This window comes from Rhodococcus wratislaviensis (genome assembly GCF_041228765.1).
Classification (GTDB): Bacteria; Actinomycetota; Actinomycetes; order Mycobacteriales; family Mycobacteriaceae; genus Rhodococcus_F; species Rhodococcus_F wratislaviensis.
The window spans coordinates 3,871,985-3,928,373 of record NZ_CP150488.1 but is presented as its reverse complement, the minus strand read 5'-3'; the positions used below and the strand labels follow the sequence as shown (position 1 = coordinate 3,928,373).

Genomic DNA, 56,389 nt, shown 5'->3' with positions numbered 1-56,389 from the left:
TCGACGTCGAACGGGTGATCCGCTTCGTGTGGGGTCTCGGCGGCGGTCTCGCCGCGCTCGGCGGCGTCCTGTTCGGCATCTCCGAACTCGGCGGCCGTGTGCAGTGGGAGATGGGCTTCAAGCTCCTGCTGCTGATGTTCGCCGGCATCACACTCGGCGGACTCGGCACCGCGTACGGCGCCCTGCTCGGCTGCGTGATCGTCGGTCTGCTCGTCCAGCTGTCGACGCTGGTGATCAACCCCGACCTCAAGTACATCGGAGGACTGCTCATCTTGATCGTCATCCTGGTCGTCCGGCCTCAGGGCATTCTCGGCAGCCGGCAAAGGATCGGGTGAGGCATGGACATCACAGGAGCACTCCAGGTCTCGCTCGCCCAGCTGATCGGCCCGTCCGCGATCTTCTACGCGCTGCTGGCGATCGGCCTCAACCTGCACTTCGGCTACGCCGGACTGCTGAACTTCGGTCAGATCGGCTTCGCACTCCTCGGCGGCTACGGCGTCGGGATCATGACCGTCACCTACCAGCAGCCGCTGTGGGTCGGCATCCTCGTCGGTCTGGCCGCGGCCGGACTGCTGGCCGTCGTCCTCGGTATCCCGACGCTGCGGTTGCGGGCCGACTACCTCGCCATCGTCACGATCGCCGCGTCGGAGATCCTGCGGCTGATATTCCGCTCCACCGCTTCGGATTCCATCACCGGATCCACCAACGGCCTGTTCGGCTTCGCCGACCCGTTCACCACGCTCAGCCCGTTCGACTCGGGCAAGCAGTACAACATCCTCGGCGTGAAGTTCTACGGCGACGACCTCTGGTCGATGGTCGTCGGATGGACTCTCGTCCTGGTGCTGTGCGGGTTCGTGTACCTCCTGACGCACAGTCCGTGGGGCCGCGTCCTCAAGGCCGTCCGGGAGGACGAGGACGCAGCACGCGCACTCGGCAAGAACGTCTTCGTCTACAAGATGCAGGCGCTGGTCCTCGGCGGCATGATCGGCGGGCTCGGCGGCGTGTTCAACGCGTTGCAGACCAAGTCGATCAACCCCGACTTCTACTCCACCGCGCAGACGTTCTTCGCGTTCGGCGCCCTCATCCTCGGCGGCGCGGCCACAGTCTTCGGACCGGTGGTCGGCGCGATGTTGTTCTGGTTCCTGCTGGCCATCCCCGACGCCTTGTTGCGGCAGGCCATCTCCGGGCCGGAGCCGCTGCTGCCGCTGACCGAACAGCAGGTCGGGGCCATGCGGTTCGTCCTGCTCGGCATCATGATCGCGGTGCTGATGGTCTTCCGGCCGCAGGGCATACTGGGCAACAAGCGGGAGGTGCAGCTCAATGCCTGACCACAGACTGCCGGATCATCTGCAGACCGACACCGTGCTCACCGCCGAGGAACGGGCCTCGATCTTCACGGGCGTCCCGCACTCCCCCGGCGCACCGAAACCCGACCCGATCATGGTGGTCGACAACGTGTCCCGGACGTTCGGCGGGCTCAAGGCCGTCGACGTGGCGCATCTGGAGATCCAGCGCGGCTGCATCACCGGACTGATCGGTCCGAACGGTGCAGGCAAGACCACCCTGTTCAACCTGCTCACCGGTTTCGACCGGCCGGACAGCGGCACATGGTCGATGGATGGCCAGTCCCTCGGCCGGATGTATCCGCACCAGGTGGCCCGCCGCGGCGTCGTCCGCACGTTCCAGCTCACCAAGGCGCTGTCGAAGCTGACGGTGCTCGACAACGTGCGGCTCGGCGCCACCGGGCAACGCGGCGAGCGGATCTTCAACACGCTTCTGCCGTGGACGTGGAAGGCGCAGGAACGGGCCGTCACCGAACGAGCCAACGAACTGCTCGCGCGGTTCAAACTCGACACCAAGTCCGACGATCTCGCCGGCTCGCTGTCCGGCGGACAGCGCAAGCTGCTCGAGATGGCGCGGGCGCTGATGACCGAGCCGACCGTGGTGATGCTCGACGAGCCGATGGCCGGTGTGAACCCGGCGCTCACCCAGAGCCTGCTCGGGCACATCAAATCGCTGCGGGACGAGGGCATGACCGTCGTGTTCGTCGAACACGACATGGACGTCATCCGCGACATCAGTGACTGGGTGGTGGTGATGGCGCAGGGCAGTGTGATCGCCGAATCCACACCGGAACACCTCTCGTCCAACAACGCGGTGGTCGATGCCTATCTGGGCAGCCACCACGATCAGGCACTCGAGTTCGACGACGAGGGGAATCCGGTGGGCGCGACGGCCGTTCTGGCCGAGGCACTCGAGAACGCCGAGGCCGAAACCCTCGAGACCGGCGGCGACCTCTCCGAACCCGACATCACCGAGCTGAGGCGTGAGAACCCATGACCGAACTGACCCCAGCGGAATTCGCGGCCACACCCGAGGAGCATGCCCGGCTCGCCGAGGGTGCCCTCGTCCGCGCGGACGGCGTGGTGGCCGGCTACATCCCCGGCGTCAACATCCTCCGCGAATGCAATTTCTTCCTGCGCGAGGGTGAGATCGTCGGCATCATCGGCCCCAACGGGGCCGGGAAGTCCACGCTCCTGAAGTCGCTGTTCGGGCTGATACCGGTGCGTGAGGGATCGGTGACCCTGCGCGGTGAGGACATCACGTCCAAACCCGCCCACGTTCTCGTGCAGAAGGGTGTCGGCTACGTCCCGCAGACGCAGAACGTCTTTCCGTCGCTCACCATCGAGGAGAACCTCGAGATGGGGATGTATCTGCGGCCCAAGCTCTTCGCGGAGAGGTTCGCGTTCGTCGGCGATCTCTTCCCGCTGCTCGTCGAGCGGAAGAAGGTGAAGGCGGGCGCCCTGTCCGGCGGTGAACGGCAGATGGTCGCCATGGGACGGGCACTGATGATGGATCCGTCCGTGCTGCTGCTCGACGAGCCGTCCGCCGGACTGTCCCCGATGTTCCAGGACGAGGTGTTCATCCGCTGCAAGCGGATCAACGCGGCGGGCGTCTCGGTGATCATGGTCGAGCAGAACGCCCGCCGGTGCCTGCAGATCTGCGATCGCGGCTACGTCCTGGACCAGGGCCGCAACGCCTACACCGACTCCGGACCCAACCTGATGCACGACCCGAAGGTGATCGAGCTGTACCTCGGGACCCTCGCGGGAAGTCAGGAGAAGAAATAGTTCGGCGGTTCCGGACACGACTGTGGGCCAGGTTTCCCTGGCCCACAGTCCGTTTCAGGTGAGTGCGATCACCCGCCGACGACGATGTACCCGTCCGTCGTCAGCTTGTTGTCGGCACCGAACTTCAGCTTGCCGTACGAACCGATCGACGGCTCGCCCGCAGCGGCGAAGTCGAGCTTGCCGGTGATGCCGTTGTAGTCGACGTCCGTGCCGGCCTGCACGAGCGGCAGGCACTCCTGGTACGACGTGCACGGTGTTCCGCCCTCGGTGACGGCGTTGATGTTCGCGGCGATGTCGCGACCGGCCGTCGACTTCGCGGCTTCCGCGGCGAGCGCGGAAACGACTACGGCGTCGTAGGACTCACCGGCGTAGTTGAAGTCGATCAGCCCCGGGTTGATGCCCTTGAGACGATCCTGGAAGGCCGGACCGACGTCCGTGAGGGGCGTGGTGCCCTGCATGCCGTCGAGCAGCGGTGCGGCCACCGACTCGCCGAGCGCGTTACCCATGTTGCCGTCGACGCCGTATACCTTCATGCCGTCGGACGGGCCGATGCCGACCTCGTGCATACGGGTGATGATCTTCGCCGACTCCTCGAATCCGACCACCGCGACGGCGTCGGGGGCGAAGTCCTTGACCTGGTCGACCTCGGAGTTGAAGGACTGCGCGTTGGGGTCGTAGATGATCTTCTGGATCTGATCCTCGGGGATGCCCGCGTCGACGAGGTTCTTCTGGATGTTGTCGGCGAGCCCGGTTCCGTACGGGTCGTTGAGGGCCAGGATGGACACGCGCTGGCCGCCGTCGTCCGAGATGAGCTGTGACACAGCCTGAGCCTGCAGCACGTCGGTGGGGGCGGTGCGGAAGTACTGGCCCTTGTCCGGGTAGCAGACGAACTGGTCGGACGTGTTGGCCGGGGAGAACATCACGACGCCTGCGCTGGACACCTTGTCGATGACCTTCAGCGACACCGAGGACGATGCCGCGCCGATGATCACCTGGGTGCCCGCGGCCAGTTCCCGGTCCACGGTGGTGTTCGCCGTGTCCGTGGTGGTGTCGCCCGAGTCGCCGGGGATCAGTTGCACGGGCTGGCCGAGAACTCCACCGGCCGCGTTGACGTCGTTGACACCGAGCTGGGTGCCCGCCACCATCGGCGGTCCGAGGAAGGAGAGGCTTCCCGTGTCGGGGAGCAGGGTTCCGATCTTCAGCGGCGCAGTGGACGGGGCACCCGCTGCCGCCGCCTCTTCGGGCGTGCAGTCGGTGGAAACCGTGGTGGCCGAGGCAGAGCTGTCACTCCCACTCGCGGAGTCGTCGCCACTGTCCGAACTACAACCTGCCAGTGCGAGTGATGCCGCGCCGAGAACCGCGGCCGCCCGCACGAGGGTCCGTTTAGCCATCCAAACTCTCCTTAGATCACCTGAGTGCGGGCGCCACCCGAGTTGGCGTCCGCTGTCGGATCAGACGCTAGCCGTCCGGCGGCATTCGCGATCCGTCCAGAAAGGCTCGTGACCTTACTGTGATCTGAATACGACGAGTGTTTACGCGGTCGTAGCGTGGCGAGCCTCAGGTGCCGACGAGAAGGCGCACGGAGTCGACGACCACCTGCCGTCGGCGGGCCCGGTCCGCGGGGGCCGAGGCGCCGAGTTCCGGTGTCTGCGTATGCCACGACATCGCCACGGACCTGACGACCGCGAGCAGTTCCACGGGCTCGAATCGGGTTGGCAGCACGCCACTTCTCTGCGCTCGCTCGATGTCGGCGAGCTTGGACCGGTTGGACGCGACCACCACCTGGAGCGGGTCACCGTCGGGCCGCTCGAGCTGGTACCAGGTGGCGAGCCGGAGCGTCGCCGGGTTGTCCTCGTACAGGTCGAACGAGCGCCCCGCGTAGCCCGGGAGGTCGGTGGCGTCGAACCGCACCTGCTCGGTGAAGGCCACCACGTGGGCGGCGAATACCGCGTCGAACAACTGCCCCTTGTCGCCGAAGTACGCGTAGATCATCGACTTGTTCGCCTTCGCGGCCAGGGCGATGCGGTCGACCCGCGCGCCGGCGATGCCGAATTCGGCGAACTCGGCCGCCGCCGCGTCGAGTAGTCGTTTCTTCGTTGCCTCTGCATCGCGCACCATGCGACCAGGTTATCAACCAAATAGTTGGTTGACAGCACCTCCTTGCCGGTGTTTCATGGAATCCATTCAGCAACCAACCAGTCAGTTGCAACAACGCGGGATGGAGTACAGCATGTCGAAGACCTGGCTCGTCACCGGAACCTCACGTGGTTTCGGCAGGGAACTCGCGACCGCGATCCTGGGCAGCGGCGACAACCTCGTCGCCACCGCCCGCCGGCCCGAACAGCTGACCGACCTGGTCGACACGTACGGCGACCGCGTTCGGGCGGTCGCCCTGGACGTCACGAACGCCGAGGCCGCCCGTACGGCGGTCGCCACTGCCGTCGACGAGTTCGGGGGCCTCGACGTGGTGGTGAACAACGCCGGCTACGCCAACAGCGTCCCGATCGAGGAAATGGACGACGAGGACTTCCGGCAGCAGATCGAAGCCAACTTCTTCGGCGTCGTCAACGTCACCCGGGCGGCACTGCCGATTCTGCGCGAGCAGCGCAGCGGCTGCTTCGTGCAGTTCTCCTCTGTCGGGGGTCGCGTCGGTGGCACGCCGGGGCTGAGCGCCTATCAGGCAGCGAAGTTCGCCGTCGAGGGTTTCTCCGAAGTCCTGGCGGCCGAGGTGAAACCGTTCGGCGTGAAGGTGCTCATCGTCGAACCGGGCGCGTTCCGCACCGACTGGCAGGGTTCGTCGATGCGACGCAGCTCGGTCGGCCCCGACTACGAGGCGACGGTCGGCGCGATGAACCGCTACCGGCGAGACACCGACGGCACCCAGCCCGGAGACCCCGCCCGGGCCGCTCGGATCATCCTGGATGTGGTTGCCGCCGAGGACGCCCCGTTGCGTCTGCTACTCGGGGCCGGCGCCGTCGACATGACCGAGAAGTCTTCCCGCGAACGCGCCGCCGAGGCCCACCGGTGGGCCGACGTCAGCCGATCCGCGGACTTCCCCGCCGGCACCTGACGCTTCGAAAGCGCATCGGCTGTCGCCGATCTCGCGGGTCAGCTGGTGGGGGCTTCCCCACCGAGGGTCTCGAGCACCACCTGTGCGACCGCCTTCATCGTCGACCGGCGGTCCATCGCCGCCCGCTGGATCCACTTGAACGCTTCGGGCTCGGTCAGGGACTGCTTCTCCATCAGGACGCCCTTGGCCCGCTCGACGATCTTGCGGGTCTCCAGACGCTCGGACAGATCGGAGATCTCCCGCTCGAGCGCGGTCACCTCCTTGAACCGGCTGGCCGCCAACTCGACCGCAGGAACCAGGTCGGCTGTGGAGAACGGCTTGACGAGATACGCCATCGCCCCGGCGTCGCGGGCGCGCTCCACCAGCTCGCGCTGACTGAACGCTGTGAGAATGACCACGGGCGCAATACGTTTCGCCGCGATCTCGGAGGCCGCATCGATGCCGTCGCGACGGGGCATCTTCACATCCATGATCACGAGGTCGGGTTTGAGCTCCACCGCCAGGTCGACGGCGGCCTGCCCGTCGCCCGCCTCACCGACCACGTCGTAGCCTTCTTCCCGCAGCATCTCGACCAGATCGAGCCTGATCAGCGCCTCGTCCTCGGCCACCACGACCCGTCGCGGCTGCGACGGCACACCTTGCTGCTGGGGAGCGTTCATGGCCACCATTCTCCTCTGCTCGGACGACCCCGGCGCGGGGAGCGAACGTTAGAAGGGTACCGGTGGTTGACTCCCGACGGCGATCTTCTACAGTGGTACAGCGCAACACGCCCTCGTATCCCAATTGGCAGAGGAAACGGATTCAAAACCCGTCCAGTGTGAGTTCGAGTCTCACCGAGGGCACTGCCAGGATTTCTCCGCGAATCGCAGGTCAGATACTTTCTCTGACCTGCGATTCGCGTCTCGTTCCCCGTCAGGGCGTGTGCGTCACCACTGTCCGCCCGCGACCTGCCGGGTGGCGGCGTTGAGACGGTTCCACAGGTTCACGGTGGCGATCGACAGGACCAGCGACGCGAGGGCCTGCTCGTCGTAGTGCCGGGCGGCCTCGTTCCACACGTCGTCGGGGACCGGGTCCGAACGATCGCTCAACCGGGTCATCGACTCGGCCAGCGCCAGGGCCGCGCGTTCGGCGTCGCTGAAGTACGGAGCCTCCCGCCACGCCGCCACCGCGAAGATCCGCTCGTTGGTCTCCCCTTCCTTCTCCAACTCACGCGAATGCATGTCCACGCACACGCTGCAGCCGTTGATCTGGCTAGACCGCAGATGGACGAGTGCGTGGGTCACCGGCGGCACGTCCGCCTTCGTCGCTGCCTTTCCCAGAGCCAGCAGAGACTTCATGGCGTCGGGAACGATCATCGCGGGGTTGGTCATCCGGACTTTCATGATTGCCTGCCTCCAAAGGTATTCGGGTGATCTGAAGTCACACCGGCTGATCTTCGTTCTCACTGACATGACGAACCACGACGGCAGAATGTGACAGATGAACGACAACGAAGTTCTGGCGCACCGCTTCGAGGAGAACCGGACGCATCTGTCGGCGGTCGCCTATCGGATGCTCGGCTCGATCAGCGAAGCGGAGGACGCCGTGCAGGAGGGCTGGCTCCGGCTCAGCCGTGCCGAGACGTCGGATGTGGAGAACCTGCCGGGTTGGCTGACGACGGTCGTCGCCCGGGTCTGCCTCGACATGCTCCGCTCACGGAAGACTCGCCGCGAGGAGCCCCTGGATGTCCATGTGCCGGATCCGATCGTGAGCGAATTGGACGGGGCCGACCCCGAGCACGAAGCGGTGCTGGGCGACTCCGTCGGACTCGCGCTGCTGGTCGTTCTCGACACGCTGACACCCGCCGAGCGGCTCGCATTCGTGTTGCACGACATGTTCGCCCTGTCCTTCGACGAGATCGCCGCGATCGCCGGACGCACCCCCGCCGCAGCCCGCCAGCTCGCGAGCCGCGCGCGCCGCCGCGTCCAGGGGTCGGGACCCGCCCCGGATACCGATCTGGCCCGGCAGCGGGAGATTGTCGAGGCCTTCATGGCCGCCTCGCGGGGTGGCCGGTTCGATGACCTCCTCGCTCTGCTCGACCCGGACATCGTCCTGCGGGCCGACCGCGGCGCGGAGGGATCCGACGTGGTGCGCGGAGCCCGCGCCGTCAGCGAGCAGGCCCTCACCTTCTCGCGCTTCGCTCCTTTCGCCCGGCTCGCCCTGGTGAACGGCGCAGCCGGGGTCGTGACCGCACCCGGGGGAAAGACCTTCTCGGTCATGGCCTTCACCGTCTCAGGTGGGAAGATCGCCCGGATCGACATCCTTGCCGACCCGCACCGCCTGCAGCGTCTGAGGCTCGCCCACGCCGGCGACTGACGACCCCGCAGGTAGCGGCGGTTTTTTGTGCCGGATCCTGGGGATCTGCGCCGTCCTGCCAGTACCATGGTGGGACAGGTACGCCCTCGAGCACGGAGGTCACCCATGGAGCTCGGCACCGTCACTTTCACCTACGACGGGCGGGTAGCCCTTCGATTCCAGCAGGCGCTCTCGCACTCGCCGGAGAAGGTGTGGCGTGTTCTCACCGACCCGCAGTACCTGAAGGCCTGGTTTCCCGCCGACGTCGAGTTCGACCTCACTCCGGGCGCCGAGCTCGTCTTCCGGGTGACGCCGGAGCAGGTGCGCCGATTCGGATTGCCCGCAGATCAGACCACCACCGGGACGGTCATCTCGGTGCATCCCGCCCACATCCTCGAGTACCTATGGGACGCCGAGACGCTGCACTGGGAACTCGTCCCCGACGGCAGCGGAGGCTGCTGGCTGACGCTCACCCACACGGTGGAAGAAGAAGAATCCGCCTACGCCCACGCCGCCGGCTGGCACGCGGGACTCGAGGTGGTCGAAGCGCAACTGGACGGCCGCGAGGTCGACTGGTCGCCGTGGGATCGGGCCGACGAACTCGCCGCGTCCTACCGCAAGACGTCCTGACGACCGGATTCACCTACTGCCAGGAGTGCGTATCGCGGGCAGCACGACCACACCGGCAGCGACCTTCGTGAAGGAGGTCACCGGAGGGGCGACGCGACGATGGGGTGTGCGCGGCACCGACCTCGGCTGTCCCACGCGCCTGGCCGACGGCAGGGTCGCGTTCTTCTTCGGCGACACGTTCAGCTCACGCGGCCGACACGGCAGGCGGTGGCGCAGCCCCGTGATGTTGCGCTCCACCACAACAGATCTGCGCGGCGGCGTCGAGTTCGAATCCGCGGCCGGCGGCCGGACGGCGAGGGAGATCCTGCCGAACGCGCACGACGTCCGCGAACTCCCCGACCGCGAGTCGGCGGGCACCGAGTTCACCGTCGTGCCCGCAGACGCCGTCACGATCGGTGATCGGACGTATCTGTCCGTCGTCAGTGTGCACTCGTGGAGGTCACGGGCGTGGCCGACGAACTTCACGTATCTCGCCTGGTCCGACGACGGCGGCGACAACTGGCACCGCTCACCCGCCCGTTGGGACAACCTCGGCGGGTCGCTCGATCAGCTGTGGACGATGGAACGGCACGACGGCTACGTCTACGTCGTCTCGAGCGCGTTCGACCGCACCCACCCGGGTGGGATGATCCTCCGGCGGGTCCCCGAATCGTGCATCCTCGAGCCCGCAGCCTACGAACACTGGGGCTGGGACCGCGGCACGGGATGGGCGTGGGGGCAGCCCGCGACCCCGATCCTGCCGGGCCCCGTCGGGGAGATGTGCCTGCGACGGATCGACGGCACCTGGGTCCTCGCGTACTTCGATCCCACCGCGTACGCGATCGTCACTCGCACGGCGGCGCGTATCGACGGACCGTGGTCGGAACCGACCGTGCAGGTCGCCGGGGGCGACTGGGGAGCGACGGACGGCACGTGGGCGCAGATCTACGGCGGATTCATCCATCCGGCGTCCACGCTGGACGAGCTGCATCTGTTTGTGTCGCAATGGAACACGACGACCGGGGACCCCTACCGCGTCCTGCAGTTCGCGACCCGGCTGGACGCCGGGTAGCTCACCCGACGAGTTCCGACTCCGTCCACCGCCCCTCCCCTTCGAGTTCCACACCGCGGGAATGGAATTGGTTAAGGGTGCTGCGGTGGCCGACACTCACCACGATGCTGTCCGGGAGTTCGGTCCTGAGCAACGTGTAGAGCGTGTATTCGAGCCCCTCGTCGATGGCCGACGTGGCCTCGTCGAGGAAGATCACCGCGGGGCGCGCGATCAGCACCCGCGCGAACGCGAGACGCTGCTGCTCACCCGGCGACAGGATCCGCGTCCAGTCGGCGGTCTCGTCGAGCCGATCCCCCAGATTGCCGAGCGACACCTTCGACAGCGCACCACGCACGACGTCGTCGGCCGCCGTCGGCTCCTTCGGGTATGCCAGTGCGGTCCGCAGCGAACCGAGCGGCAGGTACGGCCGCTGGGACAGGAAGATCGCCTCCCCCGCGGGCCGCGACACCGTGCCGTCTGCGTACGGCCACAGATCGGCGAGCGTGCGGAGCAGGGTGGTCTTGCCCGAGCCCGACGGGCCCTTGACCAGCAACGACTGCCCGGGGGTCACGGTCAGCTCGAGCCCCTCGATGAGGGTCTGCCCCGTCGGGATGCGCACGTCCAGCTTCTCGACCTGGAGGTCGTCGCCCGACTTGCCGGTCTTCAGGATCGGAAGTTCGGCGGCGTGCTGGTTGTCGTTGGCCAGACCGTTGAGTCGGATCAGGGTGGCGCGGAAACTCGCGAAGTCGGCGTACGACTCACGGAAGAAGGACAGGGAGTCGTGGACCTGACCGAACGCCTGCGACGTCTGCATCACGTCACCGAGCGACACCTGACCGGTGAACAGTCGCGGACCCTGCACGAGGAACGGGAAGATGACGGCCGTCTGGTTGACGGTGAGGTTCCATCCGCTGAATTTCAACGTCCGGAACACGATCTGCCACATGTTCCGGATGACGTCCGCGAACCGCCCGGCAAGGGTGCGGCGCTCGACGTTCTCGCCGCGGTAGAACGCGATGCTCTCGCCGTACTCCCGCACCCGGATCAGCGCGTAGCGGAAGTTGGCGCCCAGTTTCTCGTTGAGGAAGTTCAGCTTGATGAGGGGCTTGCCGATCCAGAAGGCCACCACCGTGGTCACCAGCACGTAGATGTAGACGAGGAAGATCATCGCCCGCGAGATCTCGACGCCGAACACCGTCATCGGGCCGGACAGATCCCACAGGATTCCCGTGAAGGACACGATCGACAGCACGGCGGTCACCGCGCCCATCGACAGCGAGCGGGACGTGGTCACGAAGTTGGTGATGTCGGCCTGGACGCGCTGGTCCGGGTTGTCGATCGCGTCGTCCAGGAACCGGTCGCGGTAGTAGGCGCGGCTGTCGAGCCAGTCGTCGACGAGATGGTGGTTGAGCCACGTCCGCCAGTCGATGTCGAGGGTCTGCCCGATCAGGTACTCGATCAGTGCCCGCACCACGTGGACCGTCGCCAGAATGGCGAATACGCGGAGGAAGTGCCAGAAAGCCGACTCGTCCAGGTTCTGGATCGAATCGTAGAAGTCGTTGTACCAGTAGGAGAACAGCACCGTCATCCGCACCGCGAAGACCGTCGACAGCAGCAGCACCGCCAGGATGGTCAACGGCTTGAGGCTGCGCCGCGGATCGAAGTACGGCGCGGCGAAGCGCCAGAACTGCCTGCCCCATTTGGTGAACCGCGCGAGCAGTATCACTACGACGACGAACGCGACGACAGTCATGACGTAGGCCTTGAGCAGCCACATCGAGCTGTCCCAGACGACGTTGTTCCAGTCCACGACCCATATCCCCGATCACGAGGTGAAACTCACCAGAAAAGATGGAGAAGTGTAACCCCGGACCTCGGTCATCGGCGAGAGATACGCGCAGGACACGCATCGATGCTCACCCACACGTCGCCCGATGTCCCATTTGCGCGGTTTCGGCCACACGGGCGGGGCATCCGGGCAGGGAGAACAGGCCCCGCCGACGGGGAGTCTACGAGTCCTTGTCGGGCTCAGGCTTTTTCAGGTTGCCTTCGTCGTCGACGTAGTCGTCGAACGCGGTACCCGACACGGTGCCGTCGGAGCCGGGCAGGACGACCGTCTCCCGGGCGCCCGGCTCGTAGCGGGCGTCGATCTCCTCCACCTTCTTCTTGGCTTCGGCGAGCGCCTCGTCGTCGGGAAGGGGAACTTCGCTCTCGGCCTGCCGGCCGGTGTTCTTCTGCTCGGGTGCGTCTGCGCTCATTGTGCACGTCCGTTCCGTTTCGGAGATTCCAGACCGACCATACGCCGCGGCCCCCAGTTGAACTACCGTTCAAAACCGTTCGGTGGCAAAGGAATGGCGGGGCGCTACTTCCGCGGCGGGAAGTGCCGGATGAGACCCTCCTGGACCACGGTGGCCAGCAGCTCGCCCTCCAGGGAGAAGAACCGCCCCGTCGCGAGGCCGCGGGACCCCGCCGCGACCGGCGATTCCGTGGCGTAGAGCGTCCAGTCGTCGAACCGGAACGGCCGGTGGAACCAGATGGAATGGTTGACGGTGGCCGCGACGATCCGGTCCAGCCCCCACGACAATCCGTGGGTGGTGATGATGGAATCCAGGACGGTGGTGTCCGACGAGTAGCCCATGACGGCCACGTGGATCAGCGGGTCGTCCGGAAGGTCGCCGTCCGATTTCATCCAGACCCGGTTGTGGGTGAGCTTCTCCCCCGTGCCCTTCATGATCCACGACGGGTCGTTCGCGTACCGCATGTCGATCGGCTTGAGCGCGTCGACGAACATCTTCAGTCGATCCTCGTAACCCAGGAAGTGGTCGCCCAGTGGCGGCAGCGTGTCCGGGAACGGGACGTCGGGCACCTCGACCGCATGCTCGAGACCCTTACCCCAGTCCTGGAACGCCGCCAGCATGACGAACAGTTCCTCACCGTTCTGCAGCGCCGTGACCTGGCGGTTCGCGAAGGCCCGGCCGTCACGGTGCCGCTCGACGCGGTATTCGATGGGTTCCTTGACGTTGCCGCCGCGGATGAAGTGGGCGTTGATCGCGTGCACGGCGCGTTCGCCGCTCACGGTGCGGCCGGCGGCGACCAGTGCCTGGGAAATCAACTGGCCGCCGAACGTCCGGCTCCCCACCTGCGCGGGATGCCGACCTCGGTACGTGTCCTCCCCGGTCCTCTCGAGATCGAGAAGTTCGAGCAGGGTCTGGAGATCGGTCTTCGCCGCGACTTCGCTCACCTAGTGGTCCTCTTCGCCGATTCTGTGGACGTGGATCAGGTTGGTCGAGCCTACGGTGCCGGGCGGCGACCCGGCCACGATGACCACCAGTTCACCCTTCTGGTACCGACCCAACCCGAGCAGCGCGTGGTCGACCTGCCGCACCATCGCGTCGGTGCTCTCGACCGGGTCGACGATGAACGTCTCGGTGCCCCACGTCAGCGACAACTGGCTGCGCACCTCCGGCAGCGGGGTGAACGCCAGCAACGGCAGCGGCGTGTGCAGCCGCGCCAGGCGGCGCACCGTGTCCCCGGACTGGGTGAACGCGACCAGCGCCTTCGCGTCCAGCCGCTCCCCGATGTCGCGGGCGGCGTACGAGATGACACCGCGCTTGGTACGCGGCACGTGGGTCAGCGGCGGCACCTGGGTGGACTCGTTCTCCACGGCCTCGACGATCCGCGCCATCGTGCGCACCGTCTCCATCACGTACTTACCGACCGACGTCTCACCGGACAGCATCACCGCGTCCGCACCGTCGAGCACGGCGTTGGCGACGTCGGACGCCTCGGCGCGGGTGGGCCGCGAGTTCTCGATCATCGACTCGAGCATCTGGGTGGCCACGATGACCGGCTTCGCGTTCTCCCGGGCGATCTGGATCGCCCGCTTCTGCACCAGCGGCACCTGCTCGAGCGGCAACTCCACACCCAGGTCACCGCGGGCGACCATCACCGCGTCGAACGCCAGCACGATCGCCTCGAGGTTGTCGATCGCCTCCGGCTTCTCCAGCTTCGCGATCACCGGGATCCGGCGACCGACCCGATCCATCACGGCGTGAACCAGTTCCACATCGGCAGGCGACCGCACGAACGACAGGGCGATGAAGTCGACGCCGAGGCCGAGCGCGAACTCGAGGTCCGCGATGTCCTTCTCCGACAGCGCCGGGACCGACACGTTCATCCCCGGCAGGGAGACACCCTTGTTGTTGCTGACCGGGCCGCCCTCGGTGACCCGGCAGATCACGTCGTTGCCGTCCACACCGGAGACGACGAGACCGACCTTGCCGTCGTCGACGAGCAGGCGGTCACCGGCCTTGGCGTCCTCGGCGAGCTGCTTGTAGGTGGTGGACACGCGGTCGTGGGTGCCCTCGACCTCGTCGACGGTGATCCGCACTTCCTCACCGTTGGCCCACGTGGTGCGCCCCTCGGCGAACCGGCCGAGCCGGATCTTCGGGCCCTGGAGGTCGGCGAGGACACCGACCGCCTTCCCCGTCGCGTCCGAGGCCGCCCGGACGCGTTTGTAGTTCTCCTCGTGGTCGGCGTGTTCGCCGTGGCTGAAATTCAGCCGCGCCACGTCCATACCGCTTTCGACGAGCTCGCGAATACGGTCACCGGTGGCGGTAGCAGGTCCAAGTGTGCATACGATCTTCGTGCGTCGGTTCACGGCCTCGAGCCTAGTCGTCCCGCGCGCCCTTCTCCATTTAGACGACTGCCAGCGGGAGCGCCGTCGGATGCACCGGCGACGGGAGGTCCGACGCCCCGGTCAGATACACGTCGACGGCGTGCGCCGCGGACCTGCCCTCCGCGATCGCCCACACCACGAGCGACGCGCCGCGGTGCGCGTCCCCGCAGACGAAGACCCCGGGCGCGGTGGTCTGCCAGTCCGGTCCGCAGGAGAGCGATCCGCGCCGGGTGGGCGACAGTCCGTAGTCGTCGAGCAACGGACCGAGATCGACACCCTCGAATCCGATCGCGAAAAGCGCTAGTTCGCAGGGTAATTCGATCTCCTCGCCGACCGGCGTGATGATGCGTTTGCCGTCCTCGCGGGTGACCCGGACCTCGGCGAGCACCATGGATCGGACGTTCCCGTTCTCGTCACCGAGGAAGCGCTGCACCGCGACCTGGTATCGGCGGACACCGCCCTCGGCGTGCGCGGGTGACGTGCGCAGCACCATCGGCCACGCGGGCCACGGCGTCGCGGCCTCGTCTCGTTCCGCCGGCAATTCCGGGTTGTAGTCCAGCTGGGTCACCGACAGCGCGCCCTGGCGGTGCGCCGTTCCCAGGCAGTCGGCCCCGGTGTCGCCGCCGCCGATGATGACGACGTGCTTGCCCTTGGCGGTGATGGTCGCGGGACCGTCACCCTCGCATTCCTTGTTCGAGGTGACGAGGTGTTCCATCGCGAGGTGGATCCCATTCAGCTCCCGGCCCTCGACGGTGGTGTTGTCGCGGCCCCGGAGCGCGCCGATCGCGAGCACGACGGCGTCGAACTTCTCGCGCATCTGCTCCACGGTGAGGTCGACGCCGACCTCGCAGTCGGTGACGAAGTGCGTTCCCTCGGCGCGCATCTGCATGAGGCGCTGATCGAGGATCGCCTTCTCCATCTTGAATTCCGGGATGCCGTACCGCAGCAGTCCCCCGAGCCGGTCGTCGCGCTCGTAGACGGTGACGTCGTGCCCCGCCCGGGTCAGCTGCTGCGCCGCCGCGAGGCCGGCCGGACCGGAACCGACCACCGCGACCTTGCGTCCCGTGGCGATCATCGGCGGCTTGGGCACCACCGTGCCGGACTCCCACGCGACGTCGGCGATGGCCTGCTCGATCCGCTTGATGGTGACGCTGCCCGTCGTGTGTGTGTCGGCGAGCGAGAGCACACACGCCGACTCGCACGGCGCCGGGCACACCCGCCCCGTGAACTCCGGGAAGTTGTTGGTGGCGTGCAACCGCTCACTGGCCGCCGACCAGCGGCCGCGCCGCACCAGGTCGTTCCACTCCGGGATCAGGTTGCCCAGCGGGCAGCCCGCACTTCCCGAGTGGCAGAACGGGATTCCGCAGTCCATGCACCGGGCGGCCTGCTCGGACACCTCGGTGGCCCGGTCCGCCGGACTCTGCGGCGCGTACACCTCGTGCCAGTCGTGCACCCGCTCCGCGACCGGACGCTTGCGCGCCTCCTTCTTGACGATGTGCAGAAATCCCTGTGGATCAGCCACGTGCCGCCTCCATGATCGCAGTGTCGACGTCGAGACCCTCGGCCTTGGCCATCCGGGTCGCGTCCAGCACCCGCTGGTAGTCCACCGGCATCACCTTGGTGAACAGTGCGGAGCGGCGGGGCCAGTCGGCGAGCACCGACGCCGCCACCGCGGAACCGGTCCACCGGTGGTGCCGGGTGACCGCGCCGCACAACCAGTCGAGGTCGTCCGGGTCAGGTTGCAGGAGCTTCACCATCGCCGGGTTCACGTCCTCGGGGTCCAGGTCGAGGACGTACGCGATGCCGCCGGACATTCCGGCCGCCATGTTGCGGCCGGTCGGTCCGAGGATCACGACCCGTCCGCCCGTCATGTACTCGCAGGCGTGGTCGCCGACGCCCTCCACGACGGCCGACGCACCGGAGTTGCGCACCGAGAAGCGTTCGCCGACGCGGCCCCGGAGATACAGCTCCCCCGAGGTGGCACCGTAGAGCAGGGTGTTGCCCGCGATCACCTGGGTTTCCGGGACGAACAGGACGTCGTCGGCGGGACGGACCACGATCCGCCCGCCGGACAATCCCTTGCCGACGTAGTCGTTGGCGTCACCGGTCAGGTCGATGGTGATTCCCGGCGGCAGGAACGCGCCGAGCGACTGCCCGGCCGAACCCGTGAACGTGAGCCGGATCGTGTCGTCCGGCAGCCCGGCGGCGCCGTACCGGCGGGTGACCTCCGCGCCGAGCAGTGTGCCGACGGTCCGGTTGACGTTGCGCACCGGCATCTCGATCTCGACGGCGTGCGCGTCCTCGAGTGCACCCTCGGCCAGCTGGATGAGCGTGCGATCCAGCGCCCGGTCCAGTCCGTGGTCCTGGTCGCGGTCCCGGCGCCGCTGTGGCAGCGGCGTCCCGTCCGGCCCGGTGGGCATTGCGAAGATCGGGGTGAGGTCGAGTCCGCGGTTCTTCCAGTGGGCGATCCCCTGCGCGGTCTCCAGGACGTCGGCGTGACCGACGGCCTCGTCGATGCTGCGGAACCCGAGGTTCGCCAGGTACTGGCGCACGTCCTCGGCGACGAAGCGGAAGAACTCCTCCACGAACTCCGGTTTGCCGGTGTACCGCTTGCGCAGCTCCGGGTTCTGGGTGGCGACACCGACCGGGCAGGTGTCGAGGTGGCAGACCCGCATCATGATGCAGCCCGCCACGATCAGCGGGGCCGTCGAGAACCCGAACTCCTCTGCACCCAGCAGCGCCGCGACCACGACGTCCCGCGCGGTGCGCATCCCTCCGTCGCACTGGACGGTGATGCGGTCGCGGAGACCGTTGAGCACCAGCGTCTGCTGGGCGTCGGCCAGCCCGATCTCCCACGGCGCCCCGGCATGCTTCATCGACGTCAGCGGGGTGGCGCCGGTTCCGCCGTCGTTCCCGGAGATCAGGACCACGTCGGCGTGCGCCTTGCTGACGCCGGCGGCGACCGTTCCCACACCCACCGAGCTGACCAGCTTCACGTGGACCCGGGCCCGGTCGTTGGCGTTCTTCAGGTCGTGGATCAGCTGGGCGAGATCCTCGATCGAGTAGATGTCGTGGTGCGGCGGCGGCGAGATCAGCCCGACCCCCGGCGTCGAGTGCCGGGTCTCCGCGACCCACGGGTACACCTTGTACGCCGGCAGCTGGCCGCCCTCACCGGGCTTCGCCCCCTGCGCCATCTTGATCTGGATGTCGCTCGCGTTGATCAGGTAGTCGCTGGTGACGCCGAACCGCCCGCTCGCCACCTGCTTGACGGCGCTGCGGCGCGACGGATCGTAGAGACGGTCGACGTTCTCGCCGCCCTCGCCCGTATTGGAGCGTCCGCCGAGGTTGTTCATCGCGACGGCCATCGTCTCGTGGGCCTCGGCGGAGATCGAGCCGTAGCTCATCGCACCGGTGTTGAACCGTGTGACGATCCGCTCGACCGGTTCCACCTCGTCCAGCGGCACCGGCGGGCGCACGCCCTCGCGGAACGTGAACAGGCCGCGCAGGGCGCCACCGGCCTCGGCGAGCCGGTTCACCTCCTCGCTGTACTTCGCGAACACCTCGTGCTGACCGGTGCGGGTGGCGTGCTGCAGCAGGAACACCGTCTCCGGGGTGAACAGGTGCAGTTCGCCGTCGCGGCGGAACTGGTACTCGCCGCCGTCCTCGAGCCGCCGGTGGGCGAACTCGGCCGGGTTGTCCGGGTACGCCTGCCGGTGGCGGACGGTGACCTCCCGGGCGATCTCGTCGAGACCGGCGCCGCCCAGCTTGCTGACGGTGCCCTTGAAGTACTCGTGGACGAGGTCGCGGTCCAGGCCGATCGCCTCGAACACCTGCGCCGCGGTGTACGAGCCGACCGTGGAGATGCCCATCTTCGACATCACCTTGAGAACACCCTTGCCGAGAGCGGTGAGGTAGTTCCGCACAGCGATCGTGTGCTCGACGCCGGTGAGTTCGCCCTCGGACACGAGGTCCTCGATCGACTCCATCGCGAGGTACGGGTTGACGGCCGCGGCGCCGTACCCGATGAGCAACGCCAAGTGGTGGACCTCGCGGGCGTCGCCGGATTCGACGACCAGCGCCACCTTGGTGCGCTCCTTGGTCCGCACCAGGTGATGGTGCACCGCCGCCACCGCGAGCAGCGACGGGATCGGCGCGCGGGTGTGATCGGAGTCGCGGTCCGAGATCACCAGCGTCCGGTAGCCCTCCGCGATCGCGGCGCTCGCCTGGGCCCGCAATTCCTCGATCGCCTCGGCCATCCCCGCGCCGCCGCGCTCCACGTCGTACAGCGCGCGCAGCACCGTCGCGGCCAGCCCCGGATGGTTGCCGTCCGCGTTCACGTTGATGATCTTGTTCAGCTCTTCGTTGTCGAGCACCGGCCACGGCAGCACGATCTGCCTGCACGACGCCGCAGTCGGCTCGAGCAGGTTCTGCTCCGGGCCCATGACCCGCGACAGCGACGTCACGATCTCTTCGCGGATCGCGTCGAGCGGCGGGTTCGTGACCTGCGCGAACAGTTCGACGAAGTAGTCGTAGAGCAGCCGCGAACGCTGCGACATGACGGCGATCGGCGTGTCCGTCCCCATCGAGCCGAGGGGCTCGCCGCCGGACGCGGCCATCGGCGCGAGCAGGATGCGCAGATCCTCCTCGGTGTACCCGAACGCCACCTGCCGTCGCACCACCGACTCGTGGTTGTGCTGCGCGTGCGGACGATCCGGCAGCGTCTTCAGTTCGAGCAGACCGGCATACAGCCACTCGGCGTACGGCCGCTCCGCCGCGAGCCGCATCTTGATCTCCTCGTCGGGCACGATCCGGCCCTCGGACGTGTCGACCAGGAACATCTGCCCCGGTTCCAGGCGGCCCTTGGCCACGACCTCCGCCTGCGGGACGTCGAGGACACCGCTCTCGCTCGCGAGGACCACCCGCCCGTCGACGGTCTGCCACCAGCGCCCCGGACGCAGGCCGTTGCGGTCCAGCACGGCGCCGACCGCGGTCCCGTCGGTGAACGTCACACACGCCGGTCCGTCCCACGCCTCCATCAGCGACGCGTGGAACTGGTAGAACGCCCGCCGGTCGGGGCACATCGACGTGTCGTTCTCCCACGCCTCCGGCACCATCATCATCACCGCGTGCGCCACACTGCGGCCTGCGAGGTGCAGCAATTCGAGTACCTCGTCGAACGACGCCGAATCCGACGCGTCGGGGGTGCAGATCGGATACAGCCTGCGCAGATCGCCCGGGATCACCGAACTCGACAGCAATGCCTCGCGGGCGCGCATGCGGTTCCGGTTGCCGCGGACCGTGTTGATCTCGCCGTTGTGCGCGACGAACCGGAACGGATGCGCGAGCGGCCAGGACGGGAACGTGTTGGTCGAGAACCGGCTGTGCACGATGGCGATCGCACTCGCGATCCGCGGGTCGCGCAGGTCCGGGAAGTACCGCGACAGCTGGGACGTGGTCAGCATGCCCTTGTAGACGACGGTCCGGCTCGACAGGGACGGGAAGTACACGCCGCTGCCCTCGGACTCGACCTCGGGAGTGACCTGCTCGGCCCGCTTGCGCAGTGGGTAGACCAGGCGGTCGAGTGCCAGGCCGCCGAGCCGGATCCCGCCGACGGCGGGGGCGGTGACGAACAACTGGCTCATGTGCGGTTCGCAGGCCCGGGCGGTGGAGCCGACGTCCGCGCCGTCGGGGTCGACGGGCACCCGGCGCCAGCCGAGGATCTCGAGCCCTTCCTCGGCCGCGAGGTCGGACACGCGCCGTTGCGCGGCCGCCCGCGCCTGCGGGTCCTGCGGGAGGAAGCAGATGCCCGCCGCGTACGTGCTGCTGCCGTCGTCGAGCGGTGCGGGGAGATCGAAGTCGACGACGCCCCCGAAGAATTCGGCGGGGAGCTGGAGAAGGATGCCGGCGCCGTCTCCGCTGTTCGGTTCCGATCCTGCCGCACCGCGGTGCTGGAGATTCTCGAGGGCGAGGAGTCCGTCGGAGACGATGGAGTGTGAGCGACGGCCGTGCACGTCCGCAACCATGGCGACGCCACAGGAATCGACTTCCTGGTCCGGGTCGTACAAGCCCTGGGGACCGGGCAACTGAGAGAACAGCACCGATATACCTCCACATCGGCCAGGAAGACCACCAGTGTGTGCGCTCCGCACGTGCTGTCGGCGGCCTCCGCTAGCGGGGTCGCCACGACGGGCGCTAACTGCTTTTCGGGGGTCTACCGGGACAGCTTCGGCCCGTGAAGGTTGTTACCGGACATACACCCGGCGCGCTCAGCTTACCAGGACCGATACCCCGCGAGATATGCCGAATCCGGCCCCGGAAAGCACTGTGGCCCGTGTCGCATCAGCAACACGGGCCACAGTTCGGTCGGGGATCGTCACTGCTCCCGCAGGGGTCGTCCGTACTTGTCCTTCACGCTCCCGGTCAGCATCATGATGCCGTCGACCAGCGGCCAGATTCCGCCGATTCCACAGGTGAGCCACGTGACGGCGATCTGAGCCACGGCGATGCCGGGCTGGTTCAGGTAGAACCGCCCGACTCCGAAACCGCCGAGGAAGATCTGCAGCAGGCCTGCGGTCAGCTTGGACTTGTCCGAGTACGGCTCACCCGTCAGCGGATGCCTGCCGAACGGCGCCGACGGATCGGCGTACGCGTTGTAGCCGGCGGGGGCGTATCCGGGCGGCGGGAACCCCTGCTGGGGGTACCCCTGCTGCTGCCCGTACCCCGGCTGCTGATACCCGGGCTGCTGGTAGTCCTGCGGCGACTGCGGAGCCGCCCCGTACTGCGCGCCGTAGTTGGGGTCGGGTGCGCCGTAGGTGGGACCGTCCGGTTGCTGCTGGGGCTTCTCGTAGCCGGTGTAGGGCGCGGTCGGCTCGCCGACGTTCGGGAGCGGGGCCGTCGGCTCGGTTCCACTCGGCGACGGGTAGATGGGCGTCGACCCCCAGCCCGGGCCGTTACCGACACCGGAGTAGGTGTCCCAGCCCGGTCCGGTGCCGGACGAACCCGGTGACGGCGTCGCGTCCGACGTGGCCGGCGGCTGGGACAGCGAGGCCTCGGCGGTGGCGTCGTAGTCGAAGGGTGAGCCGAACTCGGGCGGCGGGCTCGACTCGGTGCTGTTCTCGGTGCCGTCGCTGCTCTTCCCCAGATCGACCTTGTGTGCGTCCTCGGATGCACCCTTGCCGGAATCGTCGGATGCTTTCCCCGGTTCAGTCATTCGCGTCATCCTTCTTGCTGTCGATGGGCTTCGTGCCCGCCTCGCCGCCGGCACTCGCAGTACTCGCGGCCTTGTCGTCCGATACCGGCTCCGACGCGCCCTCGTCCTTGCCCTCGTTCCCGTCCTCGACGTTCTTCTCGGGCTCCTTCTCCGTGGTCTCGCTGTCGACCGGTTCGCCGTCTGCAGGCCGCAATTCGGCCGGGTCCTCACGGCCCTTCGTCGCGGCGAAGAAGTACACCAGGGCCGCGACGAACACCAGGGCGGACGTGAACGAGTTCACGCGGACACCGGCGATGAGGCTCGCGTGATCGCTGCGCATCAGTTCGATCCAGAAGCGGCCGGCGCAGTAACCGGCCACGTACAGGGCGAAGAGTCGGCCGTGACCGATGCGGAAGCGGCGATCGACCCACACGAGCAGGAGGACGATCAGTACGTTCCACAGCGCCTCGTACAGGAACGTCGGATGCACCACGAACGCGACCTCGCCGGTGGACACCCCGTCGATCAGCTGCGGTGACACCTGGCCCAGGTCGTTGCGCCGCTCGAAGATCTCGAGCCCCCACGGCACGTCGGTCTCGCGACCGTAGAGTTCCTGGTTGAAGTAGTTTCCGAGCCGGCCGATCGCCTGCGCCAGCAGGATCGCGGGCGCGACCGCGTCGCCGAGCGCAGGCAGCGGGATGCCGCGGCGACGACAACCGATCCAGGCTCCGACGCCGCCGAGCGCCACGGCGCCCCAGATGCCGAGGCCGCCCTGCCACACCTTCAGGGCGTCGACGGGGTCGCCGCCTTCCCCGAAGTACGTCGGCCAGTCGGTCATCACGTGGTAGAGACGGCCGCCGATCAGGCCGAACGGCACCGCCCAGATGGCGATGTCGAGGACCGTGCCCTTCTCGCCGCCGCGGGCGACCCAGCGACGGTCACCCCACACGATCGCGACGACGATCCCGACGATGATGAACAGCGCGTACGCGCGCAGGGCCACCGGTCCGACATACCAGACACCTTGGGGTGGACTCGGAATGTAGGCCAGTACGTCCACAGTGGAAGTCACGACGCCACGGTAGCGGAGCGAACGCCCTCGGCGAGTTCCTTCGTGAGCGAGCGCACGGCGTCCAGACCGCTCTCCGCGGCCGTGACCAGCGCGGATCCGACGATGACCGCATCGGCGTACGCGGCGATCTCGGCGGCCTGCGCGCCGGAGCGGACACCCAGTCCGACACCCACCGGAATGTCCGAGTGGGCGCGGATGCGGGCCGTCAGCTCGGGTGCCATCGACGACACCGCGTCACGGGCGCCGGTGACACCCATCGTGGACGCGGCGTACACGAAGCCGCTGCTGGCGTCGAGTGTCATCGCGAGGCGTTCCTCGGTCGACGACGGCGCCACGAGGAAGATCCGGTCGAGGTCGTGTTCCTTCGACGCGGCGATCCACTCGCCGGCCTCCTCGGGGATGAGGTTGGGCGTGATCAGCCCGAGGCCGCCCGCGCTCGCCAGGTCGCGGGAGAACTTGTCGACCCCGTACTGCAGGACCGGATTCCAGTAGGTCATCACGACGGCCTTGCCGCCGACGGAGGCGATCGCCTCGACGACGGTGAACACGTCACGCACCCGGACACCGTTCCGCAGCGCCGTCTCGGCCGCCGCCTGGATGGTGGGTCCGTCCATCACCGGGTCGGAGTAGGCGATGCCGACCTCGACGATGTCGCAACCGGATTCGACCATCGCCTTGAACACGTCGATGGACTCCTGCACGGTCGGGAAACCGGCGGGGAGGTACCCGACGAGCGCGGCGCGCTTCTCCTCGCGGCACTGCGCGAACGTCGGGGCGAGGCGCGAGAGTCGTTCGCTCACTTGGCCGAACCTTCCTTGTCAGTCGTGGTGGACTCGGTCGAGTCGTCGGGATCGAACAGTCCGAACCACTTGGCGGCGGTGTCCATGTCCTTGTCGCCGCGCCCGGACAGGCTGATGACGATGATCGCGCCCTCCCCCAGTTCGCGGCCCAGTCGCAGCGACCCGGCGACGGCGTGGGCGGACTCGATGGCCGGGATGATGCCCTCCCGCTCGGACAGCAGACGCAGCGCGTCCATCGCCTCCGTGTCGGTGACCGGCTCGTAGGTGGCGCGGCCGATGTCCTTGAGGAGTGCGTGCTCCGGTCCGACACCGGGGTAGTCGAGGCCCGCGGAGATCGAGTGCGACTCGATGGTCTGGCCGTCCTCGTCCTGCAGCAGGTACGAGTACGCGCCCTGGAACGCGCCCGGGGTGCCCGCCGCGAACGTGGCGGCGTGCCGCCCGGTCTCGACGCCGTCACCGGCGGCCTCGTAGCCGACCAGCCGCACGGCCGGGTCGTCGAGGAACGCGTGGAAGATGCCGATGGCGTTGGAACCGCCGCCGACGCACGCCGTCACCGCGTCGGGCAGCCGGCCCGTCAGCGCCTGCACCTGGGCACGCGCCTCCAGACCGACGACGCGCTGGAAGTCGCGGACGATGGTCGGGAACGGGTGCGGCCCGGCAGCGGTGCCGAAGCAGTAGTACGTGTTGTGGGCGTTGGTGACCCAGTCGCGCAGCGCCTCGTTGATGGCGTCCTTCAGGGTCCTCGACCCCGACTCGACCGACACCACCGAGGAACCCAGCAACCGCATGCGGGCGACGTTCAGCGCCTGCCGCTCGGTGTCGACGGCACCCATGTAGATGACGCATTCGAGGCCGAGGAGCGCACAGGCGGTCGCGGTCGCCACACCGTGCTGGCCGGCGCCGGTCTCCGCGATGATGCGGGTCTTGCCCATGCGCTTGGCGAGCAGCACCTGACCGAGCACGTTGTTGATCTTGTGCGAGCCGGTGTGGTTGAGGTCTTCGCGCTTGAGGATGAGCCGCGCCCCACCGGCGAACTCGCTCATCCGTTTCGCCTCGAAGATCGGGGACGGACGGCCGGTGTAGTCGCGCTGGAGACGATCGAGTTCGTTCAGGAACGCGTCGTCGGCGCGGGCCTTCTCGTACTCGGCGGTGACCTCCTCGATCACTGCCATCAGGGCCTCGGGCACGTGCCGTCCGCCGTACACGCCGAAGTGTCCTCCGGCGTCGGGGTCGTGCGTCGTGCGCTCGGCGATTCCGGCGCTGGCAGTCGGCAGATTGCCACCCTTGAAGACGGTTTCCTGATTACGTGAAGTCACAGGACCAGTCTGCCCCAACGCCGGGTTCCGCCGCCGTCCGGGTCAGCTCCGCCGACGCAGCGTCAGCGTGACGGCTTGGGGCAGGACGGGTGAGCCCCGGCGTTGACCAGATCGGCGACCGCCTTGCGCGGATCCCCGCTGGTGACGAGGCCTTCGCCGACCAGCACCGCGTCGGCTCCCGCACCGGCGTAGGCCAGCAGGTCGGCCGTGCCGCGCACACCGGACTCGGCGATCTTGATGATCTCGGTGGGCAGCCCGGGAGCGATCTCGCCGAACGTGTTCTTGTCGACCTCGAGCGTCTTGAGGTTGCGGGCGTTGACACCGATCACCTTGGCGCCCGCCTCGAGCGCCCGGTTGGCCTCTTCCTCGGTGTGGACCTCGACGAGGGCCGTCATGCCCAGCGACTCCGTGCGGTCGATCAGCGACGCGAGCGCGTCCTGTTCGAGGGCGGCGACGATGAGCAGCACGACGTCGGCGCCGTGCGCGCGGGCCTCGTGGATCTGATACGGCCCGACGATGAAGTCCTTGCGGAGGATCGGGATGCTCACCGCGCGGCGGACGGCGTCGAGGTCCGCGAGGGACCCCTGGAACCGCCGCTCCTCGGTGAGCACGCTGATCATGCGGGCCCCACCGGCCTGGTACGCGGCGGCCAACTCGGCGGGGTCGGTGATGTCGGCGAGCGCGCCCTTCGAGGGGCTCGCGCGCTTGACCTCGGCGATGACTCCGATGCCCGGCTCGAGCAGGGCGGCCGCGGCATCGAGGGCCGGCGGTGCGGCGGCGGCGGCAGCCTTGACTGCGGCGAAGTCAAGGACGGCTTCGCGGGCGGCGACGTCGGCGCGCACCCCGTCGAGAATCGAGTCGAGAACGGTCATCGTGGCCCGAGTCCTTTCTGGGCAGAAACCCGATGTGAGGAACATCATCAGGGGTGAAGTCAGCCTAGATGGCACTCTGATTCTGTTTACGTTCGGGTCCCCGGGTCTTTGTCCGGTCCGTCAACTTGGTCGACAGGTTCGGCTTTCTTGTCTTCCACCGTCGGGTCCTCCCCGGCGTCCAGGGCGTCCCAGAGCATGCGCTGGGTGACGGGACCCTCGGCCGAATCGGCGCCGGTCTTCTTCGCCGCATCACGTCGCGCACCGGGGCTGTCGTACTTGGAGGAGAGCCCGGCCCGCACGCGCGGACGGCGGACGAGTTCCACCGCGGCGGCGAGCGCCGCCAACGCGCCCACCAGCGCGAGAACGGCGGGGCCGACGTGCACGGACACCGACTGGACCTCGGCGCGGCCCGGCAACTCGGCCAGCCGGCCCGCCTCGTCGTCGGAGGCGCCGGACACGATCAACCCCACGGCGGGGACCGCGGCCGCGACGGCCACGACCGCGACGAGCACACCGAGCACCCGCAGCGCCCAGCCCTTCACGGCGAACGACGCGGCGATCGCGGCGACCAGGGTCAGCGCCAGCGGCGTGAGCGCCGCGGCCCACGTGCCGCCGACGAGCGCGGACGTGCGCTCCTCGCCGAGCCCGTCGGAGGAGGTGACCTCCACCCACGTCATCCGGGAGGCACCCCACAGGCACAGCGCGGCGACGGCGAGCAGCAGCACCGAGATCATCGACCGGCGACGTCCCGCCCGCCCGGGTTCCCGGGCCGTCTCCGACGCGTCACTCACTGCGTGTCGCCTCCCAGGGTCTTCAGCGTGTGTGCCGCCGCGATCGCGCTGAGCACCGCCATCGCCTTGTTCCGCGCCTCGGTGTCCTCGTATTCGGGGTTCGAGTCGGCGACGACGCCCGCACCCGCCTGGACGTACCCGATGCCGTCCTTGATCAGCGCCGTCCGGATCGCGATGGCCGTGTCGGCGTCGCCGGCGAAGTCGAGGTACCCGATGATGCCGCCGTAGATGCCCCGGCGCGTGGGCTCGAGTTCCTCGATCAGCTGCATCGCCCGGACCTTCGGCGCGCCCGACAGGGTGCCCGCCGGGAAGCACGCGGTGACGGCGTCCAGGGCCTGCTTGCCGTCCGCGAGGTGACCGGTGACGGTGGAGACGAGATGCATCACGTGGCTGTACCGCTCGATGTGGCGGTAGTCGTGAACCTTCACGGTGCCCGGTTCGCACACGCGCCCGAGGTCGTTGCGGCCCAGATCCACGAGCATCAGGTGCTCCGCGTTCTCCTTCTCGTCGGCGAGCAGGTCCTTCTCGAGCAGGATGTCCTCCTCCTCGGTGTGCCCTCGCCACCGGGTTCCCGCGATCGGGTGCGTGGTGGCGACGCCTTCCGACACGGTCACCAGGGCCTCCGGGCTCGAACCGACGATCGAGAACGCGGTCTCGCCGTCGCCGTTCGGCACGTTGAGCAGGTACATGTACGGGCTGGGATTGGAGGCGCGCAGCATCCGGTAGACGTCGATCGGGTCCGCCGTGCAGTCGATCTCGAAGCGCTGCGACAGCACGACCTGGAACGCCTCGCCCGCCTCGATGTCTCCCACGAGCTTCTGCACGTCGGCGCCGAAACCTTCGGTGGTGCGCTGACGCCGGTAGTCGGGGGCGGGCTTCGCGAACGTGGACACGGTGGACGACGCCGGGGCCGACAGGGCGTGCGTCATCCGGTCCAGCCGCTCGACCGCGGAGTCGTAGGCTTCGTCGACGCGTTCGTCGGTGCCGTCCCAGTTCACGGCGTTGGCGATCAGCGTGATGGCGCCCTCGTGGTGGTCGACGGCAGCGAGGTCCGTCGCCAGCAACATGACCATCTCGGGGATCTGCAGATCGTCGGTGGCGTGCTCGCCGATCCGCTCGATCCGGCGCACCGCGTCGTATCCGAGGAAGCCGACCATGCCGCCGGTCAGCGGCGGCAGGTCGGGCAGCCGCTCGGTGCGGAGCAGTTCCAGCGTCTGGCCGAGGGCCGCGATCGGATCGCCGCCGGACGGGACACCCGCGGGGACGTTGCCGTACCACGCGGCCTCACCGTCGACGACGGTGAGCGCGGCGGGGCTGCCCGCGCCGATGAACGACCATCGCGACCACGATCGGCCGTTCTCCGCCGACTCGAGCAGGAAGGTCCCCGGCCGGTTCGCCGCCAGCTTGGTGTACGCCGACAGCGGAGTTTCCGCGTCAGCCAGCACCTTGCGCGTCACCGGGACCACCCGGTGTTCGGCGGCGAGAGCGTGGAACTGCTCGCGCGTGGTGGTCGAGTCGGACCCGCCGTCGGCCGGGGTTGCGGCGGACTCGGGTGCGGAAATCGTGGTGGGCTCGCCGTGCATGCCGACCATCATCCCAGGCGCACTCGTCGTGTCTGCGTGCGCGGGTAGCCTCGGCTCTCATGAAGCCAGGTCAGCTCGCACCGGAATTCACCCTGCCCGATCAGGACGGCATCGCGCGATCGCTGTCGAGCCTCCTCGAGGACGGCCCTCTGGTGCTGTTCTTCTACCCTGCGGCGTCGACGCCGGTCTGCACCGCCGAGGCCTGCCATTTCCGTGACCTCGGCATCGAGTTCTCCGCGGTGGGCGCGTCCCGCGCCGGGATCAGCACCGACGCGGTGGAGAAGCAGGCGTCATTCGCGCAGGCGCAGTCGTTCGACTACCCGCTGCTGTCGGACACCGACGGAGCCGTCGCGGAGAAGTTCGGGGTCCGCCGCGGACTGCTCGGCAAGCTCGCCCCCGTCAAGCGGTCGACGTTCGTCATCGACACCGACCGCACCGTGCTCGAGGTCATCTCGAGCGAGTTCCGCGCCAACACGCACGGCGATCAGGCGCTCGCCTTCCTCCGGACGCGTCAGTCCACCTGAATCGACCGTTTGGCCAGCCCCATCCAGAAACCGTCGATCACCTGCCGGGGAATCTGCTCGGGATCGCTCGAGGCGCCCAGCGTGACGAACAGCGGCGCGAAGTGCTCGATCGTCGGGTGGGCGTACGGCATGCCCGGCGCGCGCGAGCGGAAGTCGACGAGCGAATCGACGTCGCCCGCGGCGAGCCGCTCGTCCGCCCAGGCGTCGAACTCCGACGACCAGCCGGGTGCCTTCGCGTCGGGTGACGGGTCGCGCAGGAACGGCAGCCCGTGGGTGGTGAATCCGGAACCGACGATCAGCACACCCTGCTCGCGCAGGGGACGCAGCCGCTCACCGAGGTGCAGCAGTCGCTGCGGGTCGAGCGTGGGCAGCGAGATCTGGAGGACCGGGATGTCGGCGTCGGGGTACATGACCGTCAACGGCACGTAGGCGCCGTGGTCGAGGCCGCGGTGCGGCTGATGCGACACGGTCTCGTCGTCCGGCATCAGGGCCGCGACCTGCGCCGCGAGTCCGGGGGCGCCGGGCGACTCGTACGTGGTCCGGTAGAAGCGTTCGGGGAAGCCCCCGAAGTCGTAGACCAGGGGCGTGCCGGTGGTGGTGGATCCGATCGTGAGCGGCGCGGATTCCCAATGTGCCGACACCATCAGGATGGCCTTCGGCCGCGGCAGGTCGCCCGCCCACTTCGCCAGCTGCGCGACCCACAGTTCACTGTCGACCAGCGGAGGCGCACCATGGCTGAGGAACAGTGCGGGCATGGTGGCGGTCATCGCGACTCCTTCGGATCGAGATCCAGCATTGAACTCTCAACGTTGAACCTTCAAGTTACTATAGGAGTCAACCCGGGGGCGCGGCAACTATTCCCCGGACACGATCCGGTCCGCGACGTGCTAACTATGTTGGACACGCTGCACGCGTGGATCGACGTACGGATGGAGGACACCACTGATGAGTGGTAACGACGAAGGCAAGTCGGCCGAGCCCGGCACCCGATGGCTCGACGCAGAGCAGCAGGAGGCCTGGCTCACCCTCATCGCCCTGGTCACCCGGCTCCCCGCCGCACTCGACACCCAGCTCCAACGCGACTCCGCACTCACCCACTTCGAGTACTTCGTCCTCGCCTCACTGTCCGGCGAAGCGAACCGGCGCCTGCAACTGTCCCTGCTCGCCCAGCGCGCCAACGCGTCACTGTCCCGGCTGTCCCACGTCGTCACCAAGATGGAAAAAGCCGGCTGGGTACGCCGCGAGAGCATCCGCGGCAGCCGCGGCTCCGACGCCGTCCTCACGGACGAAGGCATGGCCAAGGTCGTCGAGGCCGCACCCCCGCACGTCGAATCCGTCCGGTCCCTGATCTTCGACGGACTGTCCGCCGAACAGGTCCGTCAGCTGTCCGAACTGTCCGGCGCCATGCTCACCCAACTCGACAAGAGCATCGCGTCGGGAACCGGCCGAGCCTGACAGCACTCACCCCAGCGGCGTCCCGCCGACACCCCAGCTGTCGCGCGGGACCTCGGTGATCGTCACCCACACCTTCGCGGGATCCTTGCCCGTCGCATCGGCGTAAGCCTGCGTGACGGCCTCGATCGTCGCGCGCTTCTGCTCCGCGGTGAGCCCCGGTGTCTGACTGATCTGAATCAATGGCATGCGAGCATTCTGCCCGAGCGTCGAGGCTCCCTACTCGGCGGCGAGAAGAACGTCGGTGTCGAAGCAGGTGTGCGTGCCCGTGTGGCACGCCGCCCCCTCCTGATCGACGACGAGCAGCACGCTGTCGCCGTCGCAGTCGAGCCGCACCTCGTGGACGTACTGCGTGTGGCCGGACGTCTCGCCCTTCACCCAATACTGCTGACGGGACCGGGAGTAGTACGTGCCCTTGCGGGTGTCGATGGTGCGCGCGAGGGCCTCGTCGTCCATCCACGCCACCATCAGAACGTCGCCCGTCGACCGCTCCTGCGCGACGGCACTGAACAGTCCCGCCTCGTTGCGCTTGAGGCGGGACGCGATGGCGGGGTCGAGACTCATCGGACGGTGATCCCTTCTTCACGCATGGACTTCTTCACGTCGCCGATCGTCATGTCGCCGAAGTGGAAGACACTGGCTGCCAGGACGGCGTCCGCGCCGGCGCCGACCGCGGGCGCGAAGTGCTCGACGGCGCCCGCTCCCCCGCTGGCGATCACCGGCACGTGCACGGCGGCGCGCACCGCCCGGATCATCGGCAGGTCGAAACCGGCCTTCGTGCCGTCCGCGTCCATCGAGTTGAGCAGGATCTCCCCGACGCCCAGTTCGGCGCCGCGGACCGCCCACTCCACCGCGTCGATACCGGTGCCACGCTTGCCGCCGTGAGTCGTGACCTCCCACCCCGACGGGGTGTCCGGCTGCCCCTGCGGCACGGTGCGCGCATCGACCGACAGCACGATGCACTGGGAGCCGAAGCGTTCGCTGAGTTCGCGGAGCAACTCGGGCCGGGCGATCGCCGCGGTGTTGACGCTCACCTTGTCGGCGCCGGCGCGCAGCAACCGGTCGACGTCCTCGACGGTGCGGACACCGCCGCCGACCGTGAGCGGGATGAAGACCTGCTCCGCCGTCCGGCTCACCACGTCGAGCATGGTGCCCCGGTCCGCGGTGGACGCGGTGACGTCGAGGAACGTGAGCTCGTCGGCTCCCTGGGCGTCGTATGCGGCAGCCAGCTCGACGGGGTCACCCGCGTCCCGCAGGTTCTCGAAGTTGACGCCCTTGACGACGCGTCCCGCATCGACGTCCAGACACGGGATCACTCGAACCGCCAGAGTCATTGCGTACGCCCTCCTGAAGGCTCGGAACGAGGATCACCCAGTGATCCGAGGATATCGAGAATTTCGCCGTGCACTCCGGGCGCTCCGGCGAGCACCGAGTCGGACGTGACGGTCCAGGGCTTGCCGCCCAGATCCGTCACCACACCGCCCGCGGCGCGTACCAGCGCGACACCGGCGGCGTTGTCCCACGCATTGTGGCCGAACACGACCGCGCCACCGAGTATTCCGGCCGCGGTGAACGCGAGGTCGACGCCGGTGGACCCGTGGATCCGGATCCGCGAGGACACCCGGCTGAGCTGCGCGAGGACCTGCAGCCGGTACGCGCCGGGGATGCGCCCGCGACTGTCGATGTTCAGTGCGCCCAGGCCCACGATCGACGACGCCAGCGACGTGCGACCGAGCGCAGGCAGCGGCGTGCCACCTTCGAGCAGCGGGCCGTCCGCGACGGCCGCATACCGCCGCCCGACGAGCGGCAGCCACGTGAGACCGAGAACGGGGACCCCGTCGTCGAGGAGCGCGAGCAGCGTGCCCGCCGTGGGCAGGCCGGCCGAGTAGTTGAACGTGCCGTCGATGGGGTCGAGCACCCAGACGGGTCCGCTGCCCAGATCGGGGCCGCCGAACTCCTCGCCGTGGACGTCGATGCCGGTGCGGTCGCGCAATTCGCCGGTCAGCCGCTTCTCGAGTTCGAGGTCGACGGCGGTCGCGAAGTCGTCGGGACCCTTGTGGACGGCGCTGGGCGCACCCACGCCCGAGACGAACCGGTCGTGCACTCCGTCGAGCAGATCACTGGCGACGGCGAGGAGCTCCCGGGGATCACGGGACAGGGTCATGGCGGGAACTCAGCCCGAGACCGCGGCGAGCGCCTCGGGGAGGGTGAACCGCCCCGCGTACAGCGCCTTGCCGACGATGGATCCCTCGACCCCCTGATCGACGAGTCCGGCGATCGCCCGGAGGTCGTCGATGGTGGACACGCCGCCCGAGGCCACGACGGGGGCGTCGGTGGCCGCGCAGACCTGCGCGAGGAGTTCGAGATTGGGGCCGGTCAGGGTGCCGTCCTTGCTCACGTCGGTGACGACATACCGTGAGCAGCCGTCCTTGTCGAGCCGGGCGAGGGTCTCCCACAGGTTTCCGCCCTCGGTGACCCAGCCGCGCCCGCGGAGCTGGTATTCACCGTCGACGAGGCGCACGTCGAGACCGACGGCGATCTTCTCGCCGTACTTGGCGATGGCGCGGGCACACCACTCGGGGTTCTCGATGGCGGCGGTACCGAGGTTGACGCGTCCGCAGCCCGTGGCCAGTGCGGCCTCGAGCGACGCGTCGTCGCGGATCCCACCGGACAGTTCCACCTGGACGTCGAGCTCGCCCACCACGTCGGCGAGGAGTTCACGGTTCGAGCCGCGACCGAACGCGGCGTCGAGGTCGACGATGTGGACCCACTCGGCGCCGTCGTTCTGCCATGCGAGGGCGGCATCACGAGGCGAGCCGTATCCGGTCTCGCTTCCCGCCTCCCCCTGGACGAGGCGAACAGCTTCACCGTTGACGACATCTACAGCAGGCAAAAGGACCAGGCTCACGTGCGACAACCCTAGTCGCTCAGCGGTCGGAACCCGGCTCCGGGTCCTCGGGATCGGGACCGTAGGCGTTGCGGGTCATGCGTTTCGACACGTAGCCCATGGCCGCGATCGCGCCTGCGACACCGAGCAGTCCGACGATCAGCCCGAGGACGGGGCCCGGTTTCACCACCAGAATGATCGCGGTGGCAAGTACCAGCACCGCCGTGGCGGCGCCCATCGCGTACACCGCGAGCCTGCCGATCGACAGGTCACCGCGCCCGTCCCCGGGTTCGGTCACAGACTGTTGACCCAGTTCCGGAGCAGCTCCGCGCCCGCGTCGCCCGACTTCTCGGGGTGGAACTGGGTGGCGGACAGCGCGCCGTTCTCGACGGCGGCGAGGAACTTGCCGCCGTGGTCGGCCCACGTGAGCAGCGGAGGCGCGAGCCGCTCGGACGGCGGCATGTCCCAGCTCTGGGCCGCGTACGAGTGGACGAAGTAGAACCGGGTGCCGGGATCGATGCCCGCGAACAGCGTGCTGCCCGCCGGAGCCTCGACGGTGTTCCAGCCCATGTGCGGCAGCACCTCGGCCTGGAGCCGTTCGACGGTGCCGGGCCATTCGCCGCAGCCTTCCGCCTCGACGCCGAACTCGACCCCGCGGTCGAAGAGGATCTGCATGCCGACGCAGATCCCGAGGACCGGTCGTCCGCCGGCCAGACGCTGACCGATGATCCGCTCGCCTCGGACGGCGCGGAGTCCCTCCATGCACGCGGCGAAGGCTCCGACGCCGGGAACGACCAGACCGTCGGCCGCGAGTGCGACCTTGTGATCGGATGTGACCTCGACGCGCGCGCCGGTCCGGGCCAGAGCGCGGGTGGCCGAATGCAGGTTGCCGGAGCCGTAGTCGAGGACGGCAATCGTGGAGACGGTCATGCCACAACCTTATCCGGCGGCTGCACGACGCCCGAGGGCGCGGCCGACGACCATCCCGGCGGCCGGGACCACCGCGACCGCGGTCGCCGCGACCGCGAACACCCAGGAGTACCCGGCCGCCGACGCGACGGCTCCGAGCGCGAGGGAACCGAACCCGGTTCCGGCGTCGAACCCGATGTTCCATCCGGCGCTCGCCGAGCCGAATCGGGTTGGTCCCGCGGCGGTGAAGATCATGACGAGGGATTCGTTCTGCACCGCGCCGAAGCCGAATCCGAAAGCCAGGGCCGCACCCACCAGCAGCGGCACCGGCGCACTCGTCGCCGCGGCGACGGCGAACAACACCAGGCCGAGGCACACGAACGCCAGGGCGGGAACCAGGGCGCGACCCACGCCCAGCCGGTCGGAGAACGTTCCGGCGGCGTATCGCCCGATCAGCGTCGCACCGCTCGAGACGGCGAGGATCACCCCGGCGAGCGAGGCCCGTTCCGAGATCGCGATCGGCAGCAGGCTGGAGAGGCCGCCGAATGCGGCTGCGGAGATCGCGATCGCGAGCCACGGCGTGAGTAGGACGGCGAGCGGGATGCGGCCCTGCGACGTGCGGTCCGCGGGAGCGTGGATCGCGGGGAGCCGCGTGATCGCAAGCACCGCGAGGGCGGGAATGAGGGCACCGATCACGAAGACGGGGGTCGCGGACCAGTGCTGCATGATCGCGAGCCCCGCGGGCAGACCGACCATCTGCGCGGCGGCCACCGCGATTCCCTGCGCACCCGTCGCCCGGCCGAGCATCTCGCGGGGAACGAGTTCGGCGACCAGCGCACTACTGGCGACGGTGAGCATGCCGAATCCCGATCCCCGGACGGCCGACACGGCCAGCACCGGGATCGCCTCGGTCGACAGGAGGAGGAGCAGCGACGGCGGCCCGAGCAGCATGCAGCCGGCGGCGAGCACCCAGCGATGCCCCCACCTGCGCAGGAGCCGGGGCACACCGAGTTGGGTGACGACGGTCGCGGCCATGAACACGGCCGTCACGCTGCCGGCGAGCGTGTCCGAGCCACCGGACAGGGAGACGATCAGCGGCACCACGGGCAGCAGCACCGCCCAGCCGCCGAACGCCGCCGCGCCCATCACCATCGCGGCGGGCATGCCGCGGGTGCGGAGCAGGCCGCGGCGCGGCTCCACAGCGACGGGCACTACATCAACCTGAGAACGCCTGCCACGGCTGCCAGCACCGCCAGTGCCAGCAGCACGCCCGAGGCCAGTTTGTTGAACTTCCACATGGAGTACGCGCCGCCCGCCGCGATCCCCGCGGCGATGAACAGGACGTAGACGAGGACGACACTCACGAATGCGCCCGGATCACAGGCTGCCCTTGGTGGACGGCACACCCGTGACGCGGGGATCCGGTTCGACGGCCTCGCGCAGTGCCCGGGCGACGGCCTTGAACTCGGCCTCGGTGATGTGGTGCTGATCGCGCCCGTAGAGGACGCGCACGTGCAGGGCGATGCGCGCGTTGAGCGCGATCGACTCGAACACGTGCCGGTTGATCACCGTCGCGTACGGCACGCCCGGGTAGCCGCCGATGACGGCGTGCAGCAGGTGTTCCGGTTCGCCGGTGTGAACGCAGTACGGGCGCCCGGACACGTCGACCGACGCGTGGGCGAGCGTCTCGTCCATGGGGATGAACGCGTCACCGAACCGGCGGATGCCCTTCTTGTCGCCGAGCGCCTGACCGAGCGCCTGACCGAGCACGATCGACGTGTCCTCCACCGTGTGGTGTGCCTCGATCTCGATGTCGCCCTTCGCGTGGACGGTGAGGTCGAAACTCGCGTGGGAGCCGAGCGCGGTCAGCATGTGATCGAAGAACGGGACCCCGGTGGAGACGTCGACGATGCCGGTGCCGTCGAGGTTCAGTTCGACGGTGATGCTGGATTCCTTGGTGGTGCGCTCCACGCGGGCGATGCGGTCGGTCATCCTCGGTCTCCTGAGCTGGTGAGTTCGGTGGCGGCGATGTCGTCGCTCGCCACGATGAAGGCGTCGTTCTCGGAGGCCAGCCCGACGGTGGCGCGCAGGTAGCCGGGGATCCCGACGTCCCGGATGAGCACTCCGCGGTCGAGGTAGGCCTGCCAGGCGCGGGCACTGTCGGTGAACTCACCGAACAGGATGAAGTTCGCGTCGCTGGGGATGACGCGGAAACCCGTGTCAGCCAACGCCTTCGACACCCGCACCCGCTCGGCGGCGAGAGCGTGCACGCTGGCGAGCGTCTCGTTCGCGTGCCGCAGCGCCGCGCGGGCAGCGGCCTGCGTGACCACCGACAGGTGGTACGGCAGCCGGACCAGGAGCAGCGCCTCGATGAATGCCGGTGCGGCCGCCAGGTATCCGAGCCGGCCGCCGGCGAACGCGAACGCCTTGCTCATCGTCCGCGACACCACCAGCTTCGACGGGTATTCGTCGATCAACGTCAGGGCGCTCGGCGCGTCGGAGAATTCGGCGTACGCCTCGTCGACGATCACGATCCCCGGTGCGGCGTCGAGGACCCGCCGCAGTTCCGCGATGCCGACGCTGTGCCCGGTCGGGTTGTTGGGGCTGGTGACGAACACGACGTCGGGCCTGCGCTCGGCGATCGCCGCGGTCGCGGCGTCCACGTCGAGCGCGAAGTCGGCACGCCGGAAGATCGGCAGCCACTCGGTTTCGGTGCCGTCCGCGATGATCGGGTGCATCGAGTACGACGGCACGAAGCCCATCGCACTGCGACCGGGACCGCCGAACGCCTGCAGCAGCTGCTGCAGGATCTCGTTGGAGCCGTTGGCCGCCCACACGTTGTCGACCGTCACCGGCACCCCCGTCTGGCGGACGAGGTAGGCGGCGAGGTCGGTGCGCAGCGCCACCGCGTCACGGTCCGGGTAACGGTGCAGTTCCCGCGCGGCCTCCCGCACGGATTCCGCGACGTCGTCGACGAGCGCCTTCGTGGGCGGGTGCGGGTTCTCGTTGGTGTTCAGCTGAACCGGGACGGTCAGCTGCGGCGCCCCGTACGCCGATTTGCCGCGCAGATTCTCCCGGATCGGCAGGGCATCCACCCCGATCGACGAGCCCGGCACGTTCGCCGCGGTCACCGCAGCGCCTCGAACCGCAGCCTCACGGCCTCACCGTGTGCGGGCAGGTCCTCGGCGTTCGCGAGGGTGATGACGTGGCCGGAGACCTCCTTCAGCGCGGATTCGGAGTAGTCGACCACATGGATGCCGCGCAGGAACGTCTGCACGCTCAGCCCCGAGGAGTGCCGGGCGCAACCCGCCGTGGGCAGGACGTGGTTGGACCCTGCGCAGTAGTCGCCGAGGCTGACCGGCGCCCACGGGCCGACGAACACCGCGCCCGCACTGGTCACCTTCGCGGCGACGGCGGTGGCGTTCTCGGTCTGGATCTCGAGGTGCTCGGCGGCATACGCGTTGACCACCCGCAGTCCGGCCTCGACGTCGGAGACGAGGACGGTGCCCGACTGCGTGCCGGACAGCGCGGCGGTGACGCGCTCCTTGTGCTTGGTGATCTCGAGCTGCGCGGCCAGCGCCGTGTCGACGGCGTCGGCGAGTTCGACGCTGGACGTGACGAGCACGCTCGCGGCCATCACGTCGTGCTCGGCCTGGCTGATCATGTCCGCCGCGACGTGCACCGGGTCGGCCGTGTGGTCGGCGAGGATTGCGATCTCGGTGGGGCCCGCCTCGGCGTCGATGCCGACGAGGCCGCGGCAGAGGCGCTTGGCGGCGGTGACGTAGATGTTGCCGGGGCCGGTGATGAGGTCGACCGGGGCGAGTTCGGCGCCATTCGTGTCGGTGCCGCCGTAGGTGAGGAGGGCGACGGCCTGACCGCCGCCGACGGCCCACACCTCCTCGACGCCCAGCAGGGCCGCTGCGGCGAGGATGGTCGGGTGGGGCAGACCACCGAACTCGGACTGCGGCGGCGACGCCACCACGAGCGACCGGACACCGGCGGCCTGAGCGGGCACCACGTTCATCACGACGCTGGACGGGTAGACGGCGTTGCCGCCGGGAACGTACAGCCCGACGCGGTCGACGGGCACCCACCGTTCGGTGACAGTGCCGCCCGGGACGACCTCGGTGGTGGTGTCGGTGCGACGCTGGTCGGCGTGGACCTTGCGGGTCCGTTCGATCGCAACCTCGAGGGCGGCGCGGACGGCCGGATCGAGTTCGCCGAGCGCGCGGTCCAACTCGGACTGCGGCACCCGCACCTGCGCGGGACGGACGCCGTCGAACTTCTCGCTGAATTCGAGCGCCGCGTCGGCGCCGCGCTCACGGACCGCCTCCACGACGGGGCGAACCTGATGCAGGACCGCGTCCACATCCACTCCACCTCGAGGAAGTGCGGCGCGAAGTTCGGCCGTGGAAGGGGTACGACCACGAAGGTCGGTGCGGGCGAGCATGAGAGGTCCTCTCTGCGACTGTCGGGACACGGTGTCTCGGACGAGCGGCCCGTTCTGTGGAGAACAGGGCTCGACACCGATTATCCAGGATAGGCGCACCCCGTTTTCACCGGTCGGCGGCCGACCGGGTTTCCGTCGACACGAGTGCCGGCTCGTCCCACACCGGGGCGGGCTGGATCAGCGAGTGGATGAACCGCATCTTCTCCAGCACCGCGGCGGGAAGCACGAACGGATACAGGTCGTGGTGGCCCATCGACCTGTTCATCTGGTTCAGCGCCCACGACAGCGGCAGCCACCAGTCGATGATCTGGTCGAACCCCACGTCACCACTGAGTTCGCTGCTCGTCGTCGCTCCGGCGGGCGCCATCGCGAAGGCTGCCGCGGTGTCGAGGGCGTCGCGGATGTGGAGGTAGTGCGCGAAGGTCTCCGCCCAGTCCTCGGCGGGGTGCATCGTGGCGTAGGACGACACGTAGAGCCGGCCCCAGCCCTTCGGCGCGCCCTCGCTGTAGTGACGTCTCAGCGCGGCCTGGTAGTCGAGGGCCGGATCCCCGAACAGGTCCTCGAAGCGGGCGCGCTCGGCGTCGCCCCGGATCAGCATCAACTGGTAGTAGTGCCCGATCTCGTGCCGGAAATGGCCGACGAGCGTGCGATAGGGCTCGTCCATCTCGACGCGCAGCTGCTCCCGGTGCACGTCGTCGCCCTCGGCCAGGTCGAGGGTGATCACCCCGCCGGCGTGCCCGGTCACCACCGGGGTCCGCGCGCTCGACAGCAGGTCGAAGGCCAGCCCGGCGCCCGGGTCCTCGAACTTGGGGACGATCGGGAGACCGAGCTCGTCGAGTTCGAGAACGACCCGCCTCTTGTTGGTCTCGGCGGTCGCGAACGCGGCCATACCCTGGTCGTCGCCGTCCGCGGGACGCGTCCGCGTCAACCGGCACGACGTGCACAGGTTCTGGACGTCGTCTTTCCGGACGAGCCAGTTGCACTTCGCCGCGGCGGCATTCGCGCACCGCACCCAGGTCTCGCCGTCCACCACCGCGCGGTCCGGGCCGTCGAGGACGACGATGGACCGGCTCGGCAGGTGGAATCCCAGAGCGCTGTCACATTTCAGGCAGAGACTGTTCTCGAACGACAGTCGTTGGCCGCATTTACGACACATGAAGCTGCGCACTGGTGTTCCCTCGGCTCGTCCCGCCCGCGTCCGAGAACGCAGGCGGGTGCCACGCTGGTGTGCGCGTCTCCTCGGAGGGTACCGCCGAGGAGACGCGGGGAACCGGACGGCCTAGAGGCGGGTGGAGTGCAGGAACCTCCTCGCCAGGTTCTCCTCGGTGGACGCGCCGGGGGTCCACTCGGTGATCCACGGACCGGTGCCTTCACTGGGGTCGACCACGCCACGCTCCAGCCACGCATACCGCCCCTCGAGGATCGAGTGCGCGACCTGCTTGTCCACGTCGTCGGTGTTGTGCCACAGACCGTCGAACAGCTTCTCGACGCGCAGGGCCGCCTGCCGGCAGAACACGTCGGCGAGTTCGTAGGCGGCCGCGCCCTCGGCCTCGTTCTCCTCGCGCTGCATCTCCGCCTTGACACACGTCGCGGACATCGCGAACAGTTCGGCGCCGATGTCCACGACCCGGCCGAGGAAGCCCTGCTGCTTCTCCAGCGCCGCCTGCCACCGGGCCATCCCGTAGAACGTGGAGCGGGCCAGCTTGCGGGAGTGCCGTTCGACGAACCGCAGGTGCTTGGCCAGGACGCCGAATTCGCTGTACGACGTCGGCACCTGCCCCTTGCCTGCCACGAGTTGCGGCAGCCACTTCGCGTAGAAACCACTCGCCTTGGCGGCCGCGCGGGCCTTCGCGCCGGTGTCGGCGTGCGGGTCCGCGAGATCGCCCGCCGCCGTGAGGTGCGCGTCCACGGCCTCGCGGGCGACGAGCAGGCGCATGATCTCGCTCGAACCCTCGAAAATCCGGTTGATGCGCAGGTCGCGGTCCAGCTGCTCCACCGGCACCGCGCGTTCACCGCGGGCGGCCAGCGACGCCGCCGTCTCGTATCCGCGACCGCCGCGGACCTGGATCAGCTCGTCGGAGATGACGCAGGCCATCTCGGACGACCACAGCTTGGCGAGCGCGGCCTCGATCCGGATGTCGTTGCGGCCCTCGTCGTTCATCTGCGCCGACAGGTCCACCACCGCTTCGAGGGCATAGGTGGTCGCGGCCATGAACGACAGCTTGTTGGCGACGGCCGTGTGCTCGGCGATGGGCTTGCCCCACTGGACGCGTACCCCGGACCATTCGCGGGCGATCTTCAGCGACCACTTCCCCGCCCCGGCGCACATCGCCGGGATCGCCAGCCTGCCGGCGTTGAGGGTGGTGAGCGCGATCTTGAGTCCGTCGCCCTCCCGGCCGATCAGGTTCTCGCGGGGAACGCGGACCTTGTACATGCGGGTGACGCCGTTCTCGATCCCCCGCAGCCCCATGAACGCGTTGCGCCGTTCGACGGTGATGCCCGGGGTGTCCGCCTCGACGACGAACGCGGAGATGCCGCCGCGGTGGCCTTCGCTCTTGGGTACCCGGGCCATGACGACGAGCAGTTCCGCGACGACGCCGTTGGTCGTCCACAGCTTCACGCCGTCCAGTTCGTACGCGGCACCGCCCTCGATGGGGGTCGCGGAGGACGCCAGCCGCGCGGGGTCGGAACCGACGTCGGGTTCGGTGAGGAGGAACGCCGAGATGGCGCCGCGGGCACAGCGCGGCAGGAACTCCCGCTTCTGCTCGGGGGTGCCGGCCAGCTTGAGCGGTTCGGGGACGCCGATCGACTGGTGAGCCGACAGCAGCGCGCCCAGGCTCGGATGCACCGACGCGACGAGCATCAAGGCCCGGTTGTACGCGACCTGCGAGAGTCCGAGGCCGCCGTACTCCTCCGAGATCTTCAGGCCGAAGCAGCCGAGGTCGGCGAGGCCGCGGACGTATTCGTCGGGAATGCGCGACTGGGATTCGATGATGCTGCCGTCCATCTCCTCGCAGTAGGCGCGGAGGCGGATGAGGAATTCCTCGGCCTTGGCGGCGTCCTCGGTAGCCGGGCGGGGGAAGGGATGAACCAGATCCAGCCGGAACCGTCCCAGAAACAGTTCTTTCGCGAACGAGGGTTTGTCCCAGCCGGATTCCCTCGCCTCCTCCGCGACCGCTCGTGCTTCTTCCTCGGTGACCTTCGGAGCTGAGGTGTCGACCATGACGCGCCTCCTACTGGCGGGTAGTCCTACTCACCAGTATCACCCAATCGGCGCACTCGGGACAGCGTTTCCGCTACTCTTCGGCCGATGCGGACTCCCTCGCGACTCCTGGGCGCCGGCGCGGTCCTCCTCTGCTTGCTGGCGCCCGCCACCGGCGCGCAGGCCGCCCCACTCCCCGACGACTTCCTGTGGGGTGTGGCGACGTCCGGCTTCCAATCGGAGGGCTCCTCGCCCGACAGCAACTGGCGGCGGTATTCCGACTCCGGACGGACCCCCGACGCGATCGGCAACTCCGTCGACTTCCGTCACCGGTACACCGAGGACATCACCCGCGCCGCGGACCTGGGTGTCGACGTCTTCCGGTTCGGCGTCGAATGGGCACGCCTGCAGCCCGCCCCGGGCGTGTGGGACGAGACCGAGCTGCGGTACTACGACGACGTCGTCCACGAGATCACCAGCCGCGGGATGACCCCGATGATCACGCTCGACCACTGGGTGTATCCGGGGTGGGTCGCCGATCAGGGTGGCTGGGCCAACCCGGACACCGTCGACGACTGGCTCGCGAACGCGCAGAAGGTGATCGAACGCTACTCGGGTCTCGGCGCGCTCTGGATCACGATCAACGAGCCGACCGTGTACGTGCAGAAGGAGCTGACGTTCGGCGGCATCGGCCCCGGCCGGGCCCCGCAGATGCTCGACCGGCTCGTCGAGGTCCACCGCCGCGCCTACGATCTCATCCACGAGAACGATCCGGGCGCCCGGGTGAGCAGCAACCTCGCGTACGTCCCGGCCGCCATGGACGCGCTCGACGCCACCTTCGTCGACCGGGTCCGCGACAAGCTCGACTTCCTCGGCGTCGACTACTACTACGGCCTCTCCCCCGACAACCTCACCGCCGTACACGCGATCACCGACGACTTCTACGACATCAACCCCCAACCGGACGGCATCTACCACGCCCTGATGCGGTACACCCGCGAGTTTCCGGGACTGCCGCTGTACGTCGTGGAGAACGGCATGCCCACCGACGACGGGAAACCGCGAGCGGACGGCTACACCCGGTCCGATCACCTCCGCGACCACGTCTACTGGATGGAACGGGCGCGGGCGGGCGGCGCCCCGGTGATCGGATACAACTACTGGTCGATCACCGACAACTACGAGTGGGGCACGTTCCGTCCCCGGTTCGGTTTGTTCACCGTCGACGCGCTGACCGATCCCGCCCTCACCCGGCGACCGACCGATGCGGTGACCACCTACCGGGACCTCGTCGCGAACGGGCTGCCGCCCGGCTACGAACCCGAACGCCGTGCCGGTGCCTGTTCCCTCGTGAATCCTCCGCTCAGCTGCACCGATCCCCCGTAGCAGGGTGTGCTGCCGCGGCGCGTCGTACCATCACCTGGTGTCGTGGCAGATGTGGTGTGCAGTGCTCGGGGCCTCGTGCGTGATCAGCCTGTCCCCGGGGGCCGGCGCGATCGCGTCGATGGCCACGGGGATGAGGTTCGGACTCCGGCGCGGCTACTGGAACATCGCGGGTCTCCAGCTGGGGTTGCTGCTGCAGATCGCGGTGGTCGCCGCCGGACTCGGGGCGCTGCTCGCGAACTCGACACTCGCGTTCACGGTGATCAAGTGGTTCGGCGTCGCGTACCTGGTGTATCTCGGCATCCGCCAGTGGCGGGCGAGCGCGACCGATGTGTCCGGCGTCGACGGCGAGGTCGCCGAGACCAGCGGTCCGGTGATGACGTTGCGCGGCTTCCTGGTCAATGCCAGCAACCCGAAGGCCGTCGTCTTCATGCTGGCCGTGCTGCCGCAGTTCATCACCCCGTCGGCGCAACTGCTCCCCCAATACCTGATCATCGCCGCCACCATGGTCGCGGTCGACGTCGTCGTCATGACCGGCTACACCGGTCTGGCGTCGAAGGTCCTGCGGCTGATGCGCTCGCCACGCCAGCAGCGCGCCACCAACCGCACGTTCTCCGGATTGTTCTTCGTGGCGGCCACATTCCTGGCGACAGTCCGCCGCGCCGTCTGACCCGTGAGTACTTGTTAACCGCGGGCGGTTGATAAGTACTCACGGGTGGGGTCACATGTCGAGGCCGAGATCCAGCACGGTGACGGAATGGGTGAGCGCACCGACCGCGAGGTAGTCGACCCCGGTACCGGCGTACTCGGCCGCGACGTCCAGCGTGAGACCACCCGACGACTCCAGCTTGGTGCCGGGGGTGTTCGCGTCGCGGCGTTGCACGGCGATCTGCGTCTGCCACAGCGGGAAGTTGTCGAGTAGCACCAGTTCGACGTTCTCGGCCAGCACCTCGTCTAGCTGCTCGAGGCTGTCGACCTCCACCTCGCACTCGATGTCCGGTGCCGCCGCGCGCACGGCCCGCAGCGCCGCCACGACCGAACCGGCGGCCGCGACGTGGTTGTCCTTGATCAGTGCCGCGTCGCCGAGGCCCATGCGGTGATTGACGCCGCCGCCCACCCGGACGGCGTACTTCTGCAGGCCGCGCAGTCCCGGCAGTGTCTTGCGACTGTCGCGGATCTTTGCCCCGGTGCCGTCGACCGCGTCCACCCAGGCGGACGTCGCGGTGGCGATCCCGGACAGGTGGCACACCAGGTTGAGCATCGTCCGCTCCGCGGTGAGCAGCCCCTGCGTGGGCGCGGTGACCGTCAGCACGGCCTGGCCGGGCGCGACCCGGGTGCCGTCGGCGACCCGGTCGAGAACCTGGTAGCGGCCCGCGCCGATCACCTCGTCGAGCACCAGCAGTCCCACGTCGAGGCCGGCGACGGTCCCGTGCGCACGGGAGACCACGGACGCCTTGGCCACCGCGTCGGCCGGGACCGTGGACGACGACGTCACGTCCGGTCCGTACCGCAGGTCCTCGTCCAGGGCGAGACGCACGAGCGCACGCACCTCGTCCGCGTCCAGACCGGGGGGAAGGACATGGTCGGACATCACCGCACTCCTGTCAGTTGGGGTTCGAGAAGCTCGAGTTCACCGTCGCGCAGGCGAACGTGCGTGCTGCGACGCCACTCGTCGGACGTCTGCGGGTAGTCGCTGCGGGTGTGGCATCCGCGACTTTCGGTCCGCGCAGCTGCCGCCAGTACCAGCGCGGACGCCGTCAGGGTCAGCGCGGCGTCTTCGAGCGCGGTCTCCCCTTCGGGCACCGTGCGCGGTGCACCGGACAGGGCGGCGGCGACCGCCTCGAGGCCGGCACCGTCCCGGACGACGGAGGCGTTGCCGGTCATCAACTGCTGCACCAAGTCCCGCGGTGCGGACGGCAGCGCCCGCCGCTCGGGGTCGGTCGCCTCGACGCGGAGGCCGGCGCGTTCGGCGGCCGCGGCGCCGACCCGCTCGCCGACCACCAGGCCCTCGAGGAGACTGTTGGAGGCCAGCCGGTTCGCTCCGTGCAGCCCGGTGCGGGCCACCTCCCCCGCAGCGTAGAGGCCGGGGACGGCGGTGCGTCCGTCGACGTCGGTGGCCACTCCGCCGCACGAGTAGTGCGCGGCGGGTGCGACCGGGATCAGCTGTTCGCGCGGATCGATTCCGGCTTCCAGGCAGGATGCCGTCACGGTCGGGAACCGCTGCGCGAACCCGGAGAGGTGACGCGCGTCGAGGTAGACGTGGTCGTGACCCAGTTCCCGAAGCCTCGACGCGATCGCCCGCGACACGACGTCACGGGGGGCGAGGTCGCCGCGCGGATGCACGCCGGCGGTCACCGAATCGCCGTTCGCGTCGACGAGAATCGCGCCCTCGCCGCGGACGGCCTCGCTGATCAGCGGGCGCCGTCCGAGACCGCCGGGGGTGAACAGGACGGTCGGGTGGAACTGCACGAACTCGAGATCGGCGACGGCCGCGCCCGCGTCCAGCGCGAGAGAGATGCCGTCCGCGGTGGCTCCGGGCGGGTTGGTACTGCAGGCGTACAGCTGCCCGAGTCCGCCGGTTGCCAGGAGGACGGCCGGTGTGTGGACGACGCCGAGTCCGCGTGGCGAGTCCACGAGCACGCCGGTGACGCCGCGCGCATCGGTGAGCACGCGTACGGCGCAACTGTCGAACAGGACGGGAAGCCCGGCGGCACCCAGGGCGCGCTGCACCTCCGCGCCCGTGGCGTCCCCGCCGGCATGGATGATCCGCCGGGTGCTGTGCCCGCCCTCGCGGGTGCGCGAGACGGCGCCGTCGCGGCCGCGGTCGAACACCGCACCCAGATCGGTCAACGCGGCCACGGCATCACGGCCGCCCGCCACGATCGACCGGACGGCGTCCTCGTCGCACAGACCCACCCCGGCCTCGCAGGTGTCGGCGACGTGTGACTCCACCGAATCGGTGACGGCGTCACCCACCACCGCGATACCGCCCTGCGCGTACTGCGTCGCGGTGTCCGTCGCCCCACCCTTGCTGACGGTGAGCACGGTCAGTCCGCGCAGCGAGGCGGTGCGTGCGGCCGTCAGTCCGGCCACACCACCGCCCACGACCACGAGGTCGGCGTGCTCTTCCCAGGAAATCCCCCGGGCCGGGCTGCTCACTCGCCGCCGCCCGGGTTTCCGATCTCGATCATGCGCTGCACCGACTTGCGGGCACGCTCCGCGGTCGCGAGATCGACGTGAACCTCGTCCTTGCCCTCGAGCAGGCAGCGGAGCAGGGCCGCGGGGGTGATCATCTTCATGTACGGGCACGACGCGCGGTCGTTGACGGCCTGGAAGTCGACCTCCGGCGCCGCCTTGCGCAGCTGGTGCAGCATTCCGACCTCGGTGGCCACGAGAACCTGCTTCGCCCCGGTCGCGCGGGCGGCGTCGAGCATGCCGCCGGTCGAGAGGATCTTCACCTTGTCCTCGGGCACGAACCCTTCGCCGGCCAGGTAGAGAGCCGAGGTGGCGCAGCCGCATTCGGGGTGCACGAACAGTTCGGCACCGGGGTGCGCCTTGGCCTGCGCGGTGAGCTCGTCGCCGTTGATGCCGGCGTGGACGTGGCACTCACCCGCCCAGATCTGCATGTTCTTGCGGCCGGTGACGCGCTTGACGTGGGCGCCGAGGAACTGGTCGGGCAGGAACAGGACCTCACGGTCGGGGTCGATCGACGCGACCACGTCGACGGCGTTGGACGACGTGCAGCAGATGTCCGTCAGCCCCTTCACCTCGGCGGTGGTGTTGACGTACGACACGACGACGGCGTCGGGGAACTCCGCCTTCCACTCACGAAGCTGATCGGCGTTGATCGAGTCGGCGAGCGAGCAGCCGGCGCGCTCGTCCGGGATCAGCACGGTCTTGGCGGGGCTGAGGATCTTCGCGGTCTCGGCCATGAAGTGCACGCCGCAGAACACGATGGTGTCCTCGGGGGCCTCGGCCGCGATGCGCGAGAGTGCCAGGGAGTCGCCGACGTGGTCGGCCACATCCTGGATGGCGGGCAACTGATAGTTGTGCGCAAGGAGGGTCGCTCCCCGCTCACGTGCCAGCCGTTTGATCTCGGCAGCCCACTCTTCGCTCGCCTCGACGCCCGCGTAACCGCCGGGACCGTCCTGAATCTGCGGGTTGGTACCCGCCCACAACGTCGTGGTCGTCATGGCTTGCTCCTTCACCGTGAACTCGGGCGGGCTGGCCCGAATTTCCGCAATCGAGGTTTTCGACTTAGGATCGAAAACATGCCCAATAGTAACACCACGCATGAAGTGCTTACCGCGGTGTTCCAGGTTCGCCACTTCCCCGACCACATCACCGCAGGTCAAAGCGGTGATGCGCGTCACGCCGGTGAGCTCGCCGTGCTGCTGTGGCAACGGGCCCTCGATCCCCAGGCGGGCGCCTGGTCACTGCCCGGCGGATTGCTCCACGAGGACGAGGACCTCACCACGTCCGCGCGACGCCAGCTGGCCGAGAAGGTGGACGTGCAGGAGGTCTCCCACCTCGAGCAGCTGTCGGTGTTCAGCGATCCGCATCGAGTGCCCGGTCCGCGCACCATCGCGTCGACCTTCCTCGGGCTCGTCCCGCTCCCCGCCGATCCGCAGCTGCCGCCGGACACCGCGTGGCATCCGGTGTCCGCGCTGCCCGAGATGGCGTTCGATCACGGCACCGTCGTCCGGCACGCCCGGACCCGCCTCGCGGCCAAGCTCTCCTACACCAACATCGCGTTCGGCTTGGCCCCCGACGAGTTCTCCATGTCGACGCTGCGTGAAATCTACTGCGCCGCACTCGGGTACCAGGTGGATGCGACCAACCTCCAGCGCGTCCTCGGACGACGTGGGGTGCTGACTCCCACCGGGAACACGGCGCCGTCGGGCCGCACCGGCGGGCGTCCGGCGGCCCTCTACCGGTTCACCGACTCCACCCTGCGGGTGACGGACGAGTTCGCGGCACTTCGACCACCGAGCTGACTCCGCACGTCGGGCCGCCTCACCCCTGGGCGAGACCCCGCCAGAACGTGTCCGATGCGGCGGTGACGACCTCGTCGACGGGCGCGCCGTCGAGCATCCCGCCTGCGGCGAGGGTCGCGATCCCGTGGAACGTCGCGAACGCGACGAGGGCGATGCGCGAGGCGTCCCCGGGTCCGATGTCGCCCGCGGCCTGGGCTTCGGTGACGATCCGGACCGTCAGGTCCATCGAGGCGTGGCCGGCCTCCACCACCTGGGAGGCGGCTCCGGGCGCGTGTTTGTTGCCGTACATCAGGGCCAGCAACTCCCGATGTGCGAGTGCGAAGCTCACGTAGGCACCGGCGAGCGCGGCGAAGCGGGCCCGGGCGTGCGGTTCCGCCTCCTCGACCGCGCGTTCGAGGGCGGCGGTGAGGCGCAGGAAGCCGGACTCCGCGAGTGCGTCGAGCAGCGCCTGACGGTCCCGGAAGTGCTTGCTGGGTGCGGCGTGGCTGACCCCGGCCTCGCGGGCGAGCTGCCGCAGGGAGAGTCCGTCGACGCCGTCCTTCTCGAGCGTGCTCTCGGCGCGCGCGAGCAGCACCCGGCGGAGACTCCCGTGGTGGTAGGGCTGTTCGGCGACGGGCATGCCGCCAGCCTAGCAAGATGTTGTCATTGACTACATAGATGGCACTGACTACATTCGAGGACACCCCACCGCTAGGAGCAGACATGTCCTTCGACGTATCCGGAACCACCGTCCTCATCACCGGCGCCAGCGCGGGCCTCGGTGTCGAATTCGCCCGCCGGTTCGCCGGGCGGGGTGCAGATCTCGTCCTCGTCGCCCGCCGCGCCGACCGGCTCGAACAACTCGCCACCGAACTCCGCGCCGCGCACCACGTGTCGGTCACCGTGCTGCCGTTCGACCTCGCGACCCCCGGCGCCGGGGAGCGGTTGCGCGGCGAACTCACCGCCCGCGACATCGGCGTCGACTCGCTGATCAACAATGCGGGGTTCGGGACGCACGGAGATTTCGCGTCCGCCGACCTGGAGCGCCTCACCTCCGAGATCCAGCTCAACGTCACCACCCTCGTCGAGCTGTCGCACACGTTCCTGCCCGACCTGCTCCGGGGACGCGGCGCACTCGTGAACGTGGCGAGCACCGCCGCGTTCCAGCCGACTCCCGGCATGGCCGTCTACGGGGCGACCAAGGCGTTCGTCCTCAACTTCACGGAGGCGCTGTGGGCCGAGGCGCGGGGCACCGACCTCACCGTGCTCGCCGTCTGCCCGGGCCCCACCCGCACCGAGTTCTTCGACGTCGTCGGTTCCGAGGACGCCGCGGTCGGCCGCATGCAGACCGCGGATCAGGTGGTGTCGACAGCGCTGCGGGCCCTGGACCGGCGCAGCACCCCGCCGAGTGTCGTCTCCGGGCTGATGAACTGGGTGTCGTCGGTCAGCACCCGGTTCGCGACGCGCCGCATCGGCGCTCTCGCCAGCGGGCGCCTCCTCGGGGACGTGCGGATGCGGACGTCGGTCACGAGGTAAGGGTCGCGTCGCGCTCTTCCGGCTCGTCGAGTTCGACCGGGGGATCGCTGACGCCGAGATCGTCGTACGGGTTGAGCGCGGCGAGCACCAACGTCACCGCGCAGGCGACGAGGGGCTGGAAGATCAGCACCAGTAGGGTCCCGATTCCCGGCGCGACCGCCACGACGGTGCCTGCGGTCGAGGTGTCGGGGTCGGGGAACCGCAGCGCGGCCACGCCGATTCCACCGAGCGCCATCACCCCGGCCCCGACCACACTGCCTGCCAGGACCGCGCCCAGCGCGACCGGGCCGCGACTTGTCCGCGCCGTCCACGCCGCGACCGCGGTGAGGATGCCGACCACCAGGCCCGCACACGCGAACATCCCGATCGCGTCGAACCGGTGCACGCTCTCACCCGTCAGCGACACCCCGCGGTCGGGGGCGACCACCAGCAGGTGCTCGGGCGGCGCGAGGACCCCCCACAACACCCCGGCGAGCGCGCTCGCCACCACCGTCCCGCAGAAGATTCCGGCGGCAGATCGAAGCCTGAAGCGCGGGAGCGTGGTCACGCGTCCGACGCTACCGCCGTCCGCCGCAGATCGAGTCGAACACACCGTGGCGGGAACATTTCGCCCACCAGCCATCCGGGCTGATCTGCACGACCATCCGGCGGCCGCACGCCTCACAGAAGCGGGGCGGTTCGAGTCCGAGCTGTGCGGCGGTGGGGACGGTGTCGTCCACCCCGGCCACCACGCGGCGGCCGGTGTACGGGTTGTAGCGCTCCCCGGGGCCGTCGCCCACCGTGGTCTCCGCCATGATCGTCACAGGGTGTCGTTGAGGGCTTTGATCGGCATCTGCAGATCGACGAGCAGGTCGAGATCCTGCTCGGCCGGGCGGCCGAGGGTCGTCAGGTAGTTGCCGACGATGACGGCGTTGATGCCGCCGAGGATGCCCTGTTTGGCCCCGAGGTCACCGAGCGTGATCTCGCGACCGCCTGCGAAGCGGAGGATGGTGCGGGGCAGCGCGAGGCGGAACGCGGCCACCGACTTGAGGGCCTCGCTCGCGGGCAGGACCTCGAGGTCGCCGAACGGGGTTCCGGGGCGTGGGTTGAGGAAGTTCAGCGGCACCTCGTCGGGTTCGAGTTCGGCCAGGTTGGCCGCGAACTCGGCGCGCTGCTCGAGGCTCTCACCCATGCCGAGGATGCCGCCGCAGCACACCTCCATGCCCGCTTCGCGGACCATGCGGAGGGTGTTCCAGCGCTCGTCCCACGTGTGTGTGGTGACGACGTTCGGGAAGTGGGACTTCGACGTCTCCAGGTTGTGGTTGTAGCGGTGCACACCCATCGCGGCGAGTTTGTCGACCTGCTCCTGGGTGAGCATGCCCAGCGAGCAGGCGATCTGGATGTCGACCTCGTTGCGGATCGCCTCGATGCCGGCAGCAACCTGGGCGAGCAGCCGCTCGTCGGGGCCGCGGACGGCGGCGACGATGCAGAATTCGCTGGCGCCGGACTTGGCGGTCTGCTTCGCGGCCTCGACGAGCGACGGGATGTCGAGCCACGCCGCGCGCACCGGCGACTGGAACAGGCCGGACTGCGAGCAGAAGTGGCAGTCCTCGGGGCAGCCACCGGTCTTGAGGCTGATGATGCCCTCGACCTCGACCTCGGGACCGCACCACTTCATGCGCACGTCGTGTGCGACGGCGAGCAGTTCCTCGAGCCGGTCGTCGGGGAGTTGCAGGACCTCGAGCACCTGGCTCTCGTTCAGCGCCTCACCGCGCTCGAGAACCTGCTCACGCGCGAGGGCGAGGATGTCTGTCTGTACCGGGGCCGATGTCACACGTATCTCCTGGAAAACGGGCCGATCACGTGTCGTGGATCGACGGAACCGAAAAATTGAACACCGTACAAGTTGAACGGTGTTCACGTTAGATCCGTGGTGGAATACTGTCAAAGCCGAAGCCGGCTTTCCGACGAGATTGGGAGATCACACAGTGCAATTGCGACGCGGCGACGTACTCGACGGCGCAATGGCCATCCTCGACGAGTTCGGCCTCGCCGACCTCACGATGCGCAGGCTCGCGACCGCTCTCGGCGTGCAGCCGGGCGCCCTGTACTGGCATTTCCCCAACAAGCAGACCCTGCTCGGCGCGCTCGCCGACAAGATCCTCGAAGACGTCGACGCCCCGGTCACGGCCCCCGGCTGGGACGCCGAGTTCACCGAACTCGCCCACCGACTCCGCACCGCGCTACTCGCCCATCGCGACGGCGCCGAACTGGTCTCGGCCACGTACGCGTCCCGCATGACCAACTCCCGGGTCCGGGAGAGCTTCGCCGCCGTCGGTCTGCGGTCCGGACTGTCCCGCGAACACGCGGAACTGTCGTCCTACTCGCTGCTGTACTACGTCCTCGGCCACACGGTCGACGAGCAGTCGCGGGCGCAGATGGAGTCGGCAGGCGCCCTCACCCGGGCCGCCCTCTCCCCCGATGCGCCGCAGTCGCCGATCGCGGCGTACGACGAGGACCTCCTCGACGGCGATCCTGCTGTCCGGTTCGACTTCGGCCTGTCGCTGTTCGTCGACGGAATTCGCGCACGCCTGAAAGACTCCGCCCACCGCCCCTGAGCGCGCACAATTGAGTCGACGCCGCGTCGGCCACTCGAGGACCGCGCGGCGCCTCCGACGGCCCAGGGACGGACGCGATGACGTCTTCGCTCGGCCGCCGCACCGGAATGGTTCTCGCGGCGGCCCTCGCACTGTCGCTCCTCGGCGCGCCCACCCCGGCGGCAGCACAGACTGCGGGCGGCGATCCGGGTGCCGTCGTCGTCGCGACACCGGTGGCGCCGGACGCGCGACCACCGGGCGTCGCCGACGCCACGTACGTCACCTACTGGACGACGGGGCCGATGAACGAACCCGCGCTCAGCACCGGCGCGGTCCTGCTACCCCCCGGTGCGGCGCCGCCCGGCGGGTGGCCCGTCGTGTCCTGGGCCCACGGAACGGTCGGCATCGCCGACGCGTGCGCGCCCACGGTGACGGGAAAACTCGTCGGACCATACGTCCAGCACTGGCTCGACCAGGGCTACGCCGTCGTCGCAACGGATTACGTCGGCCTCGGCACACCCGGGGTGCACCCGTACCTGGACGGCCCGACGGAGGCGCACAGTGTGATCGACATGGTGCGCGCGGCGCGGACCGTCACGCCGTCCCTGTCGAACCGGTGGGTCGCCCTCGGTCAATCGCAGGGCGGCCATGCCGCTCTCGTCGCCGCGTCGATGGCCACCACGTACGCACCGGATCTCGACTTCCGCGGCACGGTCGCCACCGGCGCCCCGTCCAATCTCGAAAACCTGGCCCCCCTCGTCGGCCCGGGTTTCCCGGAGGTCCCCCTCACCGGGAGCACGGTGTTCGTGGCGTACGCACTCGCCGGACTGCGTGCGTCGCGGCCCGACCTCGACATCGACAGCTACCTCACACCACTCGGCGTCGACGTCCTGAATCGCGTCGAATCGCTCTGCTACGAGGAGGCGGCCCCGCAACTCGACGGCATCTCGATCGGACAGTTGATGTCCCGCCCCCTCGGCGACCCGGCGGTCCTGGCGGCGCTGCGCACCACCCTCGGAGTTCCCGTGCGGGGCTACGACCGGCCGCTGTTCATCGGACAGGGACTGTTCGACGACGTCGTCCCCATCCCCCTCACCTGGAAACTCACGTCCGACCTCGCCGCGAACGGGCAGCAGTTCGTATTCCGGACTTATCCCACCGGCCATCTCTACACCATGCCCGCGTCCCTGCCCGACACCAGCGCGTTCGTCCGGAGCCTATTCGGATAGTCGCGATCCACTGGTAAGACCACTTGACCTCTTACCTATCGCCGCCTTAGTGTCGTGTCATGATGTTCGAGCCGATCGCGCGGAAATCCGCGTCCACCGAAGTCTTCGACCAGATCACCGCGCGTGTGCTCGGCGGCGACCTCGCCGCCGGCGACGCCCTGCCGAGCGAACGACGACTGGCCGAAGCCTTCGGGGTGTCCCGGCCCGCGGTCCGGGAAGCGATCCAGAAGCTTGCCCAGGCCGGACTCGTCGAGGTCAGGCAAGGCGATGCCACCTCGGTCCGCGACTTCCGGCAGCACGGCGGGCCCGAACTGCTGTCCCAGCTGCTGGTCCGCGACGGCGTACCCGATTGGGCGGTGGTCCGAAGCGTTCTCGAGGCCCGGCGGATGATCGGCGTGCAGGTCGCCCGCCTCGCCGCGGGACGGGCGACCGGAGAGTCGGGTGCCGCCCTCCGCGACGCCGTGGATCACCTCGCCTCGGACAGCGACCCGGTCGCGCAGCAGGTCGGCGCCCTGGCCTTCTGGGAGCGCGTCGTCGACACCGCCGATTCCCTCGCGTTCCGGCTCATCTTCAACAGCCTCCGCAACGCGTACGAACCGACCATGACGGCGATGGCCGCCGTCATGGTCGCAGAAGTCGGCCGCACCGACCTGTATTACCAGCTGGCAGAAGCGATCTCCGCTCACGACGAAGACACCGCGGGCCAGACCGCCACAACACTTCTCGACCTCGGAACGGCGGCCGTCACCGCCGTGATCGACACCCTGCACCACCACGATTCGGAGAAGGACACATGACCACGAACCCTCCCGCTGATCGCCGCCAACGCAGGTCGATCACCCTCCGCGACGCCGCGGACCAGTTCCGCCGCCATCCCTCCCCGTGGATGATCGGCGGCATGCTGGTCGCCGCGGTTGCCGCCCGCCTGGTCGTCGGTGACTGGCAGCTGACCGACGCCGTCCTTCCGCTGGTGATGCTGGCCGTGTTCCCGTTCGCCGAGTGGGTCATCCACGTGGGCATTCTGCACTGGAAGCCCCGAAAGGTTCTGGGCCTGACCGTCGATTCGCTGCTCGCCCGGAAGCATCGTGAGCACCACGTCGACCCCCGCGACGTGCCGCTCGTCTTCATCCCGTGGCAGACGCTGACGTGGCTGATCCCGGTTCTCGTCGCCATCTCGCTGCTCGCGTTCCCGCGCACCGGACTCGGACTCACGTTCCTGGTGGTGCTGAGCGTCCTGGGTGTCCTCTACGAATGGACGCACTACCTCATCCACAGCGACTACAAGCCGAACTCCCGCCTGTACCGCGCGATCTGGCGCAACCATCGCCATCACCACTACAAGAACGAGCACTACTGGTTCACCGTCACCACCTCGGGAACCGCCGACCGGATCCTGGGCACCGACCCCGACCCCGAATCGGTCGAGAAGTCGCCCACCGCCCGCAACCTCCACTCGGTGCGCTGACGCGCCCGTGAGTACTTCTCAACCGCCCGCGGTTAACCCTGGATCCACCGATGTGGTGTCGGGGTAGGTGAGTCGAAACGGCGAGATGCCCTTGCGTGCTGAAAGAATTGGACTTCTCACAGAACCAGTTCGATCGACACGAAGGGCATCTCTAGGGTGCAACTATCCCACACCCACCCGGTGACGGCCTCGGCGTTCGACGACCGCAATCTCCTCGCCGCGGCCGGACTGGTCCCGGTCCTGGGGTTGGCTCAGGACTGCGGCCTCGATGACCTGGCAGACGAGCATCTGACGCTGCCCACCGACAAGGGCGCACACGCGGGCCGGAAGGTGACCGCACTGGTAGCGGGCATGGTCGCCGGCGCCGACAGCATCGACGACATGGCGCTGCTGCGGCACGGCGCCATGCCCACGGTATTCGACCGCCCGTACGCCCCGTCGACGCTGGGCTCCTTCCTGCGGACGTTCTCCTTCGGGCACGTCCGCCAACTCGACGCCGTCGCCGCCCGATTCCTGCAAGGCCTGGCCGAACGAACACCGCTGGTCGGTGGGCCCGAATCAGGTGGGCGGATCCTCGTCGACCTCGACGACACCATCGTCGAGGTGCACGGGCACGCCAAGCAGGGTTCGGGCTACGGATATACGGGGGTCCGGGGTTGAACGCGCTGATCGCCACCGCCACCACCGACGGGCGGGCACCGGTGATCGTCGGCCAACGCCTGCGCCGCGGCGGCTGCGGATCCCCACGCGGGGCATCCCGGATGGTCAGCGACGCCCTCGCCACACTCGGCCGCCTGCGCCCGCAGCTGTCACCGGGGTCTGTGCTGGTGCGGGCCGACTCGGCCTTCTACGGGCACCCGACCGTGTCCGCGGCACTGCGCTCCGGCGCCGACGTCTCGGTCACGGTGCGGATGACCGCGACGGTGAAGGCGGCGATCGCCGCCATCGACGAGGATGCGTGGACCCCGATCGAATACACCGACGCCGTCTACGACGAACAGGCCGGCCGGTGGATCTCCCGCGCCGAGGTCGCCGAGATCGACTTCACCGCGTTCACCCGCCTCGCCTCCGAGCGGACACCGGGCCGGTTGGTGGTGCGCCGCATCCCCGACCTGCGGGAACACACCGATGGTCAGGGCACGTTGTTCGACGCCTGGCGGTTCCACGCGTTCTTCACCACCACCGACCCCGCCGTCCTGGACACCGTGGCCGCGGACAAGATCCACCGCGGGCACGCGATCATCGAGCAGGTCCACGCCGACCTGAAGAACTCCGCGCTCGCGCACCTGCCGTCGGGGCGGTTC

Annotated in this window: 57 protein-coding genes, 1 tRNA gene and 1 pseudogene (2 of these 59 cut by a window edge); 20 read left to right on the top strand and 39 right to left on the bottom strand. The window is 68.9% G+C overall.

The features are described 5' to 3' along the window. The 4 genes in view from WKC72_RS18105 to WKC72_RS18090 are tightly spaced (at most 3 nt apart) and all read left to right on the top strand, a layout consistent with a single transcriptional unit that may run on beyond the window. On the top strand, nt 1-335 hold the 3' portion of the coding sequence (locus WKC72_RS18105; RefSeq protein ID WP_037237418.1) for a branched-chain amino acid ABC transporter permease. 1,036 nt of this gene lie to the left of the window's left edge; only the last 335 of its 1,371 coding nucleotides appear in the window; the start codon falls outside the window, past its left edge; it ends in the stop codon at nt 333-335. Between the two features lie 3 nt (nt 336-338). Then, complete coding sequence (locus tag WKC72_RS18100) at nt 339-1,328, top strand: branched-chain amino acid ABC transporter permease (RefSeq protein ID WP_037237420.1); 990 nt, start codon at nt 339-341, stop codon at nt 1,326-1,328. Beyond that, nucleotides 1,321-2,340, top strand: a complete 1,020-nt coding sequence (locus tag WKC72_RS18095) for an ABC transporter ATP-binding protein (protein WP_037237424.1) — start codon at nt 1,321-1,323, stop codon at nt 2,338-2,340. Before WKC72_RS18100 ends, WKC72_RS18095 begins: the two co-directional genes overlap by 8 nt. After that, the gene (locus tag WKC72_RS18090; protein WP_037237427.1) at nt 2,337-3,131 is read left to right on the top strand and encodes an ABC transporter ATP-binding protein; all 795 of its coding nucleotides are present in this window, start codon (nt 2,337-2,339) and stop codon (nt 3,129-3,131) included. The genes WKC72_RS18095 and WKC72_RS18090 overlap by 4 nt, the downstream gene beginning before the upstream one ends. A 68-nt stretch (nt 3,132-3,199) precedes the next feature. On the opposite strand, the gene WKC72_RS18085 is transcribed toward WKC72_RS18090, so the two are convergent. Both WKC72_RS18085 and WKC72_RS18080 read right to left on the bottom strand, forming a co-directional pair. Continuing rightward, nucleotides 3,200-4,522: an ABC transporter substrate-binding protein gene (locus WKC72_RS18085; protein ID WP_037237430.1), complete on the bottom strand. Its 1,323-nt coding sequence runs from the start codon at nt 4,520-4,522 to the stop codon at nt 3,200-3,202. A 166-nt stretch (nt 4,523-4,688) separates the two neighbouring features. Continuing rightward, the gene (locus tag WKC72_RS18080; RefSeq protein ID WP_037237433.1) at nt 4,689-5,249 is read right to left on the bottom strand and encodes a TetR family transcriptional regulator; all 561 of its coding nucleotides are present in this window, start codon (nt 5,247-5,249) and stop codon (nt 4,689-4,691) included. A 112-nt stretch (nt 5,250-5,361) separates the two neighbouring features. Here WKC72_RS18080 and WKC72_RS18075 point away from each other — a divergent pair, with 112 nt between their 5' ends. Next, the gene (locus WKC72_RS18075) at nt 5,362-6,201 is read left to right on the top strand and encodes an oxidoreductase (RefSeq protein ID WP_128641992.1); all 840 of its coding nucleotides are present in this window, start codon (nt 5,362-5,364) and stop codon (nt 6,199-6,201) included. Nucleotides 6,202-6,239: 38 nt separating this feature from the next. On the opposite strand, the gene WKC72_RS18070 is transcribed toward WKC72_RS18075, so the two are convergent. Beyond that, complete coding sequence (locus tag WKC72_RS18070; protein WP_005260374.1) at nt 6,240-6,869, bottom strand: ANTAR domain-containing response regulator; 630 nt, start codon at nt 6,867-6,869, stop codon at nt 6,240-6,242. 100 nt (nt 6,870-6,969) lie between these two features. On the opposite strand from WKC72_RS18070, the gene WKC72_RS18065 reads away from it, so the two are divergent. Beyond that, nucleotides 6,970-7,043 (top strand) — tRNA-Leu (locus tag WKC72_RS18065). A gap of 84 nt (nt 7,044-7,127) precedes the next feature. Here the strand turns inward: WKC72_RS18065 and WKC72_RS18060 are convergent. Continuing rightward, a complete protein-coding gene (locus tag WKC72_RS18060; RefSeq protein ID WP_370183759.1) occupies nt 7,128-7,583 on the bottom strand; it encodes a carboxymuconolactone decarboxylase family protein in 456 nt (151 codons plus the stop codon). Between the two features lie 97 nt (nt 7,584-7,680). Here WKC72_RS18060 and WKC72_RS18055 point away from each other — a divergent pair, with 97 nt between their 5' ends. The 3 genes from WKC72_RS18055 to WKC72_RS18045 all read left to right on the top strand — a co-directional run bounded on the left by WKC72_RS18055 (nt 7,681) and on the right by WKC72_RS18045 (nt 10,216). Further along, on the top strand, nt 7,681-8,556 hold the full coding sequence (locus WKC72_RS18055) for a sigma-70 family RNA polymerase sigma factor (RefSeq protein ID WP_037237443.1): 876 nt from the start codon (nt 7,681-7,683) through the stop codon (nt 8,554-8,556). Between the two features lie 105 nt (nt 8,557-8,661). Further along, nucleotides 8,662-9,165: an SRPBCC family protein gene (locus WKC72_RS18050; protein WP_005260370.1), complete on the top strand. Its 504-nt coding sequence runs from the start codon at nt 8,662-8,664 to the stop codon at nt 9,163-9,165. A gap of 25 nt (nt 9,166-9,190) precedes the next feature. Beyond that, nucleotides 9,191-10,216, top strand: coding sequence for a DUF4185 domain-containing protein (locus tag WKC72_RS18045; protein WP_370183756.1), 1,026 nt, complete (start codon nt 9,191-9,193; stop codon nt 10,214-10,216). A gap of 1 nt (nt 10,217) precedes the next feature. On the opposite strand, the gene WKC72_RS18040 is transcribed toward WKC72_RS18045, so the two are convergent. The 13 genes from WKC72_RS18040 to WKC72_RS17980 form a co-directional block, all read right to left on the bottom strand. Then, nucleotides 10,218-12,005 carry an ABC transporter ATP-binding protein/permease gene (locus WKC72_RS18040; RefSeq protein WP_112300713.1) on the bottom strand — a complete coding sequence of 596 codons (1,788 nt, stop codon included), beginning with the start codon at nt 12,003-12,005 and terminating at the stop codon, nt 10,218-10,220. A gap of 199 nt (nt 12,006-12,204) precedes the next feature. After that, on the bottom strand, nt 12,205-12,453 hold the full coding sequence (locus tag WKC72_RS18035; protein ID WP_037237452.1) for a hypothetical protein: 249 nt from the start codon (nt 12,451-12,453) through the stop codon (nt 12,205-12,207). A gap of 104 nt (nt 12,454-12,557) precedes the next feature. Beyond that, nucleotides 12,558-13,436, bottom strand: a complete 879-nt coding sequence (locus WKC72_RS18030; protein WP_037237454.1) for an acyl-CoA thioesterase II — start codon at nt 13,434-13,436, stop codon at nt 12,558-12,560. After that, nucleotides 13,437-14,855: a pyruvate kinase gene (pyk, locus tag WKC72_RS18025; protein ID WP_009473661.1), complete on the bottom strand. Its 1,419-nt coding sequence runs from the start codon at nt 14,853-14,855 to the stop codon at nt 13,437-13,439. It lies immediately after the preceding gene. A 37-nt stretch (nt 14,856-14,892) separates the two neighbouring features. Then, on the bottom strand, nt 14,893-16,395 hold the full coding sequence (locus tag WKC72_RS18020) for a glutamate synthase subunit beta (protein WP_370183751.1): 1,503 nt from the start codon (nt 16,393-16,395) through the stop codon (nt 14,893-14,895). Next, nucleotides 16,388-20,971, bottom strand: coding sequence for a glutamate synthase large subunit (gltB, locus tag WKC72_RS18015; protein ID WP_370183749.1), 4,584 nt, complete (start codon nt 20,969-20,971; stop codon nt 16,388-16,390). The genes WKC72_RS18020 and gltB overlap by 8 nt, the downstream gene beginning before the upstream one ends. A 275-nt stretch (nt 20,972-21,246) precedes the next feature. Then, nucleotides 21,247-22,083 carry a TM2 domain-containing protein gene (locus tag WKC72_RS18010; protein WP_081792552.1) on the bottom strand — a complete coding sequence of 279 codons (837 nt, stop codon included), beginning with the start codon at nt 22,081-22,083 and terminating at the stop codon, nt 21,247-21,249. After that, the gene (gene lgt / locus WKC72_RS18005; RefSeq protein ID WP_037237460.1) at nt 22,076-23,134 is read right to left on the bottom strand and encodes a prolipoprotein diacylglyceryl transferase; all 1,059 of its coding nucleotides are present in this window, start codon (nt 23,132-23,134) and stop codon (nt 22,076-22,078) included. The genes WKC72_RS18010 and lgt overlap by 8 nt, the downstream gene beginning before the upstream one ends. After that, on the bottom strand, nt 23,131-23,934 hold the full coding sequence (trpA, locus tag WKC72_RS18000) for a tryptophan synthase subunit alpha (protein WP_005247486.1): 804 nt from the start codon (nt 23,932-23,934) through the stop codon (nt 23,131-23,133). Before trpA ends, lgt begins: the two co-directional genes overlap by 4 nt. Further along, nucleotides 23,931-25,250: a tryptophan synthase subunit beta gene (trpB, locus tag WKC72_RS17995; protein ID WP_370183745.1), complete on the bottom strand. Its 1,320-nt coding sequence runs from the start codon at nt 25,248-25,250 to the stop codon at nt 23,931-23,933. Before trpB ends, trpA begins: the two co-directional genes overlap by 4 nt. Nucleotides 25,251-25,312: 62 nt before the next feature. Continuing rightward, the gene (gene trpC, locus WKC72_RS17990; RefSeq protein WP_370183742.1) at nt 25,313-26,122 is read right to left on the bottom strand and encodes an indole-3-glycerol phosphate synthase TrpC; all 810 of its coding nucleotides are present in this window, start codon (nt 26,120-26,122) and stop codon (nt 25,313-25,315) included. Between the two features lie 86 nt (nt 26,123-26,208). Further along, nucleotides 26,209-26,913: a TIGR02234 family membrane protein gene (locus WKC72_RS17985; protein WP_037237462.1), complete on the bottom strand. Its 705-nt coding sequence runs from the start codon at nt 26,911-26,913 to the stop codon at nt 26,209-26,211. Then, complete coding sequence (locus WKC72_RS17980) at nt 26,910-28,496, bottom strand: anthranilate synthase component I (protein WP_112300754.1); 1,587 nt, start codon at nt 28,494-28,496, stop codon at nt 26,910-26,912. The genes WKC72_RS17985 and WKC72_RS17980 overlap by 4 nt, the downstream gene beginning before the upstream one ends. A 59-nt stretch (nt 28,497-28,555) precedes the next feature. On the opposite strand from WKC72_RS17980, the gene WKC72_RS17975 reads away from it, so the two are divergent. Next, nucleotides 28,556-29,020 carry a peroxiredoxin gene (locus WKC72_RS17975; protein ID WP_037237464.1) on the top strand — a complete coding sequence of 155 codons (465 nt, stop codon included), beginning with the start codon at nt 28,556-28,558 and terminating at the stop codon, nt 29,018-29,020. On the opposite strand, the gene WKC72_RS17970 is transcribed toward WKC72_RS17975, so the two are convergent. Further along, entirely contained in the window at nt 29,008-29,787 is a 780-nt protein-coding gene (locus WKC72_RS17970) for a dioxygenase (RefSeq protein WP_370183740.1), read from the bottom strand. The genes WKC72_RS17975 and WKC72_RS17970 overlap by 13 nt on opposite strands. 178 nt (nt 29,788-29,965) lie before the next feature. Here WKC72_RS17970 and WKC72_RS17965 point away from each other — a divergent pair, with 178 nt between their 5' ends. Then, nucleotides 29,966-30,475, top strand: coding sequence for a MarR family winged helix-turn-helix transcriptional regulator (locus tag WKC72_RS17965; RefSeq protein ID WP_037237468.1), 510 nt, complete (start codon nt 29,966-29,968; stop codon nt 30,473-30,475). 6 nt (nt 30,476-30,481) lie between these two features. On the opposite strand, the gene WKC72_RS17960 is transcribed toward WKC72_RS17965, so the two are convergent. From WKC72_RS17960 to WKC72_RS17895, 14 genes are all read right to left on the bottom strand, one after another. Beyond that, on the bottom strand, nt 30,482-30,661 hold the full coding sequence (locus WKC72_RS17960) for a 2-hydroxymuconate tautomerase family protein (RefSeq protein WP_005260336.1): 180 nt from the start codon (nt 30,659-30,661) through the stop codon (nt 30,482-30,484). 30 nt (nt 30,662-30,691) lie between these two features. Then, nucleotides 30,692-31,036: a phosphoribosyl-AMP cyclohydrolase gene (gene hisI, locus WKC72_RS17955; RefSeq protein ID WP_370183737.1), complete on the bottom strand. Its 345-nt coding sequence runs from the start codon at nt 31,034-31,036 to the stop codon at nt 30,692-30,694. Further along, a complete protein-coding gene (gene hisF / locus WKC72_RS17950; protein ID WP_005247506.1) occupies nt 31,033-31,806 on the bottom strand; it encodes an imidazole glycerol phosphate synthase subunit HisF in 774 nt (257 codons plus the stop codon). Before hisF ends, hisI begins: the two co-directional genes overlap by 4 nt. Further along, the gene (locus WKC72_RS17945; RefSeq protein ID WP_037237477.1) at nt 31,803-32,636 is read right to left on the bottom strand and encodes an inositol monophosphatase family protein; all 834 of its coding nucleotides are present in this window, start codon (nt 32,634-32,636) and stop codon (nt 31,803-31,805) included. Before WKC72_RS17945 ends, hisF begins: the two co-directional genes overlap by 4 nt. A gap of 9 nt (nt 32,637-32,645) precedes the next feature. Beyond that, nucleotides 32,646-33,380 carry a bifunctional 1-(5-phosphoribosyl)-5-((5-phosphoribosylamino)methylideneamino)imidazole-4-carboxamide isomerase/phosphoribosylanthranilate isomerase PriA gene (priA, locus tag WKC72_RS17940; protein ID WP_005247511.1) on the bottom strand — a complete coding sequence of 245 codons (735 nt, stop codon included), beginning with the start codon at nt 33,378-33,380 and terminating at the stop codon, nt 32,646-32,648. 19 nt (nt 33,381-33,399) lie between these two features. After that, nucleotides 33,400-33,657: a membrane protein gene (locus WKC72_RS17935; protein WP_005247513.1), complete on the bottom strand. Its 258-nt coding sequence runs from the start codon at nt 33,655-33,657 to the stop codon at nt 33,400-33,402. After that, nucleotides 33,654-34,289 (bottom strand): imidazole glycerol phosphate synthase subunit HisH, encoded by a 636-nt coding sequence (hisH, locus tag WKC72_RS17930; RefSeq protein ID WP_037237479.1) that lies wholly within the window; start codon nt 34,287-34,289, stop codon nt 33,654-33,656. The genes WKC72_RS17935 and hisH overlap by 4 nt, the downstream gene beginning before the upstream one ends. Before the next feature lie 9 nt (nt 34,290-34,298). Then, a complete protein-coding gene (locus WKC72_RS17925; protein WP_112299696.1) occupies nt 34,299-35,480 on the bottom strand; it encodes an MFS transporter in 1,182 nt (393 codons plus the stop codon). After that, the gene (locus WKC72_RS17920; RefSeq protein ID WP_007297398.1) at nt 35,480-35,632 is read right to left on the bottom strand and encodes a hypothetical protein; all 153 of its coding nucleotides are present in this window, start codon (nt 35,630-35,632) and stop codon (nt 35,480-35,482) included. The genes WKC72_RS17925 and WKC72_RS17920 overlap by 1 nt, the downstream gene beginning before the upstream one ends. A gap of 13 nt (nt 35,633-35,645) precedes the next feature. Then, nucleotides 35,646-36,260: an imidazoleglycerol-phosphate dehydratase HisB gene (gene hisB, locus WKC72_RS17915; protein ID WP_005247522.1), complete on the bottom strand. Its 615-nt coding sequence runs from the start codon at nt 36,258-36,260 to the stop codon at nt 35,646-35,648. Beyond that, nucleotides 36,257-37,399, bottom strand: a complete 1,143-nt coding sequence (locus WKC72_RS17910) for a histidinol-phosphate transaminase (RefSeq protein ID WP_037237486.1) — start codon at nt 37,397-37,399, stop codon at nt 36,257-36,259. The genes hisB and WKC72_RS17910 overlap by 4 nt, the downstream gene beginning before the upstream one ends. Further along, nucleotides 37,396-38,718 carry a histidinol dehydrogenase gene (hisD, locus tag WKC72_RS17905; protein WP_037237488.1) on the bottom strand — a complete coding sequence of 441 codons (1,323 nt, stop codon included), beginning with the start codon at nt 38,716-38,718 and terminating at the stop codon, nt 37,396-37,398. Before hisD ends, WKC72_RS17910 begins: the two co-directional genes overlap by 4 nt. A gap of 106 nt (nt 38,719-38,824) precedes the next feature. Continuing rightward, nucleotides 38,825-39,886, bottom strand: coding sequence for a putative zinc-binding metallopeptidase (locus WKC72_RS17900; RefSeq protein WP_370183729.1), 1,062 nt, complete (start codon nt 39,884-39,886; stop codon nt 38,825-38,827). A 111-nt stretch (nt 39,887-39,997) separates the two neighbouring features. Further along, nucleotides 39,998-41,941, bottom strand: coding sequence for an acyl-CoA dehydrogenase family protein (locus tag WKC72_RS17895; RefSeq protein WP_370183727.1), 1,944 nt, complete (start codon nt 41,939-41,941; stop codon nt 39,998-40,000). 87 nt (nt 41,942-42,028) lie between these two features. Between WKC72_RS17895 and WKC72_RS17890 the strand changes: the two genes are divergently transcribed. Both WKC72_RS17890 and WKC72_RS17885 read left to right on the top strand, forming a co-directional pair. After that, entirely contained in the window at nt 42,029-43,306 is a 1,278-nt protein-coding gene (locus WKC72_RS17890; RefSeq protein ID WP_370183725.1) for a glycoside hydrolase family 1 protein, read from the top strand. A gap of 37 nt (nt 43,307-43,343) precedes the next feature. Further along, nucleotides 43,344-43,973 carry a LysE family transporter gene (locus tag WKC72_RS17885; protein WP_370183722.1) on the top strand — a complete coding sequence of 210 codons (630 nt, stop codon included), beginning with the start codon at nt 43,344-43,346 and terminating at the stop codon, nt 43,971-43,973. A 51-nt stretch (nt 43,974-44,024) separates the two neighbouring features. Here the strand turns inward: WKC72_RS17885 and nadC are convergent, their stop codons facing one another. Genes nadC through nadA form a run of 3 tightly spaced genes read right to left on the bottom strand, consistent with a single transcriptional unit; the run spans nt 44,025 to nt 47,496 of the window. Continuing rightward, the gene (gene nadC, locus WKC72_RS17880; RefSeq protein ID WP_370183720.1) at nt 44,025-44,894 is read right to left on the bottom strand and encodes a carboxylating nicotinate-nucleotide diphosphorylase; all 870 of its coding nucleotides are present in this window, start codon (nt 44,892-44,894) and stop codon (nt 44,025-44,027) included. Beyond that, the gene (locus WKC72_RS17875) at nt 44,894-46,462 is read right to left on the bottom strand and encodes an L-aspartate oxidase (RefSeq protein WP_370183718.1); all 1,569 of its coding nucleotides are present in this window, start codon (nt 46,460-46,462) and stop codon (nt 44,894-44,896) included. The genes nadC and WKC72_RS17875 overlap by 1 nt, the downstream gene beginning before the upstream one ends. After that, nucleotides 46,459-47,496, bottom strand: a complete 1,038-nt coding sequence (gene nadA / locus WKC72_RS17870) for a quinolinate synthase NadA (RefSeq protein ID WP_005247541.1) — start codon at nt 47,494-47,496, stop codon at nt 46,459-46,461. Before nadA ends, WKC72_RS17875 begins: the two co-directional genes overlap by 4 nt. Before the next feature lie 78 nt (nt 47,497-47,574). Here nadA and WKC72_RS17865 point away from each other — a divergent pair, with 78 nt between their 5' ends. Then, nucleotides 47,575-48,300, top strand: coding sequence for an NUDIX domain-containing protein (locus tag WKC72_RS17865; protein ID WP_370183715.1), 726 nt, complete (start codon nt 47,575-47,577; stop codon nt 48,298-48,300). A gap of 19 nt (nt 48,301-48,319) precedes the next feature. On the opposite strand, the gene WKC72_RS17860 is transcribed toward WKC72_RS17865, so the two are convergent. Further along, nucleotides 48,320-48,919 (bottom strand): TetR/AcrR family transcriptional regulator, encoded by a 600-nt coding sequence (locus WKC72_RS17860; RefSeq protein WP_037240771.1) that lies wholly within the window; start codon nt 48,917-48,919, stop codon nt 48,320-48,322. An 83-nt stretch (nt 48,920-49,002) separates the two neighbouring features. Here WKC72_RS17860 and WKC72_RS17855 point away from each other — a divergent pair, with 83 nt between their 5' ends. After that, nucleotides 49,003-49,815: an SDR family NAD(P)-dependent oxidoreductase gene (locus WKC72_RS17855; RefSeq protein WP_370183712.1), complete on the top strand. Its 813-nt coding sequence runs from the start codon at nt 49,003-49,005 to the stop codon at nt 49,813-49,815. Here the strand turns inward: WKC72_RS17855 and WKC72_RS17850 are convergent. Genes WKC72_RS17850 through bioB form a run of 3 tightly spaced genes read right to left on the bottom strand, consistent with a single transcriptional unit; the run spans nt 49,805 to nt 51,628 of the window. Continuing rightward, nucleotides 49,805-50,362, bottom strand: coding sequence for a DUF2567 domain-containing protein (locus tag WKC72_RS17850; RefSeq protein WP_025432860.1), 558 nt, complete (start codon nt 50,360-50,362; stop codon nt 49,805-49,807). The genes WKC72_RS17855 and WKC72_RS17850 overlap by 11 nt on opposite strands. Nucleotides 50,363-50,372: 10 nt before the next feature. Next, on the bottom strand, nt 50,373-50,618 hold the full coding sequence (locus WKC72_RS17845; protein WP_370183709.1) for a hypothetical protein: 246 nt from the start codon (nt 50,616-50,618) through the stop codon (nt 50,373-50,375). After that, nucleotides 50,615-51,628, bottom strand: coding sequence for a biotin synthase BioB (gene bioB, locus WKC72_RS17840; protein WP_370183707.1), 1,014 nt, complete (start codon nt 51,626-51,628; stop codon nt 50,615-50,617). Before bioB ends, WKC72_RS17845 begins: the two co-directional genes overlap by 4 nt. 154 nt (nt 51,629-51,782) lie before the next feature. On the opposite strand from bioB, the gene WKC72_RS17835 reads away from it, so the two are divergent. The 5 genes and pseudogenes from WKC72_RS17835 to WKC72_RS17815 form a co-directional block, all read left to right on the top strand. After that, nucleotides 51,783-52,412, top strand: a complete 630-nt coding sequence (locus WKC72_RS17835; RefSeq protein ID WP_005260290.1) for a TetR/AcrR family transcriptional regulator C-terminal domain-containing protein — start codon at nt 51,783-51,785, stop codon at nt 52,410-52,412. Nucleotides 52,413-52,489: 77 nt separating this feature from the next. Then, nucleotides 52,490-53,620, top strand: coding sequence for a lipase family protein (locus WKC72_RS17830; protein ID WP_112299707.1), 1,131 nt, complete (start codon nt 52,490-52,492; stop codon nt 53,618-53,620). Nucleotides 53,621-53,679: 59 nt separating this feature from the next. Then, nucleotides 53,680-54,417, top strand: coding sequence for a FadR/GntR family transcriptional regulator (locus WKC72_RS17825; RefSeq protein WP_112299708.1), 738 nt, complete (start codon nt 53,680-53,682; stop codon nt 54,415-54,417). Next, nucleotides 54,414-55,085, top strand: a complete 672-nt coding sequence (locus WKC72_RS17820; RefSeq protein WP_370183704.1) for a sterol desaturase family protein — start codon at nt 54,414-54,416, stop codon at nt 55,083-55,085. Before WKC72_RS17825 ends, WKC72_RS17820 begins: the two co-directional genes overlap by 4 nt. Before the next feature lie 156 nt (nt 55,086-55,241). After that, nucleotides 55,242-56,389: pseudogene (locus tag WKC72_RS17815) on the top strand (IS1380-like element ISRop1 family transposase) (it continues 252 nt past the right edge of the window).

Coding starts and splice junctions, on each gene's coding strand:
- hisB (WP_005247522.1), bottom strand. CDS start 36,260: ATGACCGACCGCATCGCCCGCGTGGAGCGCACCACCAAGGAATCCAGC.
- nadC (WP_370183720.1), bottom strand. CDS start 44,894: ATGTCCGACCATGTCCTTCCCCCCGGTCTGGACGCGGACGAGGTGCGT.
- WKC72_RS17890 (WP_370183725.1), top strand. CDS start 42,029: ATGCGGACTCCCTCGCGACTCCTGGGCGCCGGCGCGGTCCTCCTCTGC.
- WKC72_RS17980 (WP_112300754.1), bottom strand. CDS start 28,496: ATGCACGGCGAGCCCACCACGATTTCCGCACCCGAGTCCGCCGCAACC.
- WKC72_RS17860 (WP_037240771.1), bottom strand. CDS start 48,919: ATGCCCGTCGCCGAACAGCCCTACCACCACGGGAGTCTCCGCCGGGTG.
- WKC72_RS18035 (WP_037237452.1), bottom strand. CDS start 12,453: ATGAGCGCAGACGCACCCGAGCAGAAGAACACCGGCCGGCAGGCCGAG.
- WKC72_RS18050 (WP_005260370.1), top strand. CDS start 8,662: ATGGAGCTCGGCACCGTCACTTTCACCTACGACGGGCGGGTAGCCCTT.
- WKC72_RS18055 (WP_037237443.1), top strand. CDS start 7,681: ATGAACGACAACGAAGTTCTGGCGCACCGCTTCGAGGAGAACCGGACG.
- WKC72_RS17830 (WP_112299707.1), top strand. CDS start 52,490: ATGACGTCTTCGCTCGGCCGCCGCACCGGAATGGTTCTCGCGGCGGCC.
- WKC72_RS18100 (WP_037237420.1), top strand. CDS start 339: ATGGACATCACAGGAGCACTCCAGGTCTCGCTCGCCCAGCTGATCGGC.
- WKC72_RS18080 (WP_037237433.1), bottom strand. CDS start 5,249: ATGGTGCGCGATGCAGAGGCAACGAAGAAACGACTACTCGACGCGGCG.
- WKC72_RS17865 (WP_370183715.1), top strand. CDS start 47,575: ATGCCCAATAGTAACACCACGCATGAAGTGCTTACCGCGGTGTTCCAG.
- WKC72_RS17825 (WP_112299708.1), top strand. CDS start 53,680: ATGATGTTCGAGCCGATCGCGCGGAAATCCGCGTCCACCGAAGTCTTC.
- WKC72_RS18090 (WP_037237427.1), top strand. CDS start 2,337: ATGACCGAACTGACCCCAGCGGAATTCGCGGCCACACCCGAGGAGCAT.
- WKC72_RS17960 (WP_005260336.1), bottom strand. CDS start 30,661: ATGCCATTGATTCAGATCAGTCAGACACCGGGGCTCACCGCGGAGCAG.
- WKC72_RS17965 (WP_037237468.1), top strand. CDS start 29,966: ATGAGTGGTAACGACGAAGGCAAGTCGGCCGAGCCCGGCACCCGATGG.
- hisI (WP_370183737.1), bottom strand. CDS start 31,036: ATGAGTCTCGACCCCGCCATCGCGTCCCGCCTCAAGCGCAACGAGGCG.
- WKC72_RS17820 (WP_370183704.1), top strand. CDS start 54,414: ATGACCACGAACCCTCCCGCTGATCGCCGCCAACGCAGGTCGATCACC.
- trpC (WP_370183742.1), bottom strand. CDS start 26,122: ATGACCGTTCTCGACTCGATTCTCGACGGGGTGCGCGCCGACGTCGCC.
- WKC72_RS17945 (WP_037237477.1), bottom strand. CDS start 32,636: ATGACCCTGTCCCGTGATCCCCGGGAGCTCCTCGCCGTCGCCAGTGAT.
- hisF (WP_005247506.1), bottom strand. CDS start 31,806: ATGACTCTGGCGGTTCGAGTGATCCCGTGTCTGGACGTCGATGCGGGA.
- nadA (WP_005247541.1), bottom strand. CDS start 47,496: ATGACGACCACGACGTTGTGGGCGGGTACCAACCCGCAGATTCAGGAC.
- WKC72_RS18060 (WP_370183759.1), bottom strand. CDS start 7,583: ATGAAAGTCCGGATGACCAACCCCGCGATGATCGTTCCCGACGCCATG.
- WKC72_RS17855 (WP_370183712.1), top strand. CDS start 49,003: ATGTCCTTCGACGTATCCGGAACCACCGTCCTCATCACCGGCGCCAGC.
- WKC72_RS18085 (WP_037237430.1), bottom strand. CDS start 4,522: ATGGCTAAACGGACCCTCGTGCGGGCGGCCGCGGTTCTCGGCGCGGCA.
- WKC72_RS18010 (WP_081792552.1), bottom strand. CDS start 22,083: ATGACTGAACCGGGGAAAGCATCCGACGATTCCGGCAAGGGTGCATCC.
- WKC72_RS17895 (WP_370183727.1), bottom strand. CDS start 41,941: ATGGTCGACACCTCAGCTCCGAAGGTCACCGAGGAAGAAGCACGAGCG.
- hisD (WP_037237488.1), bottom strand. CDS start 38,718: ATGCTCGCCCGCACCGACCTTCGTGGTCGTACCCCTTCCACGGCCGAA.
- WKC72_RS18070 (WP_005260374.1), bottom strand. CDS start 6,869: ATGGTGGCCATGAACGCTCCCCAGCAGCAAGGTGTGCCGTCGCAGCCG.
- WKC72_RS17975 (WP_037237464.1), top strand. CDS start 28,556: ATGAAGCCAGGTCAGCTCGCACCGGAATTCACCCTGCCCGATCAGGAC.
- hisH (WP_037237479.1), bottom strand. CDS start 34,289: ATGACCGTCTCCACGATTGCCGTCCTCGACTACGGCTCCGGCAACCTG.
- WKC72_RS17970 (WP_370183740.1), bottom strand. CDS start 29,787: ATGACCGCCACCATGCCCGCACTGTTCCTCAGCCATGGTGCGCCTCCG.
- WKC72_RS18095 (WP_037237424.1), top strand. CDS start 1,321: ATGCCTGACCACAGACTGCCGGATCATCTGCAGACCGACACCGTGCTC.
- WKC72_RS18075 (WP_128641992.1), top strand. CDS start 5,362: ATGTCGAAGACCTGGCTCGTCACCGGAACCTCACGTGGTTTCGGCAGG.